This window comes from Aquabacter cavernae, from assembly GCF_003993795.1.
Taxonomy (GTDB): Bacteria; Pseudomonadota; Alphaproteobacteria; order Rhizobiales; family Xanthobacteraceae; genus Aquabacter; species Aquabacter cavernae.
Genome location: NZ_RWKV01000004.1, coordinates 1 through 56,937, shown reverse-complemented (window position 1 = coordinate 56,937; position 56,937 = coordinate 1). Strand labels below are relative to the sequence as shown.

The window sequence follows — 56,937 nt, the reverse complement described above, 5'->3', positions numbered from 1 at the left end:
GGATGTTGCCGATGCCCGTGGCGGTGACGGCCCGGCTCGCCGCCCCCATGTCGGCGCGTCGCCAGTCGGCATCGTTCATCTTTTCCAGCGAGACGGTGGTGCTGAGCACGTCCACCACGCCCATCATCACCATGAGGCCCATGAGCGGGATCAATGCGGGCTCGAACTGAAAGGCGGGCAAGGAGAAATGGGGCAGGGCGACCAGATCCACCTGCCCGAGGGCGGCGGAGAAGTCGGTGGTATCCACGCCCCCCGCCACCGCCGTGGCCCAGCCGGCGGACGCCCCGGCGAGCACCGCGAACAGCTTGATCCGGCGCGGCGCGAACACCGTCACCGCCACGATGATGCCCAGTGTCAGCCCCGAGACCAATAGCGCGCCGCCATGGGCCATGGGGTCGCCGAGGCCCATGCCGAGCGCCCGTCGCAGCGCCGGGGCCGCCAGCGACACGCCGAGCATGGTCACCGCCACGCCGCACACTTCCGGGGGCAACAGTACCCGCAGCGGGCGCACCACGCGCGAGATCAGGATCTGCAGGCAGCCCATGAGCAGGGTGTTGGCCGCCATGAGCGCCGGGCCGCCCAGGGTGAGCGACTGGACCGCCAGCGGAATGGCGCCGGGGGATGGCACATGCACGCCGAGATAGCCGCTGCCGAAGCGCGTGCGCAGGCATTGCAGGATGGTGGTGAGGCCGATGCACAGGGTGCAGGCGGTGAGGATGGATTGCGCCCGGTGTGGATCCACCCCTGCCTCGGCGAGGGCGACGATGGGATAGATGAGATAGGTGAGGGCCAGCATGGCATGCTGGGCCGCCAGGGGAATGAGGGCGGGGGCCGGAACCGGGTCCGACAGCCCGTAGATCAGCTCCGGCGGGCGGCGGCCCTGCCGGGTCTGTTCCCGGGGGGGCGCAAGGAAATGACGCACCCGCGTCGCCAGACGCCGCCCCTGCTGGCGTCGGGTCGCGGCGCCCTTCTGTGCACGCGGGTCTGCGCTCACCTGCCCAATGATCCTTTGCCCAACGGCCCGAGAGCGTTTCCGCGCAACGCGGTTCGCGTGAAGGACATGCGTAAAAGACAGAATTCCGCGCTGCCGATTGCGGAATCACCGCTCCATCTCACTCGCAAATGCGGATCGGTTCAACTGCGACGGGGATCGTTGTGCGGCTCAGGGGTGAAAATGCACGATGGTCAGGCATGGTCACGGCTGCGGGAAGAAGAGCGCCGCCCGGTCAGCCGGCGACGAAGGCGCGGATGAGGTGATGGGCGATGGCCACGGGCGGCGGGGTGAAGAGGCCGTCCGGATGGGTGCGGGTGAGCATGGCCGCGGTTTCCGCACGGGAGAACCAGCGGGCATCCTCCAGCTCGTTGCGGTCCACCACGAGATCGATGCTTTCCGCCTGGGCCAGGCAGCCGATCATGAGCGACATGGGGAAAGGCCAGGGCTGCGAGGTGTGGTAGCGCACCGCGCCAACCGTGATGCCCGCCTCCTCCAGAATCTCGCGCCGCACGGCGTCCTCCACCGTCTCGCCCGGCTCCACGAAGCCCGCCAGCGCCGACCACATGCCGGGCGCGAACTGGGGCTGGCGGCCGAGGAGGCAGCGGTCGCCCGAGGCGGTGAGCATGATCACCACCGGGTCGGTGCGCGGGAAATGCTGGGCGCCGCAGGCCGGGCAGTCGCGCCGCCAGCCGCCGTCGCGCGGCCCGCTTTCCTGCCCGCAATTGGCGCAGAAGCGGTGCCGCCCGTGCCAGGCCCCCAGCGCCTTGCCGCAGGCGATGGGGGTCAGGTGTTCCGGCGGCAGCACGCCGCCGGCGGCGATGGAGCGCAGGTCCGACACGAAGAAGCCCTCGGCCTCCAGCGCCTCCCGGCGGCCGGGATCGAACCGCATGGAGAAGCGCGGCACGCCGTCCGACAGGCCGAGGAACAAAGGCGCGGTCCCGCCCAGCGCGCGGGCATGGTCCGGCTCGAACAGCGGCTCCAGCCAGTCGCCCAGCTTGCGGGCCGCCACCAGTTCGCCGCCGATCAGATAGGTGCGCGCGCCCCGCGCCTCCAGGAGCGCCTCCGCCTCGGCGCGGCGGTGGGCCGCGCGGTCGAGGGGGCTGCCCACATAGCCGAGGGCAGGCCAGGGGCCGAGATCGGGGAGCACGGTGGAGGTCATTGGGGGGCGCCTGAGGCGGTCTGAGGGGCGGGGACGGTCGCATGCCCGTGGCGGGCAGGCAAGGCGCGGAACTTAGAGGCCGAGCGCGGTCCTGAGATCGGCCGCGCGGGCCTCCAGGCGCTCGCCCAGGGGCTCGCGGGTGCCCACGCCGAACACCGGGCCGGGCCAGGCGGCATCGCCGGGCACGCGCCCTATCAGATGCACATGAAGCTGGGGCACCATGTTGCCCAGCGCCGCCACGTTCAGCTTGGTGCTTGCGCTCAGCGCCTTCAGCGCCGTTCCGGCCAGGGCGATCTCCTCCATCAGCACCGCCCGCTCGGCGGCGGGCAGGTCCATCACCTCGATGAGGCCCGCACGCCGGGGAATGAGGACGATCCAGAAGAAGCGCGCATCGTTCACGAGGCGCACATGGCACAGCGGAAGGTCGCCGAGGGCGGGGCCGTCGGCGGCGAGGCGGGGATCGAGGGCGAAGGAGGAGCCGGGCGTGTCGGTCATGGCTTTCCTATGCGCCGCCGGGACGGCCTGTTCAAGCCGCGCGCGGGACGCCTTGCAAAAGTCGCGCTTTGCCGCGATATAGGCGCCGGGAGGTTGGCGGTGGACGAGCCACTCGCCAATCGGGTCAGGTCCGGAAGGAAGCAGCCCCAACGAGCCCGGTCTTGGGTCTCTGACCAGCCTCCCACTTCTGTGCCCCTCCGGTCGGAGGGGCCTTTCCCGACATGTCGTGCCCGCTCTCCGTCCCGCGCAGGTTGTCTTCGCGGGCCGCATCCGGCTGGGCCGGCGACCGAGGAGGCGTTCATGTGGGCGATCACCGTCGTTCTTCTCCAGGCCCTCGTGGGGCCGGAGGTCCACGTCATCACCCAGGCGGGCATCTACACGTCCGAGGACGGCTGCAAGGCGGCCATCGCGGCCTCGATTCCCGCGAAGCTGGAGGGCGAGCCCCTCGCCCAGTTCAAGAACGGCTATCGCCGCTATGTGTGCGTGCGGGTCAACGGTGCCGAGGATCTGCGCACGGCCAAGTGAGACGGCCAAGTGAGACGGCCAAGTGAGACGGCCAAGTGAGAACGAGATGTGGGGGGCGTCGTGATTTGCGCGCCGCCGCCCCGCCATGGACTGCCCCGCGCCCCCTTCGCGGTGCTATGAAGGGGCCATGAGCGCGGACACACCCGAAGACAGCCCTTCTTTCGACCTTCCCGCCCCGGCCGCCACCCCGGGCGCCGCGGCTGCGGCCGCGCCCTATCGGGTGCTGGCGCGCAAATATCGTCCGTCCACCTTCGACGATCTCATCGGCCAGGAGCCGATGGTGCGCACCCTGTCCAATGCCTTCGCGTCGGGGCGGATCGCGCAGGCCTATATCCTCACCGGCGTGCGGGGCGTGGGAAAGACCACCACCGCCCGCATCCTCGCCCGCGCGCTCAATTACGAGCCCCCGGCGGGCGGCGGCGGGCCGAGCCTCGACCTGTCGGTGCCCGGCAAGCATTGCCGCGACATCATCGAATCGCGCCATGTGGACGTGATGGAGATGGACGCCGCGTCCAACACCTCCATCAACGACATCCGCGAGATCATCGAAGGGTCGCGCTACCGCCCGGTGATGGCGCGCTACAAGGTCTATATCATCGACGAAGTGCACATGCTCTCCACGGCGGCCTTCAACGGGCTGCTGAAGACGCTGGAAGAGCCGCCCGAGCATGTGAAGTTCATCTTCGCCACCACAGAGATCCGCAAGGTGCCCGTCACCGTGCTGTCCCGCTGCCAGCGCTTCGACCTGCGGCGCGTGGAATCGGGGGTGCTCGCCGCCCATCTCGCGCGCATCTGCGCCAAGGAGGACGTGGAGGTCGATACGGAGGCGCTCTCCACCATCGCCCGTGCGGCGGAAGGCTCGGTGCGCGATTCGCTCTCGCTGCTGGACCAAGCCATCGCCCATGGCGGCGGCCGGGTGGGGGCGGAGGAGGTGCGGCGCCTGCTGGGCCTCGCCGACCGGGCGCGGGTCATCGACCTGTTCGAGGCGCTCATGTCGGGGGATCCCCAGCGGGCGCTGAAGGAATTTCGCGACCAGTATGATTCGGGCGCGGACCCGGCGGTGATCCTCACCGACCTTGCCGAGTTCACCCATCTCGTCACCTGCTTCAAGCTGGTGCCGGAAACCGCCGCCGATGCCTCTTTGGTGCAGGCGGAGCGCGAGCGCGGGGCGGATTTCGCCGCCCGCCTTTTGGTGCGCGACCTGTCGCGAGTGTGGCAGATGCTGCTGAAGGGCATCGCGGAGACGCAGGCGGCGGCCAAGCCCGCCCAGTCGGCGGAGATGGTCCTGGTGCGCATCGCCTATGCGGCCGACCTGCCGAGCCCGGAAGAGGCGCTGCGCAAGCTGCGCGACATGGCGGATGCGCCCGGAGGCGCGCCAGCCTCCGCTCCGGCGCTCCCGCCCGCGCCCGGCGGGGGCACCGCCCGCCTCGCCGTGGCGAGCCGCGCGGAGCCCGCGCGTATGCCCGCCCCGGTGCCTGTCTCCGCGCCCCAGGCCGTCGCCGCCTCGCAGGCGGTGGCCGAAGGGCCGCGTCTGGCGCGGTTCGAGGATCTGGTGGCGCTGGCCGTCGCGCGGCGCGACCTGCTGATGAAGCATGCCCTCGAAACCCATGTGATGCCGGTCCTGTTCGAGGAGGGGCGGTTCGAGTTCGCCCTGGCGCCGGGCGGTAGCCCCAATCTCGTCCAGGACATCTCCCGCAAGCTCCAGGACTGGAGCGGCCGGCGCTGGATGGTGTCCATCACCGCCAAGCGGGAGGGCATGCAGACGCTGGCGGAGACCGCGGCGGCCGTGAAGGCCGAGCGGGAAGTGGGCATCCGCGCCGATCCGCTGGTCCAGGCGGTGCTTGCCCGCTTCCCCAAGGCGCAGATCGTGGATGTGCGCCTGCGCGAGGAAGAGCCGGACCCGACCACCGAGATGGGGCTCGCGCCCGCCGAGGAGGATGCCTATATGGGTCCGGGCCCCGACGATGAACTGGAATACTGACGGAGACCGGCGATGCGCGACCTGATGGGCATGATGAAGCAGGCCAAGGAGCTTCAGGAGCGCATGCAGCAGATGCAGGCGGAAATGGACGGCATCGAGGTGGAGGGCGCCTCCGGCGGCGGCCTCGTCACGGTGCGCACCACCGCCAAGGGCGAAACGAAGGCCGTGCGCATCGACCCCAGCCTGCTGAAGTCCGACGAGGGCGAGATTCTCGAAGACCTGCTGGTGGCCGCCCTCTCCGATGCCCGCCAGAAGGCGGAGCGGGTGATGCAGGAGAAGATGTCGGCGCTGACCGGCGGCCTGCCCTTGCCGCCCGGCCTCAAGCTGTTCTGACCGGCACGCCGGGATCGAACAGGAGCCCGGCCTTCAGGCTGTCCGCGATGCGCTCGGCCTTCGCGATCAGGGCTTCGGCCTCGGGCGCGGGGAAGCGCTCGCGCGCGGTCTCGCGCCACAGGCCGAGCCAGACCGGGAACAGCGCCCCGAACACGGCGGGCGGCAGCGGCAGGGCCTTGTGCACGGCGAACGGATTGCCCTTGTAGCGGGGCGTGCGCAGGGCGACCGTGCACCAGAAGTCCGTGAGCACGTCCATATGGGCGGGCCAGTCCTCCACCGCCGCCTCGAACACCGGGCCCAGCTGCGGGTCAAGCCGCACCTTGGCGTAGAAGGCGTCCAGATGGGCGCGCAGCGCCGCTTCATCGAGGGGCGGGGTGGTGGTCATGATGGGCTTCCTCCCGCGTCCGCTCGAACGGCGCTTCCCGGGCCTGGGCAAGGTCGCGGAACAGCGCCGCGATGAGATCGGACTGGGTGACGATACCCGCAAGCTGGCCCCCGGCGTCAACCACCGGAACCGCATGGAGCCGCCCCTCGGCCATGAGCGGCACGAGGTCCGCCACCGGCGTGTCGGTGCGCACGGCCTGGACACCCACGCTCATGATCTCCTGCACCGAGCCCTGGGGCGCGGCCGCGAGCCGCACCACATGGCGCAGGCGCTGGGCGAACGACACGCGCGGCCCGCTCGCGCTCCAGGCGGCTTTGTCCAGGAGGTCGGTCTGGGTGACGATGCCGACCACGCGGGCGTCCTCGGTCGTCACCGGCAGGGCCTTCACATGATGCCCGCGCAGCAGCGCCAGCGCCGCGCGCATGGAGGTGTCGGGGGCCACCGCCACCACGTTCCGCGTCATGATGTCTCCGCAGCTGGTATGTCCGGAGCGGCGGGCATAGGCGCGCACCTCGGCAAGGCGCAGCACCTGCTCAAGGTCAGCGCGGCTCACGTCCAGCAGGCGGTCATATTGCCGGAGGGCGGCGTCGAGATCCTCCGGGGCAAAGCCCAGGGGCGCGAAGGGGTCGGGCTGTGCCGACGGGCGGGCGGGGGCCGCGGTGGGGTAAGGGCGACCCATGAGGGCGTTGAAGGCGAGCGCGCCGGCCAGCAGCAGCACGGAATTCAGCAGCACGGGCACCAGCACGAAGCCATAGCCCACCGCCTCGACAGCCGGACCGCCGAGCACGGCGGTGAGCGCCACGGCCCCGCTCGGCGGATGGAGGCAGCGCAGGGCGAGCATGATCGCGATGGCGATGCCGCCCGCCAGGGGGGCGGCCAGCAGCGGATCGGGAATGAGCTGTGCCGCCGTGACCCCCACGAGCGCCGCCACCGCATTGCCACCCATGAGGGACCAGGGCTGGGCCAGCGGGCTGGACGGCACCGCGAACAGCAGCACGGAGGACGCGCCCATGGGCGCGATGAGCAGGGGCACGGCCGCCGAGGGGCCGAGCGCGAGGCGCGTGACAAAGCCTGTGACCGCAAGGCCGAACAGGGCACCGACCCCTGCGCGCACCCAGTCCATGGGCGCCACGGGCGGGAGGGTGGGCTGGAAGCGACGCAGGAATGCCAGCAGGCGCGGCGAGAGGGGCGACGGCGACGGGGAGCGCGGCATGGGGCGATGGCCCTCGCAGAATGGGAAAGCTCTGCGCCCGTCCTGAGGCCGGAGGCGAAAGAATGCCGACTTTTGTATCAATCGCTCAATGCGTGGGCAATCTGTACGTGACCGCCGCCGAGCTGGGACGGTGCCGGAGGGCGAGCTGCGGGCGACCCCAAGGGGGCGGCCGGGGCCGCCCACAGCTCTGACCCCGCCCGTTCCGGTTGCGATTTGAACCGGGCGGGGATCTCTGCGCTTACGGATCGTCGGCAGGTGCCGACCTTCACTGCGCGCTGTCGTGACTGGCCAGAACAGGGGCGCCCTGCTGCGGCGGCTTGGCCGCTCCGGCATCAGTCCATTCAGGGGGCAGGCCGAGCTGGCCGCCGACCACACCTGCGAGGCCCGGATAGCGCCCGTGCCGGTCGCAGGCCGCATGCTTCGGCGGCAGCCCCATGGCCGAGCCGATCCGCTGCGCCGAGGGCAGGTCGATGCCGGAACTGGCGAACGGGCTCTCGCCCTTCACGATCAGGGCGCCGAAATCCTCGCCGAACGAATCCGCCAGCTCATAGGCATCGCTCGCCTTGGAGGCCCTGGGCGAGCTGAACAGGGCGTTGGCGCCCCGGGCCCACAACATGGCGGCCACCTGGTGGCCCTTGGGGTCGACCGCTTCCGCTTCCATGGAGAGATTGCCCATTCCGATGGGAATGCGCGGTGTGGGGATCGGAACGCCCAGATCCACGAAATTCATGCCGAGGGAGGCGGCGGCCGAGATGCCGGCCACGATCTCGTCCGTCTCCGTCGCCTGGGTGACGGAGGCCCGCACGATGATATCAGCCGGCGCGTCCGGGGGGACGATCTCCAGGCGGTCGCTCAGGCTGACGCACAGGCCGCGGTCCACCGCATTGGCAATGAGCTGTCTCTGCTCATTGGTCATTTTGGGTGCCAGAGCAGGGGAGAAGGTCGCGGGGAGAATCTTGGCGGTCTTGGCGGCCAGGACCTTCTCCTTGTCCACCTTGACGAGCGACTTGGTGATCAGCCCGTCCGAGGGCTGCAGCGCGTCATAGGTGGACAGCCCGACGCCCTGCACGATGGGCGCGGACGCGCAGCCGCCCAGCAGGCAGGCCATGGCCAGCAGGCCGGCATATTCGGCGCTACGAAGCGAGGGCATCGACCGCTCCCGGCAGGCTGGACGCCGCATGGGGCCGAGCGCGTGATGCCCCGGTCCGGGCGAGCCGCCTGAGGCCGCCGCGCGCGGCGGATGCCGCCAGGGCGACCGCATTGGGCAGCAGGCCCGCCCCATTCCCGGCGATCATCGCGTAATACACATAGGTATGTATGAAAATCTTCTTCAAAATCTTCGAGATATTATGCGGGTGATCAGTCTTGGTGGGCTTTTCCCGCTCGGGCAGAGCGTGGCCAGCGTTTGGTCGAGATGGAATGCACATGCGGCGCTCTCCAATAGTGCCCGGCGCAGGTATTCAGCGGACGGAAATAGAGGTAGAGGCGGTTGTGGATTTAAATCGGACCGTAAATTTCGGATTGCGTCTGGCGGGAAGAATTTGATGTCAAAAGATGTCTGCGGTCGTTTCTGACAGCATTTGACACAAAAAAGCACTCGCGGCCTCGCTACTCCGGTGGCTACATCAATTCCCGGACGAACACGGACCGATCACGGCTGCTCATGAGCACACCAGCGCCCCAGCTTCTCGTTGCCGACGATGACAAGGAAATCCGAAAGCTCCTCGGCCGCTATCTGCAGGAGCAGGGATTCCGCGTCCTGCTCGCCTCCAGTTGCGGGGAGGTGCACGAGAAGATCGCGAACCATCAGGTCGATCTCATCATTCTCGACGTGATGCTGCCCGACGGCTCCGGGCTGGACCTGTGCCGAGACCTGCGGGCGGCGCGGTCGAACATTCCCGTCATCCTGCTCACCGCCTTGCAGGAGGACGTGGACCGGATCATCGGCCTTGAGATCGGCGCCGACGACTATCTCGGAAAGCCCTTCAATCCGCGCGAATTGGCCGCCCGCGTGCGCGCGGTGCTGCGCCGGGGGGTGAATTCCCGCCCCGATCCGAGCAAGGCCGGGCTGTTGCAGTTCGAGGATTTCATCGTGGATTCCGCCGTCCGCTCGGTCACGGATCGCGCGGGCGCCGCCATCCAGCTGACGGGGGCCGAGTTCGATCTCCTCATGATCTTCCTCGATCGGCCCGGCCGCCTCTTGTCCCGCGAGATGCTCCTGGACCTGACGCGCCGCCGCGACGGCGATGTGCTCGACCGCTCCATCGACGTGCTGGTCAGCCGCCTGCGGCGCAAGCTCTCCCACGGCCATGAGGGGCAGATCTTCAAGGCGATCCGCAACGGCGGATATCAGTTCGCCGCCAAGGTCAGCCCCCTGGATCCATAGACATTTGGTTTTCGCGTTTCCGTCACGCGAACCGCTTCACACTTCGCTCGGAAACGCTCCAGGCATGCAGACGCTTCGCGCAAAGTTCGCCCTTCTGCTGGTGGGGGCCATCGTCTCGGTGGTCGTCCTCATTACGCTGGCGGTGATGTATTTCTTCGCCACCTCCACGCAGACCCAGGTCCAGCTTCTCGCCAATCAGCTCATCATCATGGAGCGGCTGGCCAAGCAGGCCCCCGACGCGCCGGGGCTGTCGCGCCAGCCCGACGCGGGCGCTCCGGACGTGGACCAGACGGACCTTCTGCGCGCCGCCACCGCCGCGCTGGGGACGCCCCTGGACCTTGCCGTGACCTATAAGGCGGATGATCCCAGCTTTCGGGTCGTCTCGCTGCGCGTGGGGCCGAGCGGGTGGGTTCAGGTGGAGATCGACCCACCGTCGGAGCCCCAACTCTGGGTGTGGCTCGCCTTGATCACGCTCGGTGTCGGCTCGGTCGCGGTGTTTGCGAGCAACCGCATGAGCAAGCCGCTCACCCTCCTGGAAAGCGCGGTGGAGCAGGTCGGCCCGGACGGGACGCTCCCCACTTTGGCGGAGAAGGGCCCGGAAGAAGTGCGCGCCACGGCAGCCGCCATCAATGCCCTGTCCGCCCGCCTGAAGCTGGCGGTCGAAAGCCGGATGCGGCTGGTGGCGGCCGCCGGCCATGATCTGCGCACCCCCCTGACCCGCATGCGGCTGCGCGCGGAATTCGTGAGCGATGACGAGGATCGCGCACTGTGGCTCCAGGATATCGACGAATTGCAGCGCATCGCCCACAGCGCCATCCAGCTGGTCCATGAGGAAACCTCGAAGACACCCCCCGAGGCCGTCCAGCTGGACGATCTGGTGCGGACCATTGCCGGGGAGCTGCGGGAGCAGGGGTTCGATATCGCGGTGGCGGAGACCTGCGATATCCAGGTCCGCGCGAGCCGCCTGCGCCTGAGCCGCGCGCTGCGGAACCTGTTCATCAATGCGGCCACCCATGGCGTGCGCGGCGTGGTGAGCGTGAGCGCCGGGGCAACGGCCCGCATCACCATTTCCGACGAGGGGCCGGGCATCGCGGCGGACAGTCTGGAGCAGGTGTTCGAGCCATTCTTCCGGGCCGACCGCGCCCGGAGCCAGAACATTCCCGGCACGGGTCTCGGCCTCACCATCTCCCGCGAAATCGTCCGCAAGGCCGGCGGCGACATCACCATCACCAACCGGCCGGGCGGCGGCCTCATCCAGGTAGTCGAATTGCCCCTCGGTGGCTCCGGCCCGCATCCCGCCTGAGGCGCGAGCGGCCCACCCCCATCCTCATCCCCTGGCGTGGCGCCGCATGGCGCTCTATGTCTTGGCATCAGCCCGGTTCCCTCACGCGAACCCCTTCATGCTTCGCCGGGACGTGCTTTCCTGGCAAAGTCCCCCGTCGCGAGTCCCGCAGCATGCCCCGTGCCGTCGCCGGCCCCGAGATCGAGCGCCTGATCCAGCTCCTGTCCCGCCTGCCCGGGCTCGGCCCGCGCTCGGCGCGGCGGGCGGCGCTGCATCTCATCAAGAAGCGCGAGACGCTCATGTCGCCTTTGAACGCCGCCCTCGGCGACGTGCTGGGCAAGATCGTGGAATGCCGGGTGTGCGGAAATCTCGATGTCCGCGACCCCTGCACCGTGTGCACCGATGCGGAGCGCGAGGCGGGCACGCTGGTGGTGGTGGCGGATGTATCGGACCTGTGGGCGCTGGAGCGCTCGGGGGCCCTGAAGGCGCGCTACCATGTGCTGGGCGGCGTGCTCTCGCCCCTGGACGGGATCGGTCCCAACGACCTCAACATCGCCTCGCTGGCGGAGCGGGTGCCGCGCGAGGGCGTGCAGGAGGTGATCCTGGCCTTGGGCGCCACGGTGGATGGGCAGACCACGGCCCATTATCTCACCGACCTGCTGCGGGATGCGGGCGTGACCGTCACGCGGCTTGCCCAGGGCGTGCCGGTGGGCGGGGAGCTGGATTATCTGGACGAGGGCACTTTGGCTGCGGCCATCCGGGCGCGCACGCCCATCTGAGCCCGCGCCATGGGGGCATTCGGCCATGCCCATAAGGAAAATCCGGGCGGCGCCGCCGCCCGGAACCTCTCATCCCGGTGCGGGATGAGAGGACGGGTGACCTGGATCAGGCGGCGGCGAGGGCGGCCAGTTCCTTGTCCACGAAGTACTTGGAGTTCGGGCCTTCGCCGATGAGGTCGATCCGGTCGAGGATCTGGCGGCAGAGCTTCTCTTCCTCGTGCTGCTCGGCGGCGAACCACTGCAGGAACTGGTCGGTCTCGTAGCTGTGCTCGTCACGGGCCATCTCGATGGCCTCGTAGATGTGCGTGGAGACCTTCCGCTCCTCGTCCTGGATGCGCAGGAACAGATCACGGATGCTGGCAGAATCCACCACCGGCTTCGGCAGGGCCTTCAGCGCGATGGGCGCGCCGAGATCGTCGAGGAAGCTGAAGAACTTCATCATGTGCGTGCGCTCTTCGGCGGCATGCACCAGCAGGAAGGCCTTCGCGCCCTCGAACTTGTTCTCGGACGCCCAGGCGGCGCACTGCAGATAGATGTGATGGGCCTCAAGCTCGCCGTTGAGCAGCTCGTTCAGCTTGGCCTCAAGCTTTTCGCTAACCATCGTCTTACTCCACGAGAAAGGCCGCGCCGGAACGGCGGGACCGGAAAAGAATTACGAAGCGCGGTGCAGCCCCGTTGCGGCCGGTCAGCCGCCGGGAATCCAGCCCACTGTCTGGCCCAGCACCACCACGTTCAGGATGAGCAGGATCAAGGTGGCGGGCCACATGACGGCGCGCACCCAGCCCTTGTTCACCATGTCGCCCATGATGGAGCGGTCGTCGGTGAGCATGACCAAAGGCAGCATGGCGAAGGGAAGCTGGATGGACAGGATCACCTGGCTCCACATGAGGATATCGACCGGATGCGCATGCATCAGGATTGCGATCAGCGCCGGGGCCATGGTGACAAGGCGCGTGCACAGGCGGATGACAAACGGATTGACGTGTTCGGTTTTCAGGAAGCCCTCGAACACCACCTGGCCGGCCAGGGTGGCCGAGGTGGAGGAGGCGACGCCCGAGACCAGCAGCGCGAGGGCGAAGATGATGCCCGCGCCCTGGCTGAGGATGGGGACCAGCGTCTTGTAGGCATCGCTGAAGGACTGGATGACCGTGCCGTCCTTCAGGAAGATGGGATGGAACACCGCCGCCGCCACCACCAGGATGGCCGCATTGATGAACCAGGCCACGAACAGCGACACGTTGGTGTCCCACAGCGACCAGCCATAGAGCACCCGCGGCGCCGCCAGATTCTCCTTCAGGCGCGAGATGGCCAGATGGGAATGCAGGTAGAGATTGTGCGGCATGATGGTGGCGCCGATGATGCCCACCGCCACGAACAGCGCGTCAGCGCTGAGGATGTCCGCCGAAGGCACCACGCTGTCGATGGCCACCAGAGCATAGTCCGGGCGGCTCATGATCATCTCGACCACATACATGACCGAAACGGTGGTGAGGAAGGCGAGGAAGATGGTCTCCACCGCCCGGAAGCCCCAGCGGTTCAGCAGCAGGATCAGGAACACGTCGATGATGGTGATCAGCGCGCCTTCCCACAGCGGGATGCCGAGCAGCAGCTGGAGCGCCACCGCGACGCCGATGATCTCGGCCAGATCCGTGGCCATCATGGAGATGACGGCGGAGACGAAGAAGATCTTCGCCATCCAGGGCGGATAGCGCTCGGCGCAATGCTGGGCGAGGTCCTTGCCCGAGGCGATGCCCAGCTTGGAGCACAGATTCTGCACCAGCGCGCCGATCAGGCAGCTGAGGGAGAGGACCCAGAGCAGGCTGTAGCCGAACTGGCTGCCCGCCTGCAGGTCCGTGGCCCAGTTGCCGGGGTCGAAATAGCCGATGGAGATGATGAAGGCCGGGCCGAAGAACTTCCACCAGACGGGGCGCTTGATGGGGTCGGAGCCGGGAACCTGGTACGCTTCGCCGCGCGGCAGCGGGATCTCCGGCATTTGCGGCCGGAGGTCGGACGTCTTGCTCATGCCCCAGCCTTTCCCCACACCCCAGCAGGCCCAAAGGCATCGCCAAGGACCTGCTTCCGAAGGGAAACTGACGGAGAGGCGCAGGGGGATCAACCGCGCAAGGATGGTACAGGGCTACTTTTATATTGGAATAATTCGATACGTTGTTCCGGAGTCCAGCGAGGAAGCCGCTTTACCCCTTTTCCTGGAAGGCTTCCGATGTTTGCGGATGAAAAACGTCCCGCTCAAACTGCCGGGAGATCGCTCCAAAGTGGATGCATCTCCTTGCATCCACTTTGGCCGATGAGTTGATCCATATCAAAAACTTAACCGCTACCGATCCCGCTCAGACATGCTCGCCCACGCGCTCGAGCCACTGGTCCTCGGTGATCACTTCCACGCCCAGCGCCTGCGCCTTTTCGAGCTTCGATCCGGCACCCGGGCCGGCGACCACCAGATGGGTCTTGGCAGATACTGAGCCGGCAACTTTTGCCCCCAGCCGCTCCGCCATGGCCTTCGCCTCTTCCCGCGTCATCCGCTCCAGGCTGCCCGTGAACACCACGGTCTTGCCTGCGACGGGCGAGCCCGAGGCGGTCGGGGCGGCCTGGGCCGCCACCCGCACCTCGGCCCGCAGCGCGTCCAGCAGCGCGCGGTTGCGGTCCTCGGCGTAGAATTCGCAGAGCGAGGAGGCGGCCACCTCGCCCACGTCCGGCACGCCCGCGAGGTCCCGGAATTCGGGACGGGGCATCTGCTGGTGGGCGGCGGCGAGGGCGGCGAGGATGTCCGCATCCGCGCCATAGACGGTGCGCAGGGCCACGCGCTGGCGGGAATTCAGCTTTGCCCGATCGAACACCATGCGCAGGGTTGTTTCCGGATCGGCGCCCGCCTCCGTCGCGGTGGGGATCGTCTCGGTGGCGATCGCCGCCACCAGCCCTTCCGCCCGCGTCTGGCCGACGCCCGCAATGCCGAGAAGCCTCAGCCATGCCTCTCCCGGGCGGCCCGGAACGGCCGCCTCCAGGGTTTCCAGCAGCGCGTCCAGGCTGAGATAGCGTTTCGCGAGCGCTTTCGCCGTGGCCTCGCCCACATGGCGCACGCCCAGAGCAAACAGGAAGCGGGGGAAGGTCACGTCGCGCCGCTCGTCGATGGCGGCCAGCAGCTTCTCCACGCCGAGAAACTGCCGCTGGTCTTCGGAGCGCACAGTCTTGCGCGCCCTGCCGGTCTCCGCCTCGCGCTCCCGTGCGCGCTGTTCGCGCTGGGCGAAGAAGGCCTTGCGCAGCTCCTCGCCATGGTCCTGCAGGCGGAAGATGTCGGCGGGGGTGCGCACCAGGCCCGCATCGAACAGGAGCTGCACATTCTCGTCGCCCAGCCCCTCGATGTCGAAGGCGTTGCGCGACACGAAATGGCGGATGCGCTCCACCGCCTGGGCCGGGCAGACGAGCCCGCCGGTGCAGCGGCGCACGGATTCGTTTTCCTCCCGCACCGCATGGGAGCCGCAGGCGGGGCAGGTGTGCGGGAAGGCGTACGGCGCGGCATGCGCCGGGCGGCGGTCCAGCACCACGTTGACCACCTGGGGGATGACATCCCCGGCGCGCTGGATGGTGAGGAAATCGCCGATGCGGATGTCGATGCCGCCGCGAATGGGCTCGCCGTCGCCGCCGATGCCCTGGATATAATCCTCATTGTGCAGCGAGGCGTTGGAGACCACGACGCCGCCCACCGTGATGGGGGCGAGCTTGGCCACGGGGGTGAGCGCGCCGGTGCGCCCCACCTGGATGTCGATGTCCAGAAGCTCGGTCACCGCCTGCTCGGCGGGGAATTTGTGCGCGATGGCCCAGCGTGGGGAGCGCGAGATGAAGCCGAGCCGCCGCTGAAGCTCCAGGCTGTCCACCTTGTAGACCACGCCGTCGATATCGTAGCCGAGCGTCGCCCGCCGCTCCCCGATCATGCGGTAATGGGCGAGCAGGTCCGCCGCCGAGCGGCAGAGGACCGTGAGGGGATTGGTGGGCAGCCGCCAGCGCGCGAAGGCGTCCACCATGCCGTGCTGGGTCTCCGCCGGGCGGCTGGAGGCTTCGCCCCAGGCATAGGCGAAGAAGCGCAGCGGGCGGCTTGCGGTGATGTTGGAATCCAGCTGGCGCAGCGAGCCGGCGGCGGCGTTGCGCGGATTGGCGAATTCCGGCTTCCCCGCCTCGGTCTGGCGGGCATTGAGGGCGAGGAAGTCCTGCGCGCCCATATAGACCTCGCCGCGCACGTCGATCACGTCCGGGACGTCCGCGCCCGCCAGCCGGTCCGGGATCTCCCCGATGGTGCGGACATTGGCGGTCACGTCCTCGCCCACTTGCCCGTCGCCGCGCGTGGCGGCGCTCACGAGGCGGCCGCTTTCATAGCGCAGCGAACAGGACAGGCCGTCGATCTTGGGCTCGGCGGTGAAGGTGACCGTATCGTCCGGGCCGAGATCGAGGAACCGCTTCACCCGTTCCACGAACTCCTCCACCTCCGCGTCGGAGAAGGCGTTGGCCAGGGAGAGCATGGGCACCTGGTGGGTGATCTTGGCGAACTTCGACACCACCGCAGCGCCGACCCGCTCGGACAGGCTCTCCGCGTCCTTCAATTCCGGAAAGCGGGCCTCGATGTCCTCATAGCGGCGCCGCAGCCGGTCATACTCCCCATCGGACACCGTGGGCGCGTCGTCCTGGTAGTAGCGCCGGTCATGGCCGGCGATCTCGTCGGCGAGCACGGCCAGTTCGTTGGCCGCATCCTCGCGGGCAAGGTCGCCCACCGGCACGGCGCGCAGCGGCGAGGGGGCGGAGAGCGGCGTGGCGGCGGAGGGCGTGTCGGTCATGGTGCCGTTTTTCGCGCGGCCCGCGTCCACATTCAAGCGCGGCGGCAGGGGGTCAACGGGTCGCGCAAGATTGGGGGTGCCTTCACGTCTTTGAATTGTAAGATATCCAAATTAGGTGAGGCGTCATGGGGCAGGGGACGGAAAAAATGGCGGGCTTCAAGAAACGACCGTTCAAGACACTGGCATTGGTCGCGGCGGCTGTGGCGGGGGTCTCCGCGCCCGCTGTCGCCCAGGGCACCTCCCAGGCGCCGGCGGACGACGCGGCTTTGGTGGACCGGGGCGCCTATCTCGCCCGCGCCGCCGACTGCATGCCCTGCCATACGGGCGATCCCAAGAAGCCCTATGCGGGCAACCTGCCCTTCAACACGCCGTTCGGGCGCATGTTCTCGGTGAACATCACCTCCGATCCCACCTACGGCATCGGTACCTGGACGTTCGACGACTTCAAGAACGCCTTGCATAACGGCATCCGCAAGGACGGGGCCTATCTCTATCCGGCCATGCCGTTCGACGCCTATACGGGCGTTTCGGACACGGACCTGAAGGCCCTGTGGGCCTATGTGCGACGCATTCCGGCGGTGGCGGAGCCGCGCCAGGCGAACGAACTGTCCTTCCCCTTCAATGTGCGCCTGGGCCTGCTGGCCTGGCGCGAGCTGTTCTTCGACGCCTCCTATTGGACGCCCACGCCTGGCAAGAGCGACCAGTGGAACCGGGGCGCCTATCTCGCCGAGGTGCTGGGCCACTGCTCCGACTGCCACACCCCGCGCAACCTCATGGGCGCGGTGAAGCAGAAGCAGCATTTCCTCGGCGCCGATATCGACGGCTATTGGGCGCCCTCCATCGACGCGGCGCAACTCAAGAAGGACGGCTGGACCAAGGACGCCCTCACCCAGTTCTTCACCAACGGCTCGGTGCCGGGCAAGACCGAGGTGTTCGGCCCCATGGCGGAAGTGGTGCGCGAGAGCCTCGCCTACCTCACCGCCGCCGACCGGGAGGCCCTCGTCACTTATCTCCTGGACAGCCCGCCGCCCAAGGACGTGCCCGCCCCCCAGGCGGCCTCGCCCCTTCCGGCGGACGTGTTCCAGCGCGCGGCCCAGTCCTATGTGGACAATTGCGCGCCCTGCCACGGCGCGGGCGGGGCGGGCAACGCCAATGTCATCCCCTCGCTGAAGGACAATCCGGCGGTCACCGCCGCCGAGCCCTATAACGTCATCATGGCGGTGCTGGGCGGCCTGCCGGCCGGTGGCACCTACGGGCCCATGCCCTCTTTCGCGGGTCGCCTCTCCGACCAGCAGGTGGCGGACCTCGTGAATTATGTGCGCACCTCCTGGCACAATGGCGGCATGGCCAACACCACGCCCGCCATGGTGGCCGCGTGGCGCGCCACGGCCAATGTGCCGACCTACGGCACCCAGCAGGCCTCCGCCTTCGACTGCCCGCAAGTGGGCGGCGCGCCCGGCAATACCGGGCCGGACCCGCAGGCGGTGGCGGCCATCACCAAGATGATGCAGGGCGGCGAGCGCCAGACCCGGCTGCTCATCGCCACCTACCAGAATGCCGATACGGATGCCTCCGCCGGCACCGTGGTGGACGCGCTCACCGCCGCCTATTGCCCGGTGGTGGCGCAGACCCAGCTTCCCGACTGGCAGAAGGCGGGCGAGCTGCAGCGCTTCACGCTCCAGGTGGCGGCGGCCATTTCGGAGGGCCTGCCGGGCGCCTCCATGCCGCCGGTCTCCACCATCTGGGCGACGCCCACGGGCACGTCGCTGGTGGCGCGCCAGCCCACCCAGGTCGCGGCCCAGCTCACCTGTCCCGATCCGACCAACGCCAAGCTGGTGCCCAAGGCGCTGGTGGATGCGGCGGTGACGCTGGTGGGCAAGCCGGCGGTGCCGGTGACGGGCGATGCCGCCTCGCGCTTCGCCACCACCTTGCTGCAGCAGAACCCGAAGGCGCGCCGCTCGGACGTGGCCAATGCGCTCATCGTTGCCTATTGCCCGCTGGTGACGGCCAAGCCCAACACCGTGGTCGCGGAGCAATATTCGCTGCTGACCAATTTCGGCCAGCAGGTGGTGCAGACGCTTCAGCTGGGCGCGCCCCAGTTCAACGCCTCGGCGCAGTGAGGCACTGCACGGTCACGAAAAAGGGCGCCCCGGAGGGCGCCCTTTTATAAGACCAGTCGGCCTGTAAGCCGGGTTCTGTACGGCGGGCTTGCGCCCGCGTGGCGGCCATTCATCTGGGACGCCGGTTGCCCGGCGCCTCAAGCAGTCAACCCGGACGGCGGCCCGAAGACAGGGCTTTCCGAAGATGCCGTCCCTATTCGACTTTGCTCCCGGTGGGGTTTGCCGTGCCGCTCCCGTTGCCGGTCGCGCGGTGGGCTCTTACCCCACCGTTTCACCCTGGCCCGCGCACGCGCGGGTGGTTTGATTTCTGTGGCACTTTCCCTAGGGTCGCCCCCGCCGGACGTTATCCGGCACCGTGTCTCCGTGGAGCCCGGACTTTCCTCGGCGCTTGCACGCCGCGGCCGCCCGGCCGACTGGTGGCGCACCAATGGGCGCCCGCGACCGCTGCGTCAAGGGCGCGGCGGCGTCATCAGCCCGCGCGACACCCGCCGGGGGCTGGCGCCGATGGCATCACGCCGTTTCGGGCTGGGGACGGGTGAGGATCAATTGGCGCAGGGTCATGATGGTGGAGGCGTCCGCCACCCCGTCCACCTTGGCGCGGCGGAAATGGCGCTGGAAGGCCCGCACCACCGCCTCGGTCTCGGCGTCATAGTCCCCGGTCACCGCGATGCCGTAGCCGTAGAGCGCCAGCATGGATTGCAGCGCCGCCACCGGCTGGCCGCCGTCTCCGCGCATGAAGAAGCGCCCGCCCTGTTCCGGCGCCTCGTGCACGAGATGGCCCACACCCGCATGGTGCAGCAGGTGCCAGGGGAATTTTTCGCCCGGATCGTCCTTGCGCAATGGGGCCACGTCCGAATGGGCGAGCACCCGGTCGGCGCGGATGGGATGGCGGTCGAGGATGTCCTGGGCGAGCGCCGCCACCGCGATGATCTGGGCCTCCGGGAAGGGCGGAGAGCCGAAGGCGTGGCCGGCATTGGCGATCTCGATGCCGATGGAGCGGGAATTGATGTCCGTGGTCCCTTCCCAGCTCGCGACGCCGGCATGCCAGGCGCGCCGCGCCTCCGGCACCATCTGGAGGATGGTGCCGTCCTCCAGCACCACATAATGGGCGGAGACCTCGGCGGTGGGGTCGCGCAGCCGCTCCACCGCCTCTTCGGCCCGCTCCATGCCGGTATAGTGCAGCACCAGCATGTCGATGCCCGCCTGCCGTTCGCCGTGATTGGGGGAGGGGGCGAGGGCGCCCACGAGGCGGCTGTCCGGGCGGAAGGTGTCCGGGGCGATCATGTCAGTCCTCGTGCCGTGCGCGTGTGGTGGTGATGGCCTTATAGGCGGCATTCACCGCCGCCACCCGGTCATTGGCCAGCTTGATGGCCGCGGGCGGCAGGCCGCGCGCCACCAGCCGGTCGGGATGGTGCTCGCCCACCAAGGTGCGCCAGCGGGCCTTGATCTCTCCATCGCTCGCGTCCGGCCCCAGGTCCAGCACCGCATAGGGATCGCCCGGGCGGCGCACATGGCGCGCCTCGATGCGCTCATAGGCGGTGCCGGTGAAGCCCAGCAGGCGCGCCACCTCCTTCAGGAAGACGATCTCGTCCTCGTGGAGGGCATGGTCGGCCTTCGCCACATGGAACAAGGCGTCCAGCAGGTCCTCGCGGGTTTCCGGCTCGTCGGCGAACAGGGTGCCGATCTGCCGGGCATAGGCCTCGAAGCCCGCCGTGTCCTGCTTGGCGAGATCATAGACCCGCGCCACGCCCGAAAGCTCCTCCGGCGGAATGTCGAACACCTCGCGGAACGCCTTCACTTCCAGCGGCACCACCACGCCGTCGGCCTTCGCCATCTTGGCGGAGAGGGCGATGAGCGCGATGGAGAAGGCGGCCGGTCGCGGGGCCGGCGCCAGGAGCCGGTCGAGCACATGACCCGCCAAGGCCCCCAGAAGCGCGCCCAGCGGGCCGCCCAGGACGAGCCCCATGCCCGCCCCGCCGATCAATCCGATTGGGCTCATCCCGTCCCCGTCCCTCCGGCACCGCCACCCCGCCAAGCTCAACGCTTCCTTAAGGTATACCGCCGGTAAATGACGGTCCCATCCCATGGCGATTCATTGACGGCCCATATTATCCCATGTTAACCCAAATTCACCCACGCGATCCGATGTCCGCTCCGGCGGCGTGTTCGGCGCAGCCCGGCTTTGCCGGCGCGGACGGGGTGCGTTTTCGGTATCGGCGGTTCGGGACAGAGGGGCAGCGCGGGCGTCATGGATCGCTTCGTGTCCACCTACACCATGCGTCTCGACGCGAAGGGCCGGGTCTCCATCCCGGCGCCCTATCGCGCGGTGCTGGGACGGGAGGGCGCGGACACGCTCTATTGCCATCCGAGCCTTGCGGAGCCGGCCCTCGATGCGGGCGGCACGCGGCTTCTGGAGGAGATCGACACGCTCATCACGCGCTTTCCGCCCTATTCGGAAGCACGCGAGGAGCTTTCGGCGGCCCTCTACGGCACCAGCGAGACCTTGCGGGTCGATCCGGAAGGCCGGGTGGTGCTGAGCGAGACGCTCAAGGACCATGCCGCCATCACGGACACGGTGTCCTTCGTGGGGCTTGGTCACAAGTTCAGGATCTGGGAGCCCGAGCGCCTGCGCGCGCACCTTGCCGAGGCCAAGGACAAGGTGCGTTTGCTGAGGCGCTCGCTCGGCTCCAACGCGGAGAATGGAGGCAGCAAGGGATGAAATCGGGCCGCGGGGTCGGGCCCACCGACGCCGCAGGCGGACCGGCCCGTCACCTTCCCGTCATGCTGGCTGAAGTTCTCGCGCACCTCGCGCCGAAGGATGCCGGTTCCTATGTGGACGGCACCTTCGGCGCGGGAGGCTACAGCCGGGCGATCCTGGAGGCGGCGGACTGCCGCCTCATGGCCATCGACCGCGATCCCACCGCCATTGCCGGCGGCGCGCCGCTGGTCGCGGAAGCGAGCGGGCGGCTGCGGCTGGTCCAGGGCCGCTTCTCGGACCTCGATACCCTCGCCGAAACGGAAGGCTTCACGCCGCTGGACGGCGTGGTGCTGGATATCGGCGTCTCGTCCATGCAGTTGGACGAAGCCGAGCGCGGCTTTTCCTTCCGCCGCGACGGCCCGCTCGACATGCGCATGGGCGATGACGGCCCGAGCGCCGCCGACCTCGTGGCGGAGCTGGAGGAAGCCGAACTCGCCCATATCCTCTTCACTTTGGGTGAGGAGCGCATGTCGCGCCCCATCGCCCGCGCCATCGTGCGCGCCCGGGCCGAGGCCCCCATCACCCGCACCGGGCAGCTCGCGGACATCGTCTCGCGGGTGATCCGCGCGAAGCCCGGCGAGATCCATCCCGCCACCCGCACCTTCCAGGGCCTGCGCATCGCCGTGAACGGCGAGCTTGACGAACTCGTGACCGCGCTCGCCGCCGCGGAGCGGGCCTTGAAGCCCGGCGGGCGGCTGGTGGTGGTCACCTTCCATTCGCTGGAAGACCGGATCGTTAAGACTTTTCTGGCAAACCGAAGCAAGGCGCCTTCCGCGTCGCGCCATCTGCCGCAAGCCGAAGGTCCGGTGCCGTCTTTCCGTCTTCTTGCCAAGGGGGCGGTGGAGTCCGGATCCGAGGAAACCGCAGCCAATCCCCGTGCCCGCTCGGCCAAGCTGAGGGCGGCGGAACGGACCGAGGCGGTGGCGCACGGGGAGGGTGACCTGCTGGGCCTGCGCCCGAAACCGATGCAACGCCGCGGGCGGAGATGAAGCTGAATGTTTCGCATCGCCAACCTTGTGATGGTCGTGGCGCTGCTCGTGACCGCCGCCGTGGTCTATCAGGTGAAATACGCCTCCACGGCTGACGCCGAGCGCCTTGCCCATATGCGCCAGGCAATCCGCGCCGAGCGCGACGCCATCGCCGTGCTGCGCGCGGAATGGGCGCGCCGCACCTCGCCGCTTTACGTGCAGGGCCTCGTGCAGCGCCATCTGGACATGCAGGTGCTGGCGGTGGATTCCATGTCCACCCTCGATGACCTTCCGGCGAAGTCCGCGGGGGGCAGCGACGGCATCGGCGGGATGATTGAGGCGCTGACCGACACGCCGCTCATCACCTCCTCCATCGGCAAGCCCGACCGGGCGCCCACCCCCGCTTCCGCCGCCGGCCCCGGCCCCTCGGCGGGCGGCGGCAATGGCGGCGCGGCGGTGCTGCCCGCCACCTCCGCTCTGCGTCCCGCTTCCGCGCCGGTTTCCGCGCCGAAGCCGGCGCCCGCGCCGTCCGTTGCCGCACCGGCCGCCGCACGGCCGGTGGCCGCGGCGCGCCCTGTCGTCCAGCCGGGAACGGCGCCGTCCGAACCGCCGTCCGTCGCCGCGCCTCCGCCTCCGGCGGCCAATCCCGTGGAAGGGCTGGTGCGCGGCATCGGCAGCTTCTTCGGTCCTGTCGTTCCCTCCAGCGGGCGTTGAGGAGCATCCGATGAACCTGCCCTCATTCAACCTGCCGCGTCTGTCCCTGCAGACCCTCTCCCTGCCGAAGATCGACACGTCGCGTCTGCCGCGCATCCCGGTGCCCCGGTTCGTCGCCGTGGCGGCGGGCTTTGTGGGCCGCCTGGTCGGTCGCCTCGTCATGGCGGTGATCAGCGCCATCGTGGAGGTCTATCTGGGCCTCACCCACCGGGTGGCGCGGATCATTTACGGCCTCATCATGGGCGTGATCCGCCTGGCGGTGGGGCTGGTGCGCTTCGCGTTCGCCTTCGCGCGCGGCCTCGTGCGGGCGCTGTTCGGGCTGGACCGGGCGGACCCGGAGACCGTCACGCGGGCACGCCTGAAGCTGATCGTGCTGGCCTTCAGCCTCATCTTCATCGCCATCGGCGGCCGCCTCGCGCTGCTCGCCACGTTCGCGGACCCCAATGGGGAGCGGGCCGGCGGCTCGGCCATCTCCTCGGCCCGGCCGGACATCGTGGACCGGAACGGCGACACGGTGGCCATCGACGTGAAGTCGCCCTCTTTGTTCGCCGAGCCGCGTCGCCTCATCGATCCCGACGAGGCGCTGGAGGGCCTGCTGAAGGTTCTGCCCGACCTCGACGTGGCGGAGGCGCGCACGCGCCTGAATTCCGGCAAGGGCTTCGCCTGGCTGAAGCGCGAGATCACGCCCGCCCAGCAGCGCGCCATCTACCGGCTCGGCCTGCCCGGCATCGGCTTCGTGCGCGAGAACCGGCGCGTCTATCCCGATGGTCCCACCCTCTCCCACGTCCTCGGCGCGGTGAACGTGGACAATCAGGGCATTGCGGGCATCGAGAAATATATCGACGGCTCGGGCCTTGCCGAGCTGCATCTGGCGGGCCTGACCACCGACCGGCAGCAGGAGCCGCTGCAGCTCGCCATGGACGTGCGCGTGCAGAATGCGGTGCGCGACGAGCTGGCCAAGGCGCGGGAGAAGTTCAAGGCCAAGGCCGCCATGGGCGTGGTGGCGGATGTGCGCACCGGCGAGATCATCTCGCTGGTCTCCCTGCCGGACTTCGACCCCAATGTGGGCGGAAACCCGAAGGACGACGCCTATCTCAACCGCCTGACCACGGGCGTCTTCGAGATGGGCTCCACCTTCAAGGCCCTGTCCTTCGCCATGGCGCTGGATTCGGGCAAGATCGGCCTCAATTCGTCGTTCGACGCGCGCGGCGCCTTGTCGTTCGGCCGGTTCGCCATCCACGACTATCACGCGGAGAACCGCGTCCTCACGGTGCCGGAAATCTTCCTCGTCTCCTCCAATATCGGCACCGCCAAGATGGTGCTGTCGCTGGGGGTGGAGGCGCACAAGACGTTCCTGCGCAAGATGGGCCAGCTGGACCGGCTGCGCACCGAACTGCCGGAAAGCTCCGAGCCCATCGTGCCCAAGCGCTGGGGCGAGCTGAACTCGGCCACCATCGCCTTCGGCCACGGCCTGTCCGTCGCCCCGCTCCAGGCGGTGATGGCGGTGAATGCCCTGGTGAATGGCGGCAAGCTCATTCCGCCCACCTTCCTGAAGCGCACGCCGGCCGAGGCGGATGTGCTGGCCAAGCAGGTGCTGAAGCCCGAGACCTCCGACAAGATGCGCTATCTGTTCCGCCTGAACGCGGAAGCGGGCAGCGCGCGCAAGGCCGAAGTTCCGGGCTACCTCGTGGGCGGCAAGACCGGCACCGCCGAGAAGGTGGTGAACGGGCGCTATGCCAAGAACAAGCTGCTCACCTCCTTCACGGCCGTCTTCCCCATGGACAAGCCGCAATATCTGGTCCTGGTGATGCTGGACGAGCCGCAGCCTCTGCCCGAGACCCATGGCTATGCCACCTCCGGCTGGAATGCCGCGCCCACCGCCGCCAAGATCGTGGAGCGCGTCGCGCCCATGCTCGGCGTGATGCCGCGCCAGACCCTGCCCACCGCGGACCAGATGCTGCGCGGGGCGGGCCTGGGCGACAAGCTCGCGGCCCGGTAGGCCAAGCGATGACCATTCCGCTCGGTGATCTTCTTTCCGGCCATGCCCGCCTCCTGACGGGGGAGGGCGCCACGCTGGTCACCGGGATCACCGCCGACAGCCGCAAGGTGGCGCCGGGCGTGCTGTTCGTGGCCATTCCCGGCACCAAGGCGGACGGCGCGCGCTTCATTCCCCAGGCGGTGGCGCAGGGGGCGGCGGCCATCCTCATGGAACCCATGGGCGAGATGCCGGAGGTTCCGGTGCCCGTGGCCTTCGCGCTGAACATCCGCCGGTCCCTGGCGCTGGCGGCGGCGCGGCTGTCTCCGCGCCAGCCGGCCAAGGTGGCGGCGGTGACCGGCACGGCGGGCAAGACCTCGGTCGCCTTCTTCCTGCGGCACATCCTGGAGCAGCTCGGCCACAAGGCCGCGTATCTCGGCACGCTGGGCCTCGTGGCGCCGGGCGAGGCGGCCTATGGCGGCCTCACCTCGCCGGACCCGGTGGACCTGCACGCCACTCTGGACCGGCTGGCGGGGGAGGGCGTCACCCACATGGCGCTGGAAGCCTCGTCCCACGGGCTGGACCAGTTCCGCCTGGATGGGGTGCGGCTTGCAGCGGGCGGCTTCACCAATCTCGGCCGCGACCATCTCGATTATCATCCCAGCGTGGACGCCTATTACCGGGCCAAGCTGCGCCTGTTCACCGAGCTTCTGCCGGAGGGCGCGCCCGCCGTGGCGCTCACCACCGCGCCTTATGGCGCCACGACGCTGGCCTATGCCCGCACCCGTGGCCTGCCGGTCCTGGCCATCGGGCCGGGCGGCGACATCGATGTGGCGGGCGTGCGGGCGGAGGGCGCGGAACAAATGGTGCGCCTCGCGGATGGCCGCGAAATCCGCGTGCCCCTGGTGGGCGCCTTCCAGGCGGACAATGCGCTGCTGGCGGCGGGCCTTGCGATAGCCTGCGGCGAGGACCGGGACGCGGCGCTCACTGCCATGGCGACCCTGCCCGGCGTGCCCGGCCGCATGGAGCGGGTGGGGTCGGACCCCGGCCGCCTCGTTTTCGTGGACTATGCCCATAAGCCCGAGGCGCTTCAGGCGGTGCTCGACACCTTGCGCCCGGCGGTGCCGGGGCGGCTCATGGTGGTGTTCGGCTGCGGCGGTGACCGCGACCGGGGCAAGCGGCCGCTCATGGGCGCCATCGCGGCAGCCGGCGCGGATATGGTCATCGTCACCGACGACAATCCGCGTTCCGAGGCCCCTGCGGCGATCCGCGCCGAAATCCTCGCCGCCGCCCCCGGCGCGCGGGAAATCGGCGATCGCGCGGAAGCCATCGACGCGGCGGTCGCCATGTTGCAACCTGGGGACGCGCTGGTTGTTGCCGGCAAAGGTCACGAAACCGGCCAAATCATCGGCGACCGGACGCTTCCCTTCTCGGACGCTGCGGCGATTCTCGCCGCCATGGGGAGACAAGGCTCATGATGACCAACATGACACCTCTCTACGGGCTCGACGAACTGGCGGCGGCTACGGCGGGGGAGGTGCGCGGCCTTCCGCGCACGGTGACGGGTGTTTCCATCGACACACGGACCCTCGCGCCGGGCGATGCCTTCTTCGCCATTACGGGTGAGAATTCCGACGGCCATGCGTATGTCTCCGCCGCCCTGGACAACGGGGCGGCCCTGGCCGTGGTGGCGCGGGAGCGGGCGGATGGGTTCGCTCCGGATGCGCCCCTCCTCGTGGTGGATGATGTCCTCCACGCGCTGGAGGCCACCGGCCGCGCCGCGCGTGCGCGCTCGCAGGCCCGCATCGCGGCGGTGACCGGCTCGGTGGGCAAGACCACCACCAAGGAGGCGCTGCGCCTCGCTCTGTCGGCGGACGGGCTCACCCATGCCTCCGCCGCGTCCTACAACAATCATTGGGGCGTGCCGCTCTCGCTCGCCCGCCTGCCGCGCGAGGCGCGCTTCGGCGTGTTCGAGATCGGCATGAACCATCCCGGCGAGATCACGCCCCTGGTGCAGATGGTGCGGCCCCATGTGGCCATCGTCACCACGGTGGAGCCGGTTCATATGGCCCAGTTCTCCGGCATCGAGGCCATCGCGGACGCCAAGGCGGAAATCTTCGCGGGCCTGGAGCCCGGCGGCGTGGCGGTGCTCAATTGCGACAATCCGCAATTCGGCCGCCTCGAAGCCGCCGCCCGCGCCCGTGGCGCGCGGGTGGTGACGTTCGGTGCCGATGCGTCCGCAGACAGCCGCCTCGTGGACCTGTGCCTGAAGTCCGACTGCTCCACCTTGGTGGCGGACGTGCTGGGCACGCGGGTGACGCTGAAGGTGGGCATGCCCGGCCGGCACATCGTGCAGAATATCCTTGCGGTGCTGGCCGCGGCCCATCTGCTCGGCGCGGACCTCGCCTTGGCGGGCCTCGCCCTTGCCCGCCTCAAGCCGCCGCCGGGGCGCGGGGTTCCCGTGCGCCTTGCGCTGCCGGGCGGGACCGCGACGCTGCTGGACGAGAGCTACAATGCCAATCCCGCCTCCATGCGGGCGGCGCTGGACGTGCTGAGCCGCACCCCGGTGGGGCCGCGCGGGCGGCGCATCGCGGTTCTCGGCGACATGCTGGAACTGGGGCCGGACGGCCCGGCCCATCATGCCGAGCTTGCCGCGCCGGTATCTGAGGGCGGCATCGATCTCGTTTTCTGCTGCGGTCCGCTCATGCGCTCCCTGTGGCAGGCCTTGCCATCGGACCGCCGGGGAGGGTATGCGCCCGCATCCGACACGCTCACCGCCATTCTCGCCTCGGCCCTGCGGCCCGGCGACACGCTGATGGTGAAGGGGTCGAACGGCTCGCGCATGGGGCCGCTCGTGAAGGCGCTGGCGGACCGTTTCCGCGCGGTCGAGGAGGCCGTGGTCTGAGGCCGGAGGTGGTGGGACTGTCTCATCGGCCTCTGCTCAAGCCGGCGCGGGGATTTTAGCGAACCCGGTTCCTGACCGGCTTTAGGGTGTAAATGCAGCACGACCTGCCGCCCGGCGCGTTTGCCGGACGGCGCGGCCCGCGCGCGAAGGATAGCCGATGCTCCAGTGGCTCTCGCAGCTCAACGACGTGTTCCCCGGCCTCAACGTCTTCCGCTACATCACCTTCCGCACCGGCGGGGCGGTGGTCACGGGGCTGCTGTTCGTCTTCCTGTTCGGGCCCGGCATCATCTCCTCGCTCCGGGTGCGGCAGGGCAAGGGCCAGCCGATCCGCGCCGACGGGCCGCAGAGCCATCTGGCCAAGAAGGGCACGCCCACCATGGGCGGGCTCATGATCCTGTCCGGTCTCATGGTGGCGGCGCTGCTCTGGGCGAACCTCTCCAATCCCTATGTGTGGGTGGTGCTGGGCGTCACGCTGGGCTTCGGCCTCATCGGCTTCTACGATGACTATCTGAAGGTGACGAAGCAGAGCCATAACGGCCTGTCGGGCAAGGCGCGCCTCGCCATCGAGTTCCTCATTGCCGGTATTGCCGTCATCGCCTTCATCCATGTGGGCAAGGCGGGCCTGTCCTCCTCCGTGGCCTTCCCCTTCTTCAAGGACCTGCTGCTGGATCTCGGCTGGTTCTTCGTGCTGTTCGGCGCCTTCGTGATCGTGGCGGCGGGCAATGCGGTGAACCTGACGGACGGCCTGGACGGCCTCGCCATCGTGCCGGTGATGATCGCGGCGGGCTCGTTCGGCGTGGTCACCTATCTCTCCGGCAACGTGGTGTTCGCCGACTATCTGCAGATCCATTATGTGGCGGGCGCGGGCGAATTGTCGGTGCTGTGCGGCGCCATCATCGGCGCGGGCCTGGGCTTCCTGTGGTTCAACGCGCCGCCTGCCCAGATCTTCATGGGCGATACCGGCTCCCTGGCGCTGGGCGGCCTGCTGGGCGCCATGGCGGTGGCCATCAAGCACGAGATCGTGCTGGCGGTGATCGGCGGCCTGTTCGTGCTGGAGGCGGTGTCGGTGATCGTGCAGGTCATCTCCTTCCGCCTCACCGGCAAGCGCGTCTTCAAGATGGCGCCCATCCATCATCATTTCGAGCAATTGGGCTGGACCGAGAGCCAGGTGGTGATCCGCTTCTGGATCGTCGCCGTGGTGCTGGCGCTGCTCGGCCTCGCCACCCTCAAGCTGCGCTGAGCACGGGGGCGGGGACACCCCGCCCTGCGCCACTCTGCGCGAGTGGCGGTTCCCGCACCATTGAATAAGCTAGGCGGCAATTGCCTCTCCGGGCGGACGCAGCGCGCCCGCCCGGACCGCTCGCACTCCAGCTTTTCGGCGCACCCATGATCCCCGTCTCCACCTTCAAGGACCGCATCGTCGCCGTGTTCGGGCTCGGCGGTTCCGGCCTCGTCACCGCGCAGGCCCTGATCGCGGGCGGCGCGCAGGTGGTCGCGTTCGATGACGGCGAGGCGGGGCGGGCGAAGGCGGCGGCGGCGGGTATCCCCGTGGCGGACCTGCGCGCCCTGGACTGGAGCACGGTCTCCGCGCTCGTCCTGTCCCCCGGCGTGCCGCTCACCCATCCCGAGCCCCACTGGTCGGTGAAGCTGGCGCAGGCGGCGGGCGTGGAGGTGATCGGCGACATCGAGTTGTTCTGCCGCGAGCGCCGCGCCCATGGGCGCCACGCGCCTTTCGTGGCCATCACCGGCACCAACGGCAAGTCCACCACCACCGCGCTCATCGCCCATCTGCTCCAGAGGGGCGGGCGTGATGTCCAGTTGGGCGGCAATATCGGCACCGCCATCCTGTCCCTCGCCCCGCCCAACGGACGGCGGGTGCATGTGGTGGAGTGCTCCTCCTACCAGATCGACCTGTCCCCCTCGCTCGATCCCTCCATCGGCGTCCACCTCAACGTGACCCCGGACCATCTGGACCGGCACGGCTCGCTTGAAGGCTATGCGGCGGTGAAGGAGCAGCTCATCGCGGGCGTGGAATCGGGCGGCACGGCCGTGGTGGGCGTGGACGACGATTTCTCCAGCGCCATCGCGGAGCGGGCGGAGCGCGCGGGCACCCATGTGGTGCGCGTCAGCGTCACCCGGCCGCTGGCGGACGGCATCTGGCGGGACGGGGACGCCATCGTGGTGAGCGAGGGCGGCACGGAACGCTTCCGCCTGTCGCTCGCGGGCATCCCGTCGCTGCGCGGCGCGCACAATGCCCAGAACGCGGCGGCGGCCTTCGCGGCGGCGCGGGCGGCGGGACTGGCGCCGGAAGTGATCGCCGTTGCCATCCGCAGCTTCCCCGGCCTGCCGCACCGCATGGAGCAGGTGGGCCGCGCGGGTCGGGTTCTGTTCGTGAACGACAGCAAGGCCACCAATGCGGACGCGGCCGAGCGTGCGCTCCTCACCTTCCCGGACATCTTCTGGATCGCTGGCGGCAAGCCCAAGGCCGGGGGCATCGCTCCGCTGGCGCCGCTGTTCGGGCGGGTGCGCAAGGCCTATCTCATTGGTGAGGCGGCAGCGGATTTCGCGGGCACGCTCGGTTCGGTGCCCTATGAGATGAGCGGCACGCTGGATGTGGCGCTGGCCGCCGCGGCGCGGGATGCGGCGGCCAGCGATGCGCCCGAGCCGGTGGTGCTGCTCTCCCCGGCCTGCGCCTCCTTCGACCAGTTCACCAGCTTCGAGGCGCGCGGCGACAGCTTCCGCACCCTGGCGCAGGGCCTGCCGGGGGTTACCTGACGGCCGCCCGTCAGGGCGTCATCTTCTGATAGGTGTTCTTCAGGTCGTCCTGGATCACCACCGCCTTCCCCTCGGCATGGAGGAGAAGGTCGGTCTCCGGCGTGACGGTGTCATAGCGCCAGCCGGACGGCAGCTTGAGCTTCGCACCGAGGCCGGGCAGCGTCTCGTAGGTCAGCGCCGGATCCACCATCTGCGCGTAGGACTGCATCACATAGACCGCCCCGTCCGGCGCCGTGAGCCGGAAGGTGGGCTTGCCGGCATCGAAGCGATAGACAGTCTCGCGGTCCACGATGTGCTCGCCATAGGGCTTCTCCAGAAGCTCGAACAGCGAGAGGGACAGTTCCGCCCGGCTCTCCAGCGTGATGCCGTCGAAGGTGATGACCTTTCCCGCTGCGGTGGCGCCCTTGGGGATGATCTTGTCCATGAGGAAGTGGCGCGGCCCGTTCAGGATCACGGTCACCGCGCCGAACTGCTTGCGCAGGGCCTTTTCCGACAGCGCGCTCCAGGCGGCCTGCGGGCAATCGTCATAGCCGATGGTGTTGTAGACCTCGGCCTTGAGGCCGCTCAGGGTGAGGGTAACGGGCAGGATCTCGCAATAGCGGGCATCGCGCAGCACCGCCGGGGGATTGGGCGGCGCGAAGCTCCTTGCCTGTGGGGCCGGCTGCGTCTGTGCCAGGGCCAAGACGGGCCATGCGGCCCAGGCGAGCGTCAGGAGCGCGGCTTTCGAGCATCGGCCTTGCATGCGACGTCTCCCTTCAGCCCAGTGCCGGAGTGGCACCTTCCGTTCGGCCTTACCACCCGGCTGAATGCCCCGCGAGGGTCGTGGTGGACCCATGCCGGGCCCGTGCGCGGCCTCCGCGAAGCCAGGTGCTTGCCGCAAGGGCATTTTCCCGTTCCGGGGAGGGGATGGACCGGGCGATCGGGCCAAAAAACGCCAGAGCGCCAAAGGGGGCGGGGCTCGGGCGAGGCTCGGGCAAGGGGCGCCTCAGTCCTGCCATGCGCGCCGGGGTCTTGTTCCTGTCGCCGTGGCGTGGCACGTCCTGCCGGTCTCAGCGAAGGAGCGCGGCGATGGTGGATGCGGGTGTGACGGGTCTGGTGGCGCCGCGCCGGGTGGCTGGGCTGTCCGAGATCGCGGGCGATTACGACCTCATCCTGTGCGACATCTGGGGCGTGGTGCATAACGGCCTCAAGGCGTTTCCCGCCGCCTGCGACGCGCTGCGGCATGCCCGAGCGGGCGGGGTGAGCGTGGTGCTCGTCTCCAACGCGCCGCGCCCCGCCGACTTCGTCGCCAACATGCTGGAACGGCTGGGCGTGCCCGAGGGCACCTATGATTCCATCGTGACATCGGGCGATGTCACCCGCACCGTGCTCGCCGAGCGCGCCGGGGCGCGGCTCTATCATGTGGGCCCGACGCGGGATCTGGGCACCTTCGAGGGCCTGGGCGTGACCATGGCGAGCCTGGACGAGGCCGACCTCGTGGTCTGCACGGGCCTGTTCGACGACGAGGTGGAGACGCCCGAGGACTATGCCGACCAGCTCGCCCGGATGAAGGACCGGGGCCTGTTCTTCATCTGCGCCAATCCCGACATCGTGGTGGAGCGCGGCGCGCGGCTCATCTATTGCGCGGGCGCCATCGCCCAGCTCTATGACCGCATGGGCGGCGACACGCTCTATTGCGGCAAGCCCCACAAGCCGGTCTACGACACCGCCTTGGCGCGCGCCGTGGAGCTGCGCGGCGGCCCGGTGGGCGAAGGGCGGGTGCTGTGCATCGGCGATGCGCTGCGCACCGACATTATCGGCGCCACGGCGGCGGGCTTCGACAGCCTGTTCATCGCCAGCGGCATCCATGCGGAAGAGCTGAATGCCAAGGACGGCGCCGAGCCGGACGCGGCGGCGCTCCACAATCTGTTCTCCGGCCATGCCCATCCGAGAGGCGTGATGCCGCGCCTCGCCTGGTGAGCCTGCCGCTCCCCGCCGCTTGACGCCCGCCGAGGGCTGAGCGAAGGGTGGCCCGTTTCTGGAGATCAGGCCCATCGCCGTGTCCGCGTCCTCTCCCTCCGCCTTCGTGATTGCCGACGGAATGTCAGCCCTCCCGCCGTCCTTGGCGCGGCCGGTGCTGGCCATCGGCAATTTCGACGGCGTGCATCGCGGGCACCGCGCGGTGATCGATGCGGCGCGGCGCATGGCGGCGGGCCTCGGCCGCCCGGCGGCGGCGCTCACCTTCGAGCCGCATCCGCGCAGCGTCTTCCAGCCCCATGTGCCCCTGTTCCGCCTGACGCCCGGCGCCCAGAAGCTGGCCGAGCTCGGCCGCGCGGGGCTCGACGGGGCCATCGTCATGGGGTTCGATTCCGCGCTCGCCGCCATTCCCGCCGATGCGTTCGTGGCGGAGATCCTGGTAGCCCGCTTCGGCGTCGCCGGCGTGGCGGTGGGGTTCGACTTCCATTTCGGCCGCGCCCGCGCCGGGTCGCCGGCCTTCCTGCGCGAGGCGGGAGAGCGGCTGGGATTTCCGGTGGAGGTGGTGGAGCCCACCCTCGACGAGGGCGATCCCGTCTCTTCCACCGCCATCCGCAATGCGCTGGCGGCGGGGCAGGTGGGCCATGCCGCCCATATGCTGGGCCGCGCCTGGTCGGTGCGGGCGCAGGTGATCCACGGCGACAAGCGCGGCCGCGTGCTGGGCTTTCCCACCGCCAACCTCGCCTTGCCGCCGGGCACGCAGCTGGCCTTCGGCATCTATGCGGTGCGCGCCCTCATCGAGGGGCGCCCGGTGGACGGCGTGGCGAGCTATGGACGGCGCCCCACCTTCGACAATGGCGCGCCGCTGCTGGAGGTCCATTTGTTCGATTTCTCCGGCGACATCTATGGCCACGAGATCGAGGTGGCCCTGCATAATTACCTGCGGCCGGAATTGAAATTCTCCAGCATCGACGCGCTGGTGGCCCAGATGCAGACGGATTCCGCGATGGCGCGGGCCGCGCTCGCCAAAGTGGACCTGCCGCCTCAGCCGGGCGCCTCCGCTCCGCTCTGAGCCCGCTCCACCCGTCCGTCCGATCTCCGGTCCTGCCGCCGTTCCGGCGCGCGTTAAGCACGTGCGGGCGGAATTAGGCCCCCTTTAACCTAAATGCCGCATCGTGCGGCTCAACTCCGCGACAGAGACGATGTCACTGCCTCCTCAGAACCCGTCCGCTCCCAAGAGCCACCGCTCTCCCTTCGTTCGCCTCGCCGATCTCCTGGCGGGAACGGAGCCGGGGCGGCCTGCCTTGAGCGCGGCGGTGGGCGAGCCCCAGCATCCCATGCCGGATTTCGTGCCGGGCGTCCTGGCGGGCGCGGTGGGCGGCTTCGGCCGCTATCCCCGCGCCGAAGGACTTCCCGCCTTCCGCAAGGCGGCGGCCGACTGGCTCGGGCGGCGCTACGCCGTGCCGCGCCCCGTGGATGCGGAGCGCGAGGTGCTGGTTCTGAACGGCTCGCGCGAAGGTCTCGTCTCGGCGGCGGTGACGGCGCGGCGGCTGGTGGGCGAGCGCCCCGGCAAGCCGGTCATGCTGCTGCCCAATCCCTTCTATGCCGCCTATGCGGCGGGCACCGAGCTTGCGGGCTGCGAGGTGGTGGTGATGCCCACCACCAAGGCGTCCGGCTGGCTGCCCGATCTCGACGCGCTCGACCCTGCGCTGCTGGCGCGGACGGTGGCGGTGTTCATCGCCTCGCCCGCCAATCCCCAGGGCGCGGTGGCCTCGCGGGCCTATCTGGAGCGCCTCGTGGCGCTCACCCGCGCCAACGGCGCCTATCTGTTCTCCGACGAATGCTATTCGGAGATCTATCTGGGCGCCGAGAAGCCCACGGGCATCCTGGAAGCCTGCGGCAGCGATTTCACCGGCGTGCTCGCCTTCAATTCCCTGTCCAAGCGCTCCTCCCTGCCGGGGCTGCGCTGCGGGTTCGTGGCGGGCGATGCCGCTTTCCTCAAGGACTATCTCACCTTCCGCTGGGTGGCGGCGCCCCAGGTGCCCGAGCCGCTCCAGGCGGTGGGCATCGCGGCCTATGAGGACGAGGCCCATGTGGAGGCCTCCCGCGCGCTCTACCGCGCCAAGTTCGACCTGGCCGACCGCCTGCTTCAGGGCCGGTTCGGCCATGAGCGCCCGGCGGGCGGCTTCTTCCTCTGGCTCGATGTGAGCGCGCTGGGCGGCGGCGAGACCGCCACGCTGCGCCTGTGGCGCGAGCAGGGGCTGCGCGTGGTGCCGGGCGGTTATCTCGCGCGCGCCGGCGCTGACGGGATCAATCCGGGCGACCCCTATATCCGGGTCGCCCTCGTCCAGGATCTTGAGACCTGCGGGGAGGTGCTGGAGCGCCTCGTCGCGGGCCTGAGCTGAAGGAGGTCCGATGCCTTCGGTGCGCCGCCGCCCCGCCGCCCCCCTGGCCCTGCGCCCGCCGGGCCTCGGCATGGACCTGATTCCGGAAAGCCTGCGCCGTGCGCTGCGCCGCCGGTCGAGCCAGATTTCCGGCATTGCCGTCCTGGGGGCGAGCCTGTTCAGCCTCGTCTCGCTCATGACGTGGTCGGCCACCGATCCCAGCCTCTCCAACGCCTCCAATGCGGGGGTGCAGAACCTTCTCGGCCGTCCGGGCGCCATCGTCGCGGATTTGCTGATGCAGCTTCTCGGCCTCGCCTCCCTGGCCGTGCTGCTGTCGCTGGCCTTCTGGGGCTGGCGCCTTCTCACCGCCCGGCCCCTGCGCCGGGAGAAGCTGCGGGCGGGCGCCCTCGCCGTGGGCGTGCTCGGCCTGTGCGCCTTTCTCGGCACCGTGCCGGAACTGCCCGCCTGGCCCATTCCCGCGGGTCTCGGCGGGGCCATCGGCGACATCGCCCCGCGCCTCATCGGCGCGTTCCGGGGCGGGGCGGCGACGCTGTTCGATTCCATATTGGTGGGGGCGGTCGGCCTCGCCTTCGCCCTTGGGGGCTTCTATCTGGCGCTCGGCCGCCCCTCCGCCGGCGCGCCGCGCGATGGCGAGGAGCGCGCGGGTTCGCTCTATGAGCCGGACAGCCACGAGGAAGACGACGAGGAGGAGCCCGGCGACCGCCGCGCCATTTCCCTCGGTGCCCTGACACACGCCCTTCTGTCCGCCAAGGCGCGCCTGCTGCCGCGCCGCAAGGCCAAGCCCGCGCGCCTCGCGGGCCTTGCGCGCGAGATGTTCGCCGAGGAGCGGACCCCCGACACGCGCGGCCGGGTGGAGCCGGGCTTCGCGCCCGCGCCGGCATCCGCTGTCCGCGAGGCCGCTTCGCGGCCGGTGGCGGATGACGAGGACGACGACGTCCCGCTCGCTCCGCCGCCCAAGAAGGCCGCGTCCCGCCGTGCCGCCGCCGAGCCGGCCCCGCGCGGGCGGCCGGGTGTCTACCAGCATCCCGAGCTGACCCTTCTGGCGGCGCCGCAGGCCTCCAAGGGCCCGGCCATGAGCCAGGATGCCCTGCAGGACACCGCCAAGCTCCTGGAAGGCACGCTGGAGGATTTCGGCGTGCGCGGCGAGATCCTCCAGGTACGCCCCGGCCCGGTGGTGACGCTCTATGAGCTGGAGCCCGCGCCGGGCATCAAGTCGAGCCGCGTCATCGGCCTTGCCGACGATATCGCCCGCTCCATGAGCGCCATTTCCGCCCGCGTCGCCGTGGTGCCGGGCCGTAATGCCATCGGCATCGAGCTGCCCAATCCGCGCCGCGAGAAGGTGCTGCTGCGCGAGCTTCTGGCGACCCACGATTTCTCCGAGAGCGGGCATAAGCTCGCCATCGCGCTGGGCAAGACCATCGGCGGCGAGCCGGTGATCGTGGACCTCGCCCGCATGCCCCATCTTCTCGTGGCGGGCACCACCGGCTCGGGCAAGTCGGTGGCCATCAACACCATGATCCTGTCGCTGCTCTACCGGCTGAAGCCGGAACAGTGCCGCCTCATCATGGTGGATCCCAAGATGCTGGAACTCTCCGTCTATGACGGCATCCCGCACCTTCTCGCGCCCGTGGTCACCGATCCCAAGAAGGCGGTGGTCGCGCTCAAATGGGCGGTGCGCGAGATGGAGGACCGCTACAAGAAGATGTCCAAGCTGGGCGTGCGCAATATCGACGGCTTCAACGCCCGCATCACCGAGGCGCAGAAGCGCGGCGAGAGCCTGGCGCGCACCGTGCAGACCGGCTTCGACCACGAGACCGGCGAGGCGGTCTATGAGCGCGAGGAGATGGACCTCTCCCCGCTGCCTTACATCGTCGTGGTGGTGGACGAGATGGCCGACCTCATGCTGGTGGCCGGCAAGGACATCGAGGGGGCCATCCAGCGCCTCGCCCAGATGGCGCGCGCCGCCGGCATCCATCTCATCATGGCCACCCAGCGCCCCTCGGTGGACGTGATCACCGGCACCATCAAGGCCAATTTCCCCACCCGCATCTCCTTCCAGGTCACGTCGAAGATCGACAGCCGCACCATCCTGGGCGAGCAGGGCGCCGAGCAGCTGCTGGGCCAGGGCGACATGCTCTACATGGCGGGCGGCGGGCGCATCAGCCGCGTGCACGGCCCGTTCGTCTCCGACGATGAGGTGGAGCGCATCGTGCGCCACCTGAAGGCCCAGGGCGCCCCCGCTTATGTGGAGGCCGTTACCGCCGACCTGGAGGATGGCGGGGACGAGGACGGGGCGGTGTTCGACAAGGGATCCTTCGGGGAAGAGGGGCAGGACCTCTATTCCCAGGCGGTGGCCGTGGTGCTGCGCGATCGCAAATGCTCCACCTCCTACATTCAGCGCCGCCTCCAGATCGGCTACAACCGGGCTGCTTCGCTGGTGGAGCGGATGGAGCGCGAAGGCGTGGTGGGTTCGCCGAACCATGCGGGCAAGCGGGAAATCCTGCTCACCGACGAGGCGGCGGAGTAATCTGCCGGCGTTCATGGGATAAGGTTGACGCAGGGTCGGAGCCATAGGTTCGCCATAGGCGCGGGTTAAGGCCTCATGGCTGAGACTGAGCAGCGGACCCCGCCGCTCCTGCGGCGCGGAACCGGACGCCGGAACCGCCGTTGGATCGCGGAGCCCTGCTCCGGAGTGCGATGGACCCGTCTCGAAGCGCGCAGGTGCTTCGATATGGATCCGAAATCGTTCTCCAGCAATGGTTTAGAGGCTGATTGACCGATCAGGCTCTCGGAAAGGGTCGGTATCGTGACGTGTTCGCCCCGACAGAATGACCCTCGCCCGGATGCGTCCGGCTGCGCGCGCCGCGTCGTGGCCCTGCTGACGGGTGCGCTTCTGGCGGGGCCGCTTTTGTGCGCGCCGGTCGCCGCGCAGGGTGTGCTTCTGCCCCCGGGGGAAATTCCGCGTCCCAACACCGCCGTGCCCGGCGCCGCCCATCCCACGCCCTACCAGTTGTTCTCGCCGCAGCAGGCCATGCCCGCCCCGTTCCAGGGCAGCGGCGCGCCCCAGGCGCAGGCGGCTCCGGCTGCCCCTCAAGCCACTGCGCCCCACGCCGCCGCATCTCCCGCCCCGGCCGCGCAGGCCTCCGCCGCGCCGGTGCCCATGCCGACGCCGCGCCCGGCCGGTGCCGATGCCGCGCCTGCGGTTCAGACGGCGGCCGCGCCGTCCCGTCCCGCGCCCGCATCGTCCGCGCCCACCGCCATCGCCCCGGTGCAGCAGGACCAGGACCGGGCGGGGCCGGAGACGCTCCAGAAGGTTTCCGACTATTGGAACCGGGTGCAGGTGCTCTCGGGCAATTTCGTCCAGGTGGACCCGGACGGCTCCCGCAAGACCGGCGACTTCTACATGCAGAAGCCCGGCCGCGTGCGGTTCGAATATGACGCGCCCGTTCCCCTGGAGCTGATCTCCAACGGCCAGTCCGTGGCGGTGCGCGACCGCAAGCTGAACACGCAGGACATCACCCCCCTGTCGCAGACGCCCCTGCGCTTCCTTCTGGCGGATAATATCGATCTGGCGCGCAATCCGAACGTGGTGGGCGCCTTCAAGGACAATCTCTACGTCACGGTGGTGATGGAGGAGAAGGTGCCGATGCTGGGCACCTACAAGCTGCTGCTCCTGTTCGACGCCAAGGATTACACGCTGCGCCAGTGGATCGTGACCGATCCGCAGGGCTATGACACGTCGGTGGCGGTCTCGCGCCTCAATTACAATGCCCGGCCGGACCCCAAGCTGTTCGTCATCAATTTCGACCGCATGCTGCAATAAGCGGTCCCGCCGGCGGGGAGGCCAAGATGGACTATGCGGTATCCATCCCGTCCGACGGGCTGGACCTGTCGGGCGTCGTGAGCCGTCCCGATGATCTTGCGCCGGGGGAAAAGCGGGGCGCGTTCCTCATCCTGCACGGCTTCGGCAGCACCAAGGAATCCGGCAACGTCATGGGCCCGGCGCGCCTTCTGGAGGCGCTCGGCTATGTGACGCTGCGCTTCGACATGCGCGGCTGCGGCGAGAGCGCGGGCGAGCGCGGGCGGGTCATCTGCCTGGAACAGGTGGAGGACACCCGCAACGCCCTTACCTTCCTCGCCGGCGAGGACGGCGTGGACCCCGCGCGGATCGCCGTAGTGGGCACCAGCTTCGGCGGAGCGGTGGCGGTCTATGCGGGGGGCGTCGATCCGCGCATCGCCGCCGTCATCTCCAATGGCGGCTGGGGCAATGGCGAGCTGAAGTTCCGCCGCCAGCACGCCAGCCCGCAGGCCTGGGCGCGGTTCAAGGGGATGCTGGAGGAGGGGCCGCGCTACCGCGCCGCCCATGGCCGCTCGCTCATGGTGGCGCGGGAGGACATCGTCCCGGTGCCGCAGCATCTGAAGGACCATATGGAAGGCCGGCAGGTGAAGCTGTGGCCCGCCAATGCGCTTCAGGAATTCCCCGCCGAGACCGCGCAGAGCATGTTCGATTTCCGGGCCGACGACGTGGTGGGCCGCATCGCGCCGCGCCCGCTTTTGCTGCTGCACAGCGCGTCGGATTCCGTGACGCCCACGGAACAGTCCATCTCGCTGTTCGAGCGGGCGGGCCAGCCCACGGAGCTGCATCTGTTCAGCGACGCGGACCATTGGATGTTCGCGGAGGACAATCCCCGCGTATGGGGCGCCATCCGCGCGTGGCTCGCCGCCTATTTTCCGGCGCGGGGGCCGCGCCCGGCCGCCTCAGTCTAGATCGGCCCCGGCCGTCACCTGCCGCGCGCGGGTGATGAGCTTGTCCATGAGGCCGTTGAGCGTCTCCTGCTCCTCGGGCGTCAGCGCGCCCGACAGCGCCGCATAGTCGGCGGCCGCGCCCGGCCAGGCCCGCGCATGGAGAGCGCGGCCCGCATCGGTGACGGACAGGGGAATGCGCCGCCCGCCATGGGGGTCGGGGGCGCCCAGGATCAGGTTGCGGGAGATCAGTTCCTTCACCGCGCGGTTCACCGCCATCTTCTCGAAGCCCCACAGGCTGGTGACCTCGTTGGCGGACAAGTCCGGCACATGGACCAGGGTGAGCAGCACCCGCCAGCCCACCAGCGACAGGCCCGAATGCAGGCTCGGATCCGCGTTCACCTTGCGCACCATGAGGTAGGACAGCACATGGATGCGCCAGAGCAGCGAAAGCTGCGAGCGCAGGGTGATTTCCGCGTGGTCCAGACGCCCCAGCGAACGGGCCTGGGCTTCCGCGCGTCGGCTTTTGCGCGCCGCCGGCATGGTCATGCGGAGAACTCCTCATATGATCGGCCCCGATGCTTGATCGGTTCCGGACAGGTGGACGCTCACGCGCCGCGCGGGCCTTTCCGAAGATCCGGGACCGAGTCTCGTGATCTTCGGAATGAAACCTAGGATTGAAATTAGGTTCTAAGACCGTTGCAGGCAGCGGGGAAGGGGGATGGAGCGGCGATCCGGGCTATTTCGTATCCAGGATGGATAGAAGTCGGGCCTTGTCAGCCATGTCCCGCTGCAGGTGCGCTGTAAAGACGGCGCCGGGATAATAGAGGTGGGCGCCGAGCCGCAGGGATTTGGCGAGGTCCACATAGCGCGGGCTTTCCGCGGCCGCCTTGCAGGCCTCCTCCAGCCGGGCCTTCACCTCGCCGGGCAGACCCTTGGGGCCGAACAGGCCGCCGAAGCTGGTGGGCGACACGTCGAAGCCCTGCTCCTTCACGGTGGATACGTCCGGGAGCGCCGGGTTCCGGGCCGGGGCGAACAGGCCGATGATGCGCACCCGCCCCTCGGGGATGGAGGAGAGGGTGATGGGCGCGAAGTCGATCTGGCCGCCCAACAGGGCCGGGATGGTTTCCGAATCGCCCTTATAGGGCACTTCCACCACTTGGATGCCGCTGGCCTTGGCCAGTTCCAAGCCCGCCAGATGAGGGATGGAGCCGCGCCCCGCATGGCCCCAGGTGAGCTTGCCGGGAGACGTGCGGGCCGCCTCCACCAGCTCGCCCACGCTGCGATAGGGGGATTCATTGGGGACGATGAGCGCCATCTGGCTCTCGAAGGTTTGGCAGATGGGGTCGAACGACTCCGCCGTGAAGCCCGCCGCCGGCTGGAGCGTGGGCACCACCGAGACGATGAGCGCCGGAGAGAAGAGCAGGGTGTAGCCGTCCGCCTTGGCGCGGGCGACGGTGGCTCCGCCCACCGCGCCCCCCGCACCCAGGCGGTTCACCACCACCACCGGCTGCTTGAGATTGGCCTGCAGGCCCTCGGACAAGGCGCGGGCCAGCACGTCCGGCGTTCCGCCCGGCGCGAAGGTGACCACCACCTCCAGGCCCCGGTCGGGGAACTCCGCCCGCGCCGCGCTGGGCACGAGCAGGGCGGTGGCCAGCAGCGCGGCGAGGCCGTGCCGCCATGCCTTGCGCGGCAAGACCAACCCTGCCTTGCGCGAACCCGCAAAGCCCGTCGTCTTGTGTCCCGCCCCGTCGCGTCTCGCCATCATGCCCGTCTCCACACACCGATTCGCAGGCACCTCGGCGCCCCTTGCGATGAATGATGCTACATAACGGCCGAAGCTCAACTTCAGATGACCATTTATCGCGAGAACACCCTTGAGTAAGTATCAAATGTGATTTATTTATTCTCCCGGAAAGACGGGATGGGTTTTGCCGCTCGGAGCGTGCCGGTCTTGACGTTACGCATCACTCGCCTCGCCTTCGCGACTTTCGGCTCGCCGGATCCGGCGCAACTGGCTGATTACTATGCGTCCGTCATCGGGCTTTCCGCGATGACGCGGGCCGATGGCGGCGTGCATCTCGCCAGCCCTTCGGGTGAGACATGCGTGCTGGTGGAGGCGGGGGAGGCCCCCGTTTGCACCGGGCTCGGCTTCGAGACGGCGCCGGACGTGCCGCTGGAGGATGTGGCCCGCTGGCTGGGCGCGCAGGGCATCGCCAGCGCCGTGCGGACCGACCCCTTGCCGGGCATCGCCCGCATGCTGCGCTTCACCGATTTCAAGGGCACCCGCATCGATGTGTTCAACACGCCGCCGCCCGCCGTTCCCGCGCTTGCCGGCGCCGGAATCGGGCCGCGAAAGCTCGGCCATGTCGCCTTCTATGTGGCGGATATCCAGCAGGCCGTCGCCTTCTACCGGGACATCCTGGGTTTCCGCGTGTCGGACTGGATGGAAGACTTTTTCGTCTTCATGCGCTGCGGGCCGGACCACCACACCTGCAACTTCATCTCCTCGGCCAACCGGGGCATGCACCACATGGCCTTCGAGCTGGCGGACTGGGCGCATGTGAAGGCCGCCTGCGACGGGCTCTCCCGCGCGGGCCTGCAGATGACCTGGGGGCCGGGCCGCCACGGGCCCGGGCACAATATCTTCACCTATCACCGCAATCCGCAGAACCAGATCATCGAGCTGTTCACCGAGCTGGACGTGATGTCCGACGAGGCGTCCGGCGCCTTCGATCCGCGCCCCTGGCATCGCGACGCGCCCCAGCGCCCCAAGGTCTGGCGGGCGAGCGAGGCCACAAACCTGTGGGGTGACGGCCCGCCGCCCGGCCACCGCTCCTGAAGGTAGCCTGTCGTCAGAGCCGCTGCCCGCCCATGGCCTCCCGCAGGCGCGCGGCGGCGGCCCGGCCCACCGACAGGGCGTCCGCAATGCCGTCCATGGTGAGCCGCACATCGTCCCGCGAGCGGGCGTCAATGCGCCGCAGGCGCTCCAGATTGATGATCACCGAGCGGCTCAGGCGCACGAAGGGCGGGGCGGGGAGCAGGCCCTCGAAAGAGGTGAGGGTGCGCCAGATCATCAGCGAGGGCTGCCCTGCCAGCAGCACGCGGGTGAAGTCGCCGTCGGCGGTGAGGGCGACGATGTCGCCGGTCTTGGCGAAGACGCTGCGGCTCGGCGTGCGCAGTTCCAGAACGCCGTCCTCGCTCTTGTCGGGCCGCTGGGCCAGTTGCCGTTCCACCCGCGCCAGCGCTTCCGCCAGCCGCTCGGGCGCCACGGGCTTCAACAGATAGTCCACCGCATCCACCGCGAAAGCCTCCACGGCATGCTGGGCATAGGCGGTGACGAACACCACCTTGGGCGGATTGGCGAGCGCCTCCAGCAGGTCGAAGCCGTCGCCGCCATTCAGCTCGATATCCAGGAAGACGAGGTCGGGATGGGTCGTGTCGATGAGCGCCGTGGCTTCGGCGATGGTCTCCGCCTCGCCCACCACGTCCACCGGGTGCGCGCGCAGCAGGCGCCGGATGGCGCGCCGCGCCAGCGGCTCGTCATCCACGACGAGGACCCTCAGCATGGTTCTCCCTCCAGGATCAGGGCCGCGACCACCCGGCTCGGTGCGCCGGTGCGGGGGTTCGGCGGAAACTCCTCCAGGCGGAAGCGGTGGCGCTTTGGATAATGGACATCGAGGCGCCGCCGCACATTGGTGAGGCCGATCCCCCGGCCCCGGCGCCGCGTGGTCTGGCCTTCCAGCGTGCCGGTATTGACGATGGCGATGCGCAGCGTGGTGCCGGAGGCCTTCACGAACACCGCCACTTCCAGGTGCCCGTCGCGGCTGCCGTATTTCACCGCATTCTCCACCAAAGGCTGGAGCAGGAAGTTGGCGATGGGGCGCAAGGCCGCCTCCGGGTCCATGGAGAGGCGCGTGCGCAGTTTCGCCCCGAACCGGGCCTCCTGAATGCGCAGATAGGCGCGCAGCGAGGTGACCTCGGCCTCTACCGGCACCACCGGCTGGTCGATGCCCGACAGGGAATGGCGCAGATAGGCGGTGAGGTCGCGCATCATGGCCAGCGCCGCCTCGGGATGCTCGGGAATCTCCTCGGCGACGCCGTTGAGGGCGTTGAACAGGAAATGGGGATCGAGCTGCAGGCGCAGATGCTGGATCTCCGCCTTCATGGCCTCGGCCTGCGTGGCGAACACGCGCTGGATGGCCGCGCGGCGCCCCAGCTCCGCGCGGATCCAGAAGAAGCAGATGCTCCAGCCCAGGATGATGAAGCTGTAATGGATGAGCGGGACCCCGATCTCCTCCAGCGGGTGCCAGCCCGGAATGCTCCAGCCCGTGGTGAAGCGCACCGTGAACACCACAGACATGACGAGGGCGGCGGCCGCCACCGACAGCGCCACCACGAGCGCGAAGCTGCGCAGGTTCAGGCGGCTCCTGGGCAGGTAGCGCCCGTAGAGCCAGGCGAGGCCCGTCGATAGCCCCAGCAGGAACGGCCACACGATGCCGGTGAGGGCCAGCGCCACCTTCACGTCGTGATAGGTGAGCAGCCGGTTGGCGAAGTCCACCAGCGCGAAGGCGCTCCAGCCCGCGAGCTGGGTCTGCCAGAAGAAGCCCAGGCGCTTCCATCCGAAGGCGATCTGTCCCGGCACGGCGGCGGTGGCATTGGGCAAGGAGGGCTCCTGGCGGGGCAGATCTTGGTGGGGCAAATGTTGGCGAGCGGGGCCGGACGGTATTCCGGGGCCGCGCGCCAAGCAAAGGCCATTCCGCGGTGCCGGGCAAGGGCGCCCTCCGCCCGCCTTACGGCCCTCCCGGCGATTTTCCTGCCGTGTTCACCGAGTGCCCTTCCCGCGTGGGCTGTATGTCACGTCCGGCCATGACATCACCGCACCTGACGCAAGGGCGGAGCGCCCTCAACGGGGAGTTAGGATCATGGCTGACACGGGCCGCATCTTTCAGATTTCCACCACCGGCGCGGATATCGTCGGGTTCGATCCCGCCAGGGACAAGCTCGATCTGGGCGATGTGTCCGTGCACAATTGCATCGTCGTGGACACGCCCGAGGGCGTCGGCTTCATGAACCCCTGGTCGGGCGAGATGGCCGTGGTGGTGGGCGTGTCGCTGGGCCAGCTCACCATCGACAGCTTCGTTCCCGTCATCAACGACCATCTGCGCCAGGACCTGTCCGGCGCGCTGGCCTGGGAGCAGGGCATCACGCCCGCCGCCAACACCGTCTATGCCCGCTCGCACGAGATCGGCCAGATCGACCGGGTGGCGTTCAATCCCGCCACCGACACGGTGGACTTCCGCTATTTCGGCACCCGTGAACAGATCTACATGACCGACAGCCCGGACGGGGTGATCATCTCCAATTCCGGCACCGGCCAGGCCCTGATCCTGCTGGGCGTGACCGTTTCCCAGCTGGAGGTGGACAATTTCGTGTTCCACGCCGCCCAGGTGCGCGAGGACCGCGTCCATCTGCAGCTCGGCTTCGGCCCCGTGCCCGAGTCCCAGGTGCTGCCCCAGGGCGTGCCCGTGGCGGGCACCCCTGACTGGCCCACCGGCACCGGCACCGGCGCGCCGCCCACCGGCGAGGTGGGCGTCACCACCGTCATCGCGTGGAATTACGGCTCGGCGGCCGTCATCGCTTTCGATCCGGCCAAGGACAAGCTGGATTTCGGCTGGTTCAAGGACCACGAATTCTCGGTCGCCGAGGTGAACGGCTCCACGATCATCACCATCACCGGCAACAACCAGACCTATACGCTCACCGGCGTCGCGCTCCATGAGCTGGAGCTGAACAACATCATCGCTTTGGACAATTCCGCCCGCACGGAATGGCAGGGCCTGATCAACAATGCCGTCCCGCCGGTTGGCCTGCCGAGCCTGTCGGTGAGCGATGCCAGCGTGGCGGAAGGCCAGTCGGGCACGTCCCACATGGTCTTCACGGTCACCCTGTCCGCTGCCTCGGCGGTGCCGGTGACGGTGAGCTACACCACGCTCAACGGCACGGCGACGGCGGGCCAGGACTATGCCTCCAGCGTCGGCACCCTCACCTTCGCGCCCGGCGAGACGGTGAAGACCGTCCAGGTGCCGGTGGTGGGCGACACGGTGGTGGAGCTGAACGAGAGCTTCACCCTGAACCTGTCGTCCCCCGTCAATGCGACGGTGACTGATGGCAGCGCCGTGGGTACCATCCTCAATGACGACCAGGACAGCGCGCCCGGCACCTTGCCGGCCATCTCCATCGCCGACCTCGCCGTGAACGAGGGCGATGGCGAGCACATGCACTTCATGTTCGTGGTGACCCTGGACAAGGCGTCCGCCACCCCCGTCACCGTGCAATACGCCACCATGAGCGGCACGGCCCTGTCGGGCGTGGACTTCACCGCCGCCTCGGGCACGGTCACCTTCGCGCCGGGCGAGACCTCCAAGATGATCCATGTGGACATCCTGGCGGACACGGTTCAGGAGGCGGACGAGACCTTCACCGTCACCCTCTCCGGCCCGTCCGGTGCCACCATCGCCGACGGCACCGCCATCGGCACCATCCTGAACGATGACCACGACACCCCGCCCGTGGCCGTGCCCGCCGCCTCCATCGCCGATCTGTCGGTGACCGAGGGCAATGGCGACCATGTGCATTTCATGTTCGTGGTGACCCTGAATGCCCCTTCCACACAGCCCGTGACCCTGCGCTACGCCACCTCCAACGGCACGGCGATTGCGGGCTCGGACTATGTGGCGGGCAGCGGCCTGCTCACCTTCGCGCCGGGCGAGACCTCCAAGACCATCCATGTGGACGTGATGGGCGACACGCTGGTGGAGGCCAACGAGACCTTCACCGTCACCCTGTCCGATCCCAGCGGCGTCACCATTGCCGATGGTGTGGCGGTGGGCACCATCGTGAATGACGATGTGGCGCCCGTCCTGCCGACCCTCTCCGTCTCCGATGCGAGCGTGACTGAGGGCGATGCGGGCACGAAGGTGATGACCTTCACTGTCACCCTGTCCTCCGCCGCCACGGGCCCGGTGAGCGTGGCCTATGCCACCGCCAACGGCACCGCCACGGCAGGCTCCGACTATGTGGCCGCTTCCGGCACGCTCACCTTCGCGGCGGGTGAGACCACCAAGACCATCCAGGTCACGGTGACCGGCGACACGGCGGTCGAGGCCAACGAGACCCTCGTCCTCAATCTCTCCGCTCCCACCGGCGCCACCATCGCGGATGGCTCGGGCACGGGCACCATCACCAATGACGACGTGGCCACCCCGCCCGCCGGCACGGCCGGTGTGGACTACACGGTGCGCGACAATTGGGGCTCGGGCTTCACCGCCGACATGGCGGTGGAGGCGGGGACCTCCGCGCTCAATGGCTGGGTCATCGAATTCGATGCGGGCTTCACCATCACGAACATCTGGAACGCCCAGATCGTGAGCCATGTGGGCACCCACTACGTCATCAAGAACCTGTCCTATAACGGCGCCGTGGGCGCCGGGAAGGAGACCTCCTTCGGCTTCCAGGCAACCCCCGGCGCGGGCGGCACGGCGGCCACCGGCTTCACCGTGAACGGCACCCCCTCAGGCGGCGATCCCACGCCGGTCCTGCCCACCCTCTCCGTCTCCGACGCGAGCGTGGCCGAGGGCAATAGCGGGACGAAGGTGATGACCTTCACCGTCACCCTGTCCTCCGCCGCCACGGGTCCGGTGAGCGTGGCCTATGCCACGGCCAACGGCACGGCCACGGCGGGCTCCGACTATGTGGCCGCTTCCGGCACGCTCACCTTCGCGGCGGGCGAGACCACCAAGACCATTCAGGTCACCGTGAACGGCGACACGGCGGTGGAGGCAAACGAGTCCCTGACGCTGAACCTCTCCGCTCCCTCCGGCGCCACCATCGCGGACGGCTCCGGTGCGGGCACGATCACCAATGACGATGTGGTGGCCCCGGTCCTGCCCACCCTCTCCGTCTCCGACGCGAGCGTGGCCGAGGGCAATAGCGGGACGAAGGTGATGACCTTCACGGTCACGCTCTCCTCCGCCGCCACGGGCCCGGTGAGCGTGGCCTATGCCACGGCCAACGGCACGGCCACGGCCGGCTCGGACTATGTGGCCACCTCCGGCACGCTGACCTTCGCGGCGGGCGAGACCACCAAGACCATTCAGGTGACGGTGAACGGCGACACGGCGGTTGAGGCCAACGAGACCCTCATCCTCAACCTCTCCGCCCCCTCCGGCGCCACCATCGCAGATGGTTCGGGCACGGGCACCATCACCAATGACGACACGGCGCCCAATCCCGGAACGGGCGGCGCGGTGGAGTATCAGGTGTCCAGCAATTGGGGCTCCGGCTTCACCGCCAACATGACGGTGGAAGCGGGCGGTGCGGCGCTGAACGGCTGGACCGTGGAGTTCGATGCGGGCTTCACCATCACGAACATCTGGAACGCCCAGATCGTGAGCCATGTGGGCACCCACTATGTGATCAAGAACCTGTCCTATAACGGCGCCGTGGGTGCCGGGAAGGAGACCGCCTTCGGCTTCCAGGCCAGCGGCGGCACGGCGGCCAGCGGCTTCGTGCTCAATGGCAGCCCGGTCTCGGGCGATCCCGCGCCGGTTCTGCCCAGCTTGGTGGTGAGCGATGCCAGCGTGGTGGAGGGGAATGCGGGCACCAGCCTGCTGGCCTTCACCGTCACCCTGTCGGCGGCGTCCGCCACGGCGGTGAGCGTGGCCTATGGCACCTCCAACGGCACCGCCCAGGCGGGCTCGGACTATGCCGCGCTCTCCGGCTCCCTCACCTTCGCGCCCGGCGAGACCACCAAGGTGGTCTATGTGCAGGTGGCGGGCGACACCGTGGTGGAGGCCAATGAGACGCTGACCCTCACCCTCTCGGGGGCGAGCGGCGCCACCATCTCGGATGCCACGGGCATCGGCACCATCCTCAATGACGACGTGGTGCTGCCCAGCCTCTCCATCGCCGATGCCAGCGTCACCGAGGGCCATGCGGGCACGAAGGTGATGACCTTCACCATCACCCTCTCCCAGGCCGCGACCGGGCCGGTGAGCGTCGCCTATGCCACGGGCGACGGCACCGCCACGGCGGGCTCCGACTATGCGGCGGGCAACGGGACCGTCACCTTCGCGGCGGGCGAGACCACCAAGACCATTCAGGTGACGGTGAACGGCGACACGGCGGTGGAGAGCAACGAGACCTTCACGGTCACCCTCTCCGCGCCCACCGGGGCCACCATCACCGATGGCTCGGCCACGGGCACCATCGTCAATGACGATGTCTCGGGCACCGCGCCCGTGGTGAGCATTTCCGGAACCACGGTCATCGAGGGCGATCCTGGCACGGGCGCGGCGGCGGAGGGCTGGCTCTCCACGCGCGGCAACCAGATCGTCGATGCGGACGGCAACACCGTGCAGATCGCGGGCGTGAACTGGTTCGGCTTTGAAAGCTCCAATTTCGCGCCCCACGGCCTGTGGACGCGCGGCTACCAGGACATGATGGACCAGATGGTGGACCTCGGGTTCAACACCATCCGGCTGCCCTTCTCGTCGGAGATGCTGCACACCTCGGCGGCGCCCAACGGCATCGACTTCTCGAAGAATCCGGACCTGCAGGGCCTCTCGGCGCTCCAGATCATGGACAAGATCGTGGACTATGCCGCCGAGATCGGCCTGAAGATCATCCTCGACCATCACCGGTCCGAGGCGGGTGCGGGCACGTCCGGCAACGGGCTTTGGTATAACGGCCAATATAGCGAGGCGGCCTGGGTCTCCGACTGGCAGATGCTGGCCCAGCGCTATGCGGACGAGCCCGCCGTGATCGGCGCCGACCTCCATAACGAGCCCTATAACGGCACCTGGGGCGGAGGCGGCGCCAATGACTGGGCGGCGGCGGCCGAGCGGGCCGGCAATGCCATCGGCGCGGTCAATGACGACTGGCTGATCTTCGTCGAGGGCGTGGGCACCTATGACGGCAACAATTACTGGTGGGGCGGCAACCTGGAAGGGGTGCGCGACCGGCCCATCGAGCTGAACGTGGACAACAAGCTGGTCTATTCGGCCCACGATTATCCCAACTCGGTCTACAACCAGCCCTGGTTCCAGTCCTCCGACTTCGCCGCGCACCTGCCGGAGAAGTTCGACGAGATGTGGGGCTATATCTACCGGGAGGGGATCGCGCCGGTTTATATCGGCGAGTTCGGCACCAACCTGACCGACCCCAAGGATGCCCCGTGGCTGGAGGCCATCACCTCCTACATTGCCGGCGACTTCGACAATGACGGCACCATCGACATCCCCGAGGGCGACCAGGGGATCAGCTGGACCTTCTGGTCGTGGAATCCCAATTCCGGCGATACGGGCGGCATCCTGGCCAATGACTGGACCACGGTGAACACCAACAAGATGGCCTATCTGGAGGCCATCAAGTTCGACTTCGCCACGGACGTTCCGGACGGCGAGGGCGGCAGCGCGGCGGACGTGACCTACGCCACCTTCCTCGTCACCCTCTCCGCCGCCTCCAGCGAGGTGGTGACCGTGGGCTATCACACCATGGCCGGGACGGCCGGGGACGGGGACTTCACCCCGAGCCACGGCACCGTGACCTTCGCTCCGGGCGAGACCACCAAGGAGATCAAGATCGCGGTGACGCCCGACAGCCTGGACGAGGCGGACGAATCCTTCTCGGTCATGCTGATGGATGCGTCAGGCGCGGTGATCGGCGTCGGCACGGCGCAGGCCACCATCCTGAATGATGACACCACCCCGACCACCCCGACCAATCCGGGCACCGGCGGCGGCTCGGGCTCCGTCGAGGCGGACCTGGAGGCGCTGCTGAACCTGGTGGATTCCTGGGGCAGCGGGTTCAACGCCTCGGTGGTCATCCACAATGAGGGCGGGGCCACCAATGGCTGGCAGCTGGAGATCGACATGCCGTTCGAGATCACCAGCATCTGGAATGCCGAGATCGTCTCCCAGGACGACGACGGCTACGTGATCCGCAACGCCGCCTGGAACGGGGCGCTCAGTGCGGACGGCACGGTGAGCTTCGGCTTCACCGGCTCCGGCGCCTACGACGCCTCGCAGATCGACCTGCATCTGTGACCGCCGGGCGCGCTGCGCCCGTGCCTTTCGCCCCGCCAAACTCCCGGCGGGGCGGACTCCGCTTCCGGTCGCCCGGCCGGGAGCGGGAAAGCTCCGGGCGCACCCCCGAGCGCCCGGAGCCCTTCTCACAGAAAAAGCGTCAACTGCCGCCGATGAGGATGCCGGCGGCCAGCACCAGCGCACCGCCCAGCACCACCTGGAACGCCGCCCGCATGAAGGGCGTCTCCATGTAGCGGTTCTGGATCCAGGCGATGGTCCACAATTCCACGAACACCACCAAGGCGGCGACGCCGGTGGCGGTCCAGAAATGGGGAATGAGATAGGGCAAGGCATGGCCCAGCCCGCCCACGGCGGTCATGATGCCGGAGGCGAAGCCGCGCTTGATGGGCGAGCCGCGCCCGGAAATGACGCCGTCATCATGGGCGGCTTCCGTGAAGCCCATGGAAATGCCCGCGCCCACCGAAGCCGCGATGCCCACCAGCAAAGTGGTGTGGGAATTCTGCGTGGCGAAGGCGGTGGCGAAGATGGGCGCGAGCGTGGACACCGAGCCGTCCATGAGGCCCGCAAGGCCCGGCTGCACCCAGGTGAGCACGAACTGGCGGCGCGCCTTGTCGTCCTCCTCCCCCTTCACGCCCGGCGGGAGATTGGCGTCGGCCAGCGTCTCGGCGACCACGAGGTGCTGCTGCTCCGCCGCCGCCAGCGAGCCCAGAAGCTCGCGCGTCCCGGCATCCGCCGCGCGCTTGACCGCCGCCAGATAGAAGGTGGCGGCGTCGTCCTCCATCCGGGCGATCTCGGCGCGGATCTTGTCGATGCCCAGATTCTTCACAAGCCACACCGGGCGGCGGGCATAATAGCCGGCCACATGCTCGCGCCGGATGAGGGGAATGTGCTCGCCGAAGCGGCGGCGGAATTCGGCGATCAACGCCAGGCGGTGGCGGTTCTCCTCCGCCGACATGCCGTCCAGAACCTGGGCGGTGGCGGGATATTCGCTGCGCACCGCCTCCGCATAGTCGGTGTAAATGCGTCCGTCATCTTCCTCGGAGGAGATTGCGAGAGCGAGCACTTCCTTTTCCGAGAGGTCGGAAAACTGCCGCCGTGCACCGAAGCCCGGTATCATGATCTCATATCCTAGAATTATTCTAAACTGTAGATAGGCGTGTCCGTGGGGCCAGACAAGGTGGCGCCCGCGGATGGAGCTGACTGATAATCATTTCAATCTGACGACGCCCGCAGGCGACAAAGACACTGCGCCGCACCGGCGCATGGGCGCGCGCCGGTTCACGACACGAGCAGCCGATGCTATGCGCGGTTGCAGACATGGAGGGTTTCCATTGCCACGCAAGGCAAGTCCCGCGGCCGCGGAGAAGCGTCGCCTCGATCCGCGCGTCCGGGAAGATGCGATCGTCAAGGCGTCCATCGCCTTCTTCGCGGAGCACGGCTTCGACGGTTCCACGCGCGATCTCGCCGCACGGATCGGCATCACCCAGCCGCTTCTCTACCGCTATTTCCCCTCCAAGGAGGCACTGCTCGACCGTGTCTATGAGGAGATCTATATGGAGCCCTGGAAGGCGGATTGGAGTTCCGTTCTCAAGGATCGCACGGTGCCGCTCCAGGCCCGGCTGACGCGCTTCTATCAGGACTATGCGCGGGCCGTGCTCACCTATGAATGGATCCGCCTGTTCATGTTCGCGGGTCTCAAGGGCCTGGATTTCAACGCGCGCTACCTCACCTTCCTGCGCTCCACAGTGTTCGACACCGTCGCGCGGGAAATCCGCCATGCGGGTGGCCTGCCCGAGAGCGAGCCGGTGCGCGAAGCGGAGGTGGAGCTGATCTGGGGCCTGCATGCCTCAATATTCTACCTCGGAGTCCGCCGGTTCATCTACGGCATGCCGTTGCCGCAAGACGTGAATTCCGACATTGCGCTGCGCGTGCGCGCCTTTCTGGAAGGCGCGCCGGAAGCCTGTGCCGCCCTTCTCCGGCCGACGCCCCCTCCGGCCCCTCTCCCGGCCCCTGTCGCGACCCCCGCCAAGCGGGTCCGACGAAAGGATATTGATCAATCGATAAATAAAACTTGACGCCGGCCCGCCCGGGCGTCAGGGTTTATCGTGCGATCAATATATCCGAGCGGGGTCAGCCCGCCGGGACAGGGAGGTGGCCATGGCGGGGTCGGGCAATCCGGGGCCCAGGCGGGCGCTCATCATCGGCGGGTCCATGGCGGGCCTGTTTGCGGGGCTCAGCCTCCTGCGGGACGGCTGGGACGTGCATGTGTTCGAGCGCATCGGCTCGGAATTGTCGGGCCGCGGCGCGGGCATCGTGACCCATGCGGAACTGCTGGACATCCTGAAGACCTGCGGGGCGGACAGCGAGGCGGCGCGGGTGGGCGTCTTCGTTCCCGGCCGGCGGGTGTTCGCCCGCGACGGCGCCGTGGCAGGCGAATTGCGCCTGGAGCAGGTGGTGACCTCCTGGGGCCATCTCTACGCGCTGCTGCGCTCCGCGCTCCCCTCCGAGCGCTACCATCATGGCCGCACCCTCACGCGGGTGGAGGAAGCGGGCGCGCGGGTGCGTGCCCATTTCGACGATGGCAGCGTGGAGGAGGGCGACCTCCTGATCGGCGCCGACGGCATCGCCTCCACCATCCGCCAGCAATTCATGCCGGACGTGCAGGCGTCCTATGTGGGCTACATCGCCTGGCGGGGCCTCGTGCCGGAAGGGCTGCTTTCGGAGAACGCGCAGGCGGAACTGGCGGATTATTTCGCCTTCAGCCTTCCCCCCGGCGAGCAGATGCTGGGCTATCCCGTGGCGGGCGAGAATGAGGCGCTGGAGCGCGGGCGGCGGCGCTTCAATTTCGTCTGGTACCGCCCGGCGCCCGCCGGCACGGTGCTGGCGGATATGCTCACCGATACGGACGGGGTGCGCCACGCCCTCTCCATTCCGCCCAACAAGATCCGCCCGGACGTGATCGCCGAGATGCGCCGCGCCGCCCGCGAGACCTTGTCGCCCCAGTTCGCTGAAGTGGTGGAGCGCACGGCCCATCCCTTCATCCAGGTGATTCAGGATCTCGTCTCCCCGCGCATGGTGCTGGGGCGCCGCACCCTGATCCTGGGCGATGCGGCCTTCGTGGCGCGGCCCCATGTGGGCATGGGCGTCACCAAGGCGGCCGGAGATGCGGACGCGCTCGCCCGGCTTCTGCGCGAGCAGGCGCAGACGGACACGGGCATGGACGCGGCGCTGGCCGCCTTCGAGGCGGAGCGCCAGCCCTATGGCGCCGCCGTGGTGCGCCGGGCCCGCCAGCTCGGCTCCTATCTCCAGGCGGACCTCGTGAGCGAGGAGGACAAGGCGGCGGCGGCGCACCATTGCCAGCCGGACGCCATCATGGCCGAGACGGCCGTCAATACGGGCATCGCAGCCTGACACCGGGAGGAGCCTTCAATGACCAAGCATGTGATCCGCCAGTGGCCTGACGCTCCCGCCCAGTGGCCCGAGGAACTGCGCGCCCGCTTCACCGCCCGCGCGGGCAAGGGGGAGGTGGGAACCTGCCTCGTCTCCGAGACCGACCGCGTGCGCGTCTGGACCCTCACGCTCGCGCCCGGCGCGCGCCTCGATTTCCATACCCATGTGCTGGACTATTTCTGGACCTGCCTTACCGGCGGTTCCGCCCGCTCCCATTATGGCGACGGGCGGATCGTGGACGTGACCTACAAGCCCGGCGAGACCCAGCATCTCAGCTTCAAGGCTGGCGAGTTCATGACCCATGACCTGGAGAACCGGGGCACGGCGGATCTGGTCTTCACCACGGTGGAATTCCTCGACGGCCCCAATGCGCCGTTGGACGTGCCCCTTGAGGTCCGCGCGGCGGCCTGAGACGCGGGCCGGTCGCGCACGCATGTCATGAGCGGAAATGATGGGCTTCATCACGGCCGATCATTTCCACCCGGGCACCGTCGGCCCTATGGTGCGCCGCCGACCCGTCCCGCCGATGGGCCGAGGGGGACGGCAGGGCCGTCCATAGGCTGGGGAGGCGGCAAGGGGATGAGTGCTTTTGCACCGCAGATCGTTCTTGCGGGCCTCGTGGCGGTTTTCATCATCGCCTTTTCAAAGGGCGCGTTCGGTGGCGGGCTGGCGGTGGTGGGCATTCCCATCCTCGCTCTGGTCATGGACCCGGTGGATGCCGCTTTGGTCCTGGCGCCGCTGCTGTTCGTCATGGATCTGGTGACGCTGCGCGTCTTCCCGCCGCGTACCTGGTCCATGCCAGACGTCCGCTGGATCGCGGCGGGGCTGTTCTGCGGCATGCTGGTGGGCGCCTATGCCTTCAGCGACCTGCCGCGCGACGTGGCGGGCGGGCTGATCGGCGCCGCCATCCTGGCCTTCGCGGTGCGCCAGCTCTTCTTTCGCCCGGCGCCGGGCACGCCGCTCGGCGTGTCCTTCTGGCGGGCCTTCGTCTGGGGCGGGGTGGGCGGCCTCACCACCTTCCTCGCCAATGCCGGGCAGCCGCCCGTGGCGGTCTATCTCACGCGGCGGCAGCTTCCCAAGACCATCTATGCGGGCACCATGTCGGCGGTGTTCACGCTGGCCAACGCCACGCGCATCCCGCTGGTGGCGGGGCTGATCCTGGCGCGGCCGAGCCTCATGCTGTATTCGGCGGCCCTGCTTCCGGCCATTCCGCTCGGCGCCTATGTGGGGAAGGTCATGCACGACCGCATCGACCGCGATCGCCTGTTCCGCATCGTCTATGTGCTTATCATGCTGGCCGGGGCCAAGGTGCTGGGCTCCAGCCTCGGCCTCGTGCCATGAACGCGGCTTCGCCCGCAGGCGCTGGCCTGATGGCGCTGCTGGCGCTGGCGGGCGGCGTGGCGGTAGCCAATCTCTATTATGCCCAGCCGCTGCTGGCGCCCATCGGCGCCTCCCTGGGCATGCCGCCCGCCGCCGCGGGCCTCGCCATGACGGTGACGCAGGTGGGCTACGGCCTCGGCATGCTGCTGGTGGTGCCGCTCGGCGACCGGTTCGAGAACCGGCGGCTCATCGTCACCGCCTTCATGGTGGTGTCGGTGGCGCTCCTGTGCGCGGGCCTCGCCCGCAGCCCGGCGGTGTTCCTCGCCGCGGCTTTCGTGTGCGGGCTCAGTGCCTGCGTCGCCCAGGTGATCGTGCCCTTCGCCTCCCATCTTTCCGCGCCCGAGGCGCGCGGCCGGGCGGTGGGGAATGTGATGTCGGGCCTGCTGCTGGGCATGATGCTGGCGCGGCCCCTCTCCAGCCTCGTGGCGGATGTGTTCGGCTGGCGGGCCATCTTCCTCCTGTCGGCGGCCCTGGTGGCGGGCGTTGCCGCCTGCCTCTGGCGCTTCGCGCCGCAGCGCCATCCGGAGGACGGCTTCCGTTATTCCCAGCTTCTCAGCTCCATGTGGTCGCTCCTGAAGGCCAATCCGGTGCTGCGGCGGCGGGCGAGCGTGCAGTTCTTCCTGTTCGGCGCCTTCACCCTGTTCTGGACGGCGGTGCCCCTTCTCCTCATGGGCCCCGCTTATGGCATGACGCAGAAAGGCGTCGCGCTGTTCGCCCTCATCGGGGTCACCGGCGCGGCGGCCGCGCCCTTGGTGGGGGCTGCGGCGGACCGGGGCTGGAGCCGCCTCGGGGCGCTGGTGGCGCTCGGTGCCTCCGCCGTCTCCTTCCTGCTGGCCTGGCCGGGCGGCGCCGGCGGCGGGACGCAGCTTGCCTTGCTGGTCACGGCGGGCGTGCTCATCGATTGCGGCGTGGCGGCGTCTCTGGTCATCAGCCAGCGGGCGGTCTTCGCCCTGGGCAGCGAGGCGCGCAGCCGCCTCAACGGCCTGTTCTTCTTCATCTTCTATTCCGGCGGCGCGGTGGGCTCGGCGCTGGGCGCCTGGGCTTTCGTCACCGGCGGCTGGCCGCTCTCCTGCCTTCTCGGCGGGGGCATGACGCTGGCGGCGGCCGTCATCCATCTTCTGCCGCAGCGATCGGCCGGTTCCGCCGCATCGTGATCTTCCGCGCCCGGCGCGAGGATGGCACCCTAGGTGACCGACTCATAACTTCGCAGCCAGATGCGGATTGATGCGAGTTGGATCGAAGCGAGGAAATTGTCGTCTCGCTTGTCGTAGCGGGTGGCGACGGCTCTGAAGTGTTTGAGCTTGTTGAAG

The 56,937-nt window shown here is 68.9% G+C and carries 46 protein-coding genes, 2 other RNA genes and 1 pseudogene (1 of these 49 only partly in view); 29 read left to right on the top strand and 20 right to left on the bottom strand.

The window, feature by feature from the left end; genetic code table 11:
* The 3 genes from EJJ38_RS03455 to EJJ38_RS03445 all read right to left on the bottom strand — a co-directional run.
* Positions 1-994: the 5' portion of a uracil-xanthine permease family protein gene (locus EJJ38_RS03455; protein ID WP_127088724.1), read on the bottom strand. It extends 821 nt beyond the left edge of the window; the window shows 994 of its 1,815 coding nt (coding positions 1-994); the start codon lies at positions 992-994; its stop codon lies beyond the left edge, outside the window.
* Positions 995-1,226: 232 nt separating this feature from the next.
* Positions 1,227-2,153: an NAD(+) diphosphatase gene (gene nudC / locus EJJ38_RS03450; protein ID WP_127088723.1), complete on the bottom strand. Its 927-nt coding sequence runs from the start codon at positions 2,151-2,153 to the stop codon at positions 1,227-1,229.
* Positions 2,154-2,225: 72 nt separating this feature from the next.
* Positions 2,226-2,648, bottom strand: coding sequence for an HIT domain-containing protein (locus EJJ38_RS03445; RefSeq protein WP_127088722.1), 423 nt, complete (start codon positions 2,646-2,648; stop codon positions 2,226-2,228).
* Positions 2,649-2,735: 87 nt separating this feature from the next.
* Here EJJ38_RS03445 and ffs point away from each other — a divergent pair.
* The 4 genes from ffs to EJJ38_RS03425 all read left to right on the top strand — a co-directional run bounded on the left by ffs (position 2,736) and on the right by EJJ38_RS03425 (position 5,487).
* An RNA gene (ffs, locus tag EJJ38_RS03440) (signal recognition particle sRNA small type) lies at positions 2,736-2,834 on the top strand.
* Positions 2,835-2,948: 114 nt separating this feature from the next.
* The gene (locus tag EJJ38_RS03435; protein ID WP_127088721.1) at positions 2,949-3,173 is read left to right on the top strand and encodes a hypothetical protein; all 225 of its coding nucleotides are present in this window, start codon (positions 2,949-2,951) and stop codon (positions 3,171-3,173) included.
* 127 nt (positions 3,174-3,300) lie between these two features.
* On the top strand, positions 3,301-5,154 hold the full coding sequence (locus EJJ38_RS03430) for a DNA polymerase III subunit gamma/tau (RefSeq protein WP_127088720.1): 1,854 nt from the start codon (positions 3,301-3,303) through the stop codon (positions 5,152-5,154).
* Positions 5,155-5,166: 12 nt separating this feature from the next.
* Positions 5,167-5,487 (top strand): YbaB/EbfC family nucleoid-associated protein, encoded by a 321-nt coding sequence (locus EJJ38_RS03425; protein ID WP_127088719.1) that lies wholly within the window; start codon positions 5,167-5,169, stop codon positions 5,485-5,487.
* Here EJJ38_RS03425 and EJJ38_RS03420 read toward each other — a convergent pair.
* The 4 genes from EJJ38_RS03420 to EJJ38_RS03405 all read right to left on the bottom strand — a co-directional run bounded on the left by EJJ38_RS03420 (position 5,474) and on the right by EJJ38_RS03405 (position 8,512).
* Positions 5,474-5,872: a group III truncated hemoglobin gene (locus tag EJJ38_RS03420; protein WP_127088718.1), complete on the bottom strand. Its 399-nt coding sequence runs from the start codon at positions 5,870-5,872 to the stop codon at positions 5,474-5,476. The genes EJJ38_RS03425 and EJJ38_RS03420 overlap by 14 nt on opposite strands.
* Positions 5,847-7,085 carry an HPP family protein gene (locus EJJ38_RS03415; protein WP_127088717.1) on the bottom strand — a complete coding sequence of 413 codons (1,239 nt, stop codon included), beginning with the start codon at positions 7,083-7,085 and terminating at the stop codon, positions 5,847-5,849. The genes EJJ38_RS03420 and EJJ38_RS03415 overlap by 26 nt, the downstream gene beginning before the upstream one ends.
* A 265-nt stretch (positions 7,086-7,350) precedes the next feature.
* Complete coding sequence (locus tag EJJ38_RS03410; protein WP_127088716.1) at positions 7,351-8,235, bottom strand: DUF3313 domain-containing protein; 885 nt, start codon at positions 8,233-8,235, stop codon at positions 7,351-7,353.
* On the bottom strand, positions 8,219-8,512 hold the full coding sequence (locus EJJ38_RS03405; RefSeq protein WP_127088715.1) for a hypothetical protein: 294 nt from the start codon (positions 8,510-8,512) through the stop codon (positions 8,219-8,221). The genes EJJ38_RS03410 and EJJ38_RS03405 overlap by 17 nt, the downstream gene beginning before the upstream one ends.
* Before the next feature lie 236 nt (positions 8,513-8,748).
* Here EJJ38_RS03405 and EJJ38_RS03400 point away from each other — a divergent pair, with 236 nt between their 5' ends.
* The 3 genes from EJJ38_RS03400 (at position 8,749) to recR (ending at position 11,532) form a co-directional block, all read left to right on the top strand.
* Entirely contained in the window at positions 8,749-9,471 is a 723-nt protein-coding gene (locus EJJ38_RS03400) for a response regulator (protein ID WP_127088714.1), read from the top strand.
* Positions 9,472-9,535: 64 nt separating this feature from the next.
* On the top strand, positions 9,536-10,774 hold the full coding sequence (locus EJJ38_RS03395; RefSeq protein WP_127088713.1) for an ATP-binding protein: 1,239 nt from the start codon (positions 9,536-9,538) through the stop codon (positions 10,772-10,774).
* A 152-nt stretch (positions 10,775-10,926) separates the two neighbouring features.
* A complete protein-coding gene (gene recR, locus EJJ38_RS03390) occupies positions 10,927-11,532 on the top strand; it encodes a recombination mediator RecR (protein WP_127088712.1) in 606 nt (201 codons plus the stop codon).
* Positions 11,533-11,638: 106 nt separating this feature from the next.
* On the opposite strand, the gene EJJ38_RS03385 is transcribed toward recR, so the two are convergent.
* The 3 genes from EJJ38_RS03385 to ligA all read right to left on the bottom strand — a co-directional run bounded on the left by EJJ38_RS03385 (position 11,639) and on the right by ligA (position 16,373).
* Positions 11,639-12,133 (bottom strand): ferritin, encoded by a 495-nt coding sequence (locus EJJ38_RS03385; RefSeq protein ID WP_127088711.1) that lies wholly within the window; start codon positions 12,131-12,133, stop codon positions 11,639-11,641.
* 84 nt (positions 12,134-12,217) lie between these two features.
* A complete protein-coding gene (locus EJJ38_RS03380; protein WP_205666094.1) occupies positions 12,218-13,555 on the bottom strand; it encodes an Nramp family divalent metal transporter in 1,338 nt (445 codons plus the stop codon).
* A gap of 325 nt (positions 13,556-13,880) precedes the next feature.
* Complete coding sequence (ligA, locus tag EJJ38_RS03375; protein WP_205666093.1) at positions 13,881-16,373, bottom strand: NAD-dependent DNA ligase LigA; 2,493 nt, start codon at positions 16,371-16,373, stop codon at positions 13,881-13,883.
* A gap of 146 nt (positions 16,374-16,519) precedes the next feature.
* Between ligA and EJJ38_RS03370 the strand changes: the two genes are divergently transcribed.
* Entirely contained in the window at positions 16,520-18,493 is a 1,974-nt protein-coding gene (locus EJJ38_RS03370; RefSeq protein WP_127088709.1) for a c-type cytochrome, read from the top strand.
* Positions 18,494-18,541: 48 nt separating this feature from the next.
* Here EJJ38_RS03370 and rnpB read toward each other — a convergent pair.
* From rnpB to EJJ38_RS03355, 3 genes are all read right to left on the bottom strand, one after another.
* An RNA gene (rnpB, locus tag EJJ38_RS03365) (RNase P RNA component class A) lies at positions 18,542-18,910 on the bottom strand.
* A 93-nt stretch (positions 18,911-19,003) separates the two neighbouring features.
* The gene (locus tag EJJ38_RS03360) at positions 19,004-19,777 is read right to left on the bottom strand and encodes an N-acetylmuramoyl-L-alanine amidase (RefSeq protein WP_127088708.1); all 774 of its coding nucleotides are present in this window, start codon (positions 19,775-19,777) and stop codon (positions 19,004-19,006) included.
* Position 19,778: 1 nt separating this feature from the next.
* Positions 19,779-20,492, bottom strand: a complete 714-nt coding sequence (locus tag EJJ38_RS03355) for a molecular chaperone DjiA (protein WP_127088707.1) — start codon at positions 20,490-20,492, stop codon at positions 19,779-19,781.
* A 249-nt stretch (positions 20,493-20,741) separates the two neighbouring features.
* On the opposite strand from EJJ38_RS03355, the gene EJJ38_RS03350 reads away from it, so the two are divergent.
* The 8 genes from EJJ38_RS03350 (at position 20,742) to murD (ending at position 30,588) form a co-directional block, all read left to right on the top strand.
* The gene (locus EJJ38_RS03350; RefSeq protein WP_127088706.1) at positions 20,742-21,212 is read left to right on the top strand and encodes a division/cell wall cluster transcriptional repressor MraZ; all 471 of its coding nucleotides are present in this window, start codon (positions 20,742-20,744) and stop codon (positions 21,210-21,212) included.
* Positions 21,209-22,240, top strand: a complete 1,032-nt coding sequence (gene rsmH / locus EJJ38_RS03345; RefSeq protein ID WP_127088705.1) for a 16S rRNA (cytosine(1402)-N(4))-methyltransferase RsmH — start codon at positions 21,209-21,211, stop codon at positions 22,238-22,240. Before EJJ38_RS03350 ends, rsmH begins: the two co-directional genes overlap by 4 nt.
* Positions 22,241-22,246: 6 nt before the next feature.
* Positions 22,247-22,933, top strand: coding sequence for a cell division protein FtsL (ftsL, locus tag EJJ38_RS03340; RefSeq protein ID WP_127088704.1), 687 nt, complete (start codon positions 22,247-22,249; stop codon positions 22,931-22,933).
* A 238-nt stretch (positions 22,934-23,171) separates the two neighbouring features.
* The gene (locus EJJ38_RS03335; RefSeq protein ID WP_127088881.1) at positions 23,172-24,932 is read left to right on the top strand and encodes a peptidoglycan D,D-transpeptidase FtsI family protein; all 1,761 of its coding nucleotides are present in this window, start codon (positions 23,172-23,174) and stop codon (positions 24,930-24,932) included.
* Positions 24,933-24,940: 8 nt separating this feature from the next.
* Positions 24,941-26,386 carry a UDP-N-acetylmuramoyl-L-alanyl-D-glutamate--2,6-diaminopimelate ligase gene (locus tag EJJ38_RS03330; RefSeq protein ID WP_127088703.1) on the top strand — a complete coding sequence of 482 codons (1,446 nt, stop codon included), beginning with the start codon at positions 24,941-24,943 and terminating at the stop codon, positions 26,384-26,386.
* Entirely contained in the window at positions 26,386-27,813 is a 1,428-nt protein-coding gene (locus tag EJJ38_RS03325; protein WP_127088880.1) for a UDP-N-acetylmuramoylalanyl-D-glutamyl-2,6-diaminopimelate--D-alanyl-D-alanine ligase, read from the top strand. Before EJJ38_RS03330 ends, EJJ38_RS03325 begins: the two co-directional genes overlap by 1 nt.
* Positions 27,814-27,970: 157 nt before the next feature.
* A complete protein-coding gene (gene mraY, locus EJJ38_RS03320) occupies positions 27,971-29,053 on the top strand; it encodes a phospho-N-acetylmuramoyl-pentapeptide-transferase (RefSeq protein WP_127088702.1) in 1,083 nt (360 codons plus the stop codon).
* Between the two features lie 146 nt (positions 29,054-29,199).
* The gene (gene murD, locus EJJ38_RS03315; protein WP_127088701.1) at positions 29,200-30,588 is read left to right on the top strand and encodes a UDP-N-acetylmuramoyl-L-alanine--D-glutamate ligase; all 1,389 of its coding nucleotides are present in this window, start codon (positions 29,200-29,202) and stop codon (positions 30,586-30,588) included.
* Between the two features lie 10 nt (positions 30,589-30,598).
* Here the strand turns inward: murD and EJJ38_RS03310 are convergent, their stop codons facing one another.
* Positions 30,599-31,330, bottom strand: coding sequence for a hypothetical protein (locus EJJ38_RS03310; RefSeq protein ID WP_127088700.1), 732 nt, complete (start codon positions 31,328-31,330; stop codon positions 30,599-30,601).
* A gap of 326 nt (positions 31,331-31,656) precedes the next feature.
* Here EJJ38_RS03310 and EJJ38_RS03305 point away from each other — a divergent pair, with 326 nt between their 5' ends.
* From EJJ38_RS03305 to EJJ38_RS03280, 6 genes are all read left to right on the top strand, one after another.
* On the top strand, positions 31,657-32,547 hold the full coding sequence (locus EJJ38_RS03305; RefSeq protein ID WP_127088699.1) for a TIGR01459 family HAD-type hydrolase: 891 nt from the start codon (positions 31,657-31,659) through the stop codon (positions 32,545-32,547).
* Positions 32,548-32,668: 121 nt separating this feature from the next.
* Positions 32,669-33,613, top strand: a complete 945-nt coding sequence (locus tag EJJ38_RS03300; protein WP_127088698.1) for a bifunctional riboflavin kinase/FAD synthetase — start codon at positions 32,669-32,671, stop codon at positions 33,611-33,613.
* Positions 33,614-33,743: 130 nt separating this feature from the next.
* On the top strand, positions 33,744-34,946 hold the full coding sequence (locus EJJ38_RS03295) for an aminotransferase class I/II-fold pyridoxal phosphate-dependent enzyme (RefSeq protein ID WP_127088697.1): 1,203 nt from the start codon (positions 33,744-33,746) through the stop codon (positions 34,944-34,946).
* 70 nt (positions 34,947-35,016) lie between these two features.
* A complete protein-coding gene (locus EJJ38_RS03290) occupies positions 35,017-37,473 on the top strand; it encodes a DNA translocase FtsK (RefSeq protein ID WP_127088879.1) in 2,457 nt (818 codons plus the stop codon).
* A gap of 342 nt (positions 37,474-37,815) precedes the next feature.
* Complete coding sequence (locus tag EJJ38_RS03285; protein ID WP_245454091.1) at positions 37,816-38,769, top strand: LolA family protein; 954 nt, start codon at positions 37,816-37,818, stop codon at positions 38,767-38,769.
* A gap of 26 nt (positions 38,770-38,795) precedes the next feature.
* A complete protein-coding gene (locus EJJ38_RS03280; RefSeq protein ID WP_127088696.1) occupies positions 38,796-39,713 on the top strand; it encodes an alpha/beta hydrolase in 918 nt (305 codons plus the stop codon).
* Here EJJ38_RS03280 and EJJ38_RS03275 read toward each other — a convergent pair.
* Positions 39,705-40,238 carry a MarR family winged helix-turn-helix transcriptional regulator gene (locus EJJ38_RS03275; RefSeq protein ID WP_127088695.1) on the bottom strand — a complete coding sequence of 178 codons (534 nt, stop codon included), beginning with the start codon at positions 40,236-40,238 and terminating at the stop codon, positions 39,705-39,707. The two genes, EJJ38_RS03280 and EJJ38_RS03275, sit on opposite strands and share 9 nt — an antisense overlap.
* Positions 40,239-40,428: 190 nt before the next feature.
* Positions 40,429-41,457: a tripartite tricarboxylate transporter substrate binding protein gene (locus EJJ38_RS03270; protein ID WP_127088694.1), complete on the bottom strand. Its 1,029-nt coding sequence runs from the start codon at positions 41,455-41,457 to the stop codon at positions 40,429-40,431.
* Positions 41,458-41,643: 186 nt separating this feature from the next.
* Here EJJ38_RS03270 and EJJ38_RS03265 point away from each other — a divergent pair, with 186 nt between their 5' ends.
* Positions 41,644-42,531: a VOC family protein gene (locus EJJ38_RS03265; protein ID WP_164738392.1), complete on the top strand. Its 888-nt coding sequence runs from the start codon at positions 41,644-41,646 to the stop codon at positions 42,529-42,531.
* A gap of 13 nt (positions 42,532-42,544) precedes the next feature.
* Here the strand turns inward: EJJ38_RS03265 and EJJ38_RS03260 are convergent, their stop codons facing one another.
* Both EJJ38_RS03260 and EJJ38_RS03255 read right to left on the bottom strand, forming a co-directional pair.
* Positions 42,545-43,258, bottom strand: a complete 714-nt coding sequence (locus EJJ38_RS03260) for a LytR/AlgR family response regulator transcription factor (protein ID WP_127088692.1) — start codon at positions 43,256-43,258, stop codon at positions 42,545-42,547.
* Complete coding sequence (locus EJJ38_RS03255; protein ID WP_127088691.1) at positions 43,252-44,355, bottom strand: sensor histidine kinase; 1,104 nt, start codon at positions 44,353-44,355, stop codon at positions 43,252-43,254. Before EJJ38_RS03255 ends, EJJ38_RS03260 begins: the two co-directional genes overlap by 7 nt.
* A gap of 259 nt (positions 44,356-44,614) precedes the next feature.
* Between EJJ38_RS03255 and EJJ38_RS20415 the strand changes: the two genes are divergently transcribed.
* Complete coding sequence (locus tag EJJ38_RS20415; protein ID WP_205666092.1) at positions 44,615-50,797, top strand: Calx-beta domain-containing protein; 6,183 nt, start codon at positions 44,615-44,617, stop codon at positions 50,795-50,797.
* 139 nt (positions 50,798-50,936) lie between these two features.
* Here the strand turns inward: EJJ38_RS20415 and mbfA are convergent, their stop codons facing one another.
* Entirely contained in the window at positions 50,937-51,914 is a 978-nt protein-coding gene (gene mbfA / locus EJJ38_RS03235) for an iron exporter MbfA (RefSeq protein WP_127088690.1), read from the bottom strand.
* Positions 51,915-51,987: 73 nt separating this feature from the next.
* Here mbfA and EJJ38_RS03230 point away from each other — a divergent pair, with 73 nt between their 5' ends.
* The 5 genes from EJJ38_RS03230 (at position 51,988) to EJJ38_RS03210 (ending at position 56,781) form a co-directional block, all read left to right on the top strand.
* Positions 51,988-52,872 carry a TetR/AcrR family transcriptional regulator gene (locus tag EJJ38_RS03230; protein ID WP_245454090.1) on the top strand — a complete coding sequence of 295 codons (885 nt, stop codon included), beginning with the start codon at positions 51,988-51,990 and terminating at the stop codon, positions 52,870-52,872.
* An 82-nt stretch (positions 52,873-52,954) separates the two neighbouring features.
* Entirely contained in the window at positions 52,955-54,208 is a 1,254-nt protein-coding gene (locus EJJ38_RS03225) for an FAD binding domain-containing protein (protein ID WP_127088689.1), read from the top strand.
* Between the two features lie 18 nt (positions 54,209-54,226).
* A complete protein-coding gene (locus tag EJJ38_RS03220) occupies positions 54,227-54,658 on the top strand; it encodes a cupin domain-containing protein (RefSeq protein WP_127088688.1) in 432 nt (143 codons plus the stop codon).
* A gap of 168 nt (positions 54,659-54,826) precedes the next feature.
* Positions 54,827-55,588, top strand: a complete 762-nt coding sequence (locus EJJ38_RS03215; protein WP_164738391.1) for a sulfite exporter TauE/SafE family protein — start codon at positions 54,827-54,829, stop codon at positions 55,586-55,588.
* On the top strand, positions 55,585-56,781 hold the full coding sequence (locus tag EJJ38_RS03210; protein ID WP_127088686.1) for an MFS transporter: 1,197 nt from the start codon (positions 55,585-55,587) through the stop codon (positions 56,779-56,781). Before EJJ38_RS03215 ends, EJJ38_RS03210 begins: the two co-directional genes overlap by 4 nt.
* 29 nt (positions 56,782-56,810) lie before the next feature.
* Here the strand turns inward: EJJ38_RS03210 and EJJ38_RS03205 are convergent.
* Positions 56,811-56,937 (bottom strand): annotated as a pseudogene (locus EJJ38_RS03205) (IS5/IS1182 family transposase); the annotation flags it as partial.

Bases quoted from the DNA above. Each gene is read 5' to 3' on its own strand.
- mbfA (WP_127088690.1), bottom strand. From the start codon at position 51,914: ATGATACCGGGCTTCGGTGCACGGCGGCAGTTTTCCGACCTCTCGGAA.
- EJJ38_RS03415 (WP_127088717.1), bottom strand. From the start codon at position 7,085: ATGCCGCGCTCCCCGTCGCCGTCGCCCCTCTCGCCGCGCCTGCTGGCA.
- EJJ38_RS03325 (WP_127088880.1), top strand. From the start codon at position 26,386: ATGACCAACATGACACCTCTCTACGGGCTCGACGAACTGGCGGCGGCT.
- EJJ38_RS03400 (WP_127088714.1), top strand. From the start codon at position 8,749: ATGAGCACACCAGCGCCCCAGCTTCTCGTTGCCGACGATGACAAGGAA.
- recR (WP_127088712.1), top strand. From the start codon at position 10,927: ATGCCCCGTGCCGTCGCCGGCCCCGAGATCGAGCGCCTGATCCAGCTC.
- nudC (WP_127088723.1), bottom strand. From the start codon at position 2,153: ATGACCTCCACCGTGCTCCCCGATCTCGGCCCCTGGCCTGCCCTCGGC.
- EJJ38_RS03370 (WP_127088709.1), top strand. From the start codon at position 16,520: ATGGCGGGCTTCAAGAAACGACCGTTCAAGACACTGGCATTGGTCGCG.
- EJJ38_RS03295 (WP_127088697.1), top strand. From the start codon at position 33,744: ATGTCACTGCCTCCTCAGAACCCGTCCGCTCCCAAGAGCCACCGCTCT.
- rsmH (WP_127088705.1), top strand. From the start codon at position 21,209: ATGAAATCGGGCCGCGGGGTCGGGCCCACCGACGCCGCAGGCGGACCG.
- EJJ38_RS03395 (WP_127088713.1), top strand. From the start codon at position 9,536: ATGCAGACGCTTCGCGCAAAGTTCGCCCTTCTGCTGGTGGGGGCCATC.
- EJJ38_RS03230 (WP_245454090.1), top strand. From the start codon at position 51,988: ATGGAGCTGACTGATAATCATTTCAATCTGACGACGCCCGCAGGCGAC.
- EJJ38_RS03290 (WP_127088879.1), top strand. From the start codon at position 35,017: ATGGACCTGATTCCGGAAAGCCTGCGCCGTGCGCTGCGCCGCCGGTCG.
- EJJ38_RS03410 (WP_127088716.1), bottom strand. From the start codon at position 8,235: ATGCCCTCGCTTCGTAGCGCCGAATATGCCGGCCTGCTGGCCATGGCC.
- EJJ38_RS03215 (WP_164738391.1), top strand. From the start codon at position 54,827: ATGAGTGCTTTTGCACCGCAGATCGTTCTTGCGGGCCTCGTGGCGGTT.
- EJJ38_RS03435 (WP_127088721.1), top strand. From the start codon at position 2,949: ATGTGGGCGATCACCGTCGTTCTTCTCCAGGCCCTCGTGGGGCCGGAG.
- EJJ38_RS03305 (WP_127088699.1), top strand. From the start codon at position 31,657: ATGGTGGATGCGGGTGTGACGGGTCTGGTGGCGCCGCGCCGGGTGGCT.
- EJJ38_RS03445 (WP_127088722.1), bottom strand. From the start codon at position 2,648: ATGACCGACACGCCCGGCTCCTCCTTCGCCCTCGATCCCCGCCTCGCC.
- EJJ38_RS03380 (WP_205666094.1), bottom strand. From the start codon at position 13,555: ATGAGCAAGACGTCCGACCTCCGGCCGCAAATGCCGGAGATCCCGCTG.
- murD (WP_127088701.1), top strand. From the start codon at position 29,200: ATGATCCCCGTCTCCACCTTCAAGGACCGCATCGTCGCCGTGTTCGGG.
- ftsL (WP_127088704.1), top strand. From the start codon at position 22,247: ATGTTTCGCATCGCCAACCTTGTGATGGTCGTGGCGCTGCTCGTGACC.
- EJJ38_RS03270 (WP_127088694.1), bottom strand. From the start codon at position 41,457: ATGATGGCGAGACGCGACGGGGCGGGACACAAGACGACGGGCTTTGCG.
- mraY (WP_127088702.1), top strand. From the start codon at position 27,971: ATGCTCCAGTGGCTCTCGCAGCTCAACGACGTGTTCCCCGGCCTCAAC.
- EJJ38_RS03220 (WP_127088688.1), top strand. From the start codon at position 54,227: ATGACCAAGCATGTGATCCGCCAGTGGCCTGACGCTCCCGCCCAGTGG.
- EJJ38_RS03280 (WP_127088696.1), top strand. From the start codon at position 38,796: ATGGACTATGCGGTATCCATCCCGTCCGACGGGCTGGACCTGTCGGGC.
- EJJ38_RS03420 (WP_127088718.1), bottom strand. From the start codon at position 5,872: ATGACCACCACCCCGCCCCTCGATGAAGCGGCGCTGCGCGCCCATCTG.
- EJJ38_RS03335 (WP_127088881.1), top strand. From the start codon at position 23,172: ATGGGCGTGATCCGCCTGGCGGTGGGGCTGGTGCGCTTCGCGTTCGCC.
- EJJ38_RS03225 (WP_127088689.1), top strand. From the start codon at position 52,955: ATGGCGGGGTCGGGCAATCCGGGGCCCAGGCGGGCGCTCATCATCGGC.
- EJJ38_RS03360 (WP_127088708.1), bottom strand. From the start codon at position 19,777: ATGATCGCCCCGGACACCTTCCGCCCGGACAGCCGCCTCGTGGGCGCC.
- EJJ38_RS03300 (WP_127088698.1), top strand. From the start codon at position 32,669: ATGTCAGCCCTCCCGCCGTCCTTGGCGCGGCCGGTGCTGGCCATCGGC.
- EJJ38_RS03430 (WP_127088720.1), top strand. From the start codon at position 3,301: ATGAGCGCGGACACACCCGAAGACAGCCCTTCTTTCGACCTTCCCGCC.
- EJJ38_RS03310 (WP_127088700.1), bottom strand. From the start codon at position 31,330: ATGCAAGGCCGATGCTCGAAAGCCGCGCTCCTGACGCTCGCCTGGGCC.
- ligA (WP_205666093.1), bottom strand. From the start codon at position 16,373: ATGACCGACACGCCCTCCGCCGCCACGCCGCTCTCCGCCCCCTCGCCG.
- EJJ38_RS03425 (WP_127088719.1), top strand. From the start codon at position 5,167: ATGCGCGACCTGATGGGCATGATGAAGCAGGCCAAGGAGCTTCAGGAG.
- EJJ38_RS03350 (WP_127088706.1), top strand. From the start codon at position 20,742: ATGGATCGCTTCGTGTCCACCTACACCATGCGTCTCGACGCGAAGGGC.
- EJJ38_RS03275 (WP_127088695.1), bottom strand. From the start codon at position 40,238: ATGACCATGCCGGCGGCGCGCAAAAGCCGACGCGCGGAAGCCCAGGCC.
- EJJ38_RS20415 (WP_205666092.1), top strand. From the start codon at position 44,615: ATGGCTGACACGGGCCGCATCTTTCAGATTTCCACCACCGGCGCGGAT.
- EJJ38_RS03385 (WP_127088711.1), bottom strand. From the start codon at position 12,133: ATGGTTAGCGAAAAGCTTGAGGCCAAGCTGAACGAGCTGCTCAACGGC.
- EJJ38_RS03405 (WP_127088715.1), bottom strand. From the start codon at position 8,512: ATGTGCATTCCATCTCGACCAAACGCTGGCCACGCTCTGCCCGAGCGG.
- EJJ38_RS03210 (WP_127088686.1), top strand. From the start codon at position 55,585: ATGAACGCGGCTTCGCCCGCAGGCGCTGGCCTGATGGCGCTGCTGGCG.
- EJJ38_RS03355 (WP_127088707.1), bottom strand. From the start codon at position 20,492: ATGAGCCCAATCGGATTGATCGGCGGGGCGGGCATGGGGCTCGTCCTG.
- EJJ38_RS03260 (WP_127088692.1), bottom strand. From the start codon at position 43,258: ATGCTGAGGGTCCTCGTCGTGGATGACGAGCCGCTGGCGCGGCGCGCC.
- EJJ38_RS03330 (WP_127088703.1), top strand. From the start codon at position 24,941: ATGACCATTCCGCTCGGTGATCTTCTTTCCGGCCATGCCCGCCTCCTG.